Source organism: Bacillus sp. 95MFCvi2.1 (assembly GCF_000374965.1).
Lineage (GTDB): Bacteria > Bacillota > Bacilli > Bacillales > Bacillaceae_G > Bacillus_A > Bacillus_A pseudomycoides.
Genome location: NZ_KB895704.1, coordinates 1 through 57,671, shown reverse-complemented (window position 1 = coordinate 57,671; position 57,671 = coordinate 1). Strand labels below are relative to the sequence as shown.

General features: G+C 34.7%; 51 protein-coding genes, 4 pseudogenes, 1 riboswitch and 1 other annotated feature (1 of these 57 running past the window's edge). Of the genes and pseudogenes, 37 read left to right on the top strand and 18 right to left on the bottom strand.

Going from position 1 to position 57,671, the window contains the following annotated elements:
- Both C568_RS31040 and C568_RS0119395 read left to right on the top strand, forming a co-directional pair.
- Positions 1-527: the 3' portion of a histidine phosphatase family protein gene (locus C568_RS31040; RefSeq protein WP_033794541.1), read on the top strand. 58 nt of this gene lie to the left of the window's left edge; the window shows 527 of its 585 coding nt (coding positions 59-585); its start codon lies beyond the left edge, outside the window; the stop codon is at positions 525-527.
- Between the two features lie 98 nt (positions 528-625).
- Positions 626-1,018 (top strand): hypothetical protein, encoded by a 393-nt coding sequence (locus tag C568_RS0119395; RefSeq protein WP_018782488.1) that lies wholly within the window; start codon positions 626-628, stop codon positions 1,016-1,018.
- A 46-nt stretch (positions 1,019-1,064) separates the two neighbouring features.
- Here C568_RS0119395 and C568_RS31035 read toward each other — a convergent pair whose 3' ends face one another.
- From C568_RS31035 to C568_RS0119380, 3 genes are read right to left on the bottom strand one after another with little or no spacing between them, the layout of a single operon-like run.
- On the bottom strand, positions 1,065-1,997 hold the full coding sequence (locus C568_RS31035) for an alpha/beta hydrolase (RefSeq protein ID WP_018782487.1): 933 nt from the start codon (positions 1,995-1,997) through the stop codon (positions 1,065-1,067).
- A gap of 14 nt (positions 1,998-2,011) precedes the next feature.
- Complete coding sequence (locus C568_RS0119385; RefSeq protein WP_018782486.1) at positions 2,012-2,341, bottom strand: DUF3147 family protein; 330 nt, start codon at positions 2,339-2,341, stop codon at positions 2,012-2,014.
- Positions 2,325-2,735 carry a MarR family winged helix-turn-helix transcriptional regulator gene (locus tag C568_RS0119380; protein ID WP_006094388.1) on the bottom strand — a complete coding sequence of 137 codons (411 nt, stop codon included), beginning with the start codon at positions 2,733-2,735 and terminating at the stop codon, positions 2,325-2,327. Before C568_RS0119380 ends, C568_RS0119385 begins: the two co-directional genes overlap by 17 nt.
- A 162-nt stretch (positions 2,736-2,897) precedes the next feature.
- On the opposite strand from C568_RS0119380, the gene C568_RS0119375 reads away from it, so the two are divergent.
- The 5 genes and pseudogenes from C568_RS0119375 (at position 2,898) to fbpA (ending at position 7,081) form a co-directional block, all read left to right on the top strand.
- Positions 2,898-3,692, top strand: coding sequence for a protein phosphatase 2C domain-containing protein (locus C568_RS0119375; protein WP_018764361.1), 795 nt, complete (start codon positions 2,898-2,900; stop codon positions 3,690-3,692).
- A 254-nt stretch (positions 3,693-3,946) separates the two neighbouring features.
- Positions 3,947-4,513, top strand: a complete 567-nt coding sequence (locus tag C568_RS0119370; RefSeq protein WP_018782485.1) for a sigma-70 family RNA polymerase sigma factor — start codon at positions 3,947-3,949, stop codon at positions 4,511-4,513.
- Entirely contained in the window at positions 4,510-5,610 is a 1,101-nt protein-coding gene (locus C568_RS0119365; protein ID WP_018782484.1) for a DUF4179 domain-containing protein, read from the top strand. Before C568_RS0119370 ends, C568_RS0119365 begins: the two co-directional genes overlap by 4 nt.
- 279 nt (positions 5,611-5,889) lie before the next feature.
- Positions 5,890-6,719, top strand: a pseudogene (locus C568_RS34345) (cation diffusion facilitator family transporter).
- A 191-nt stretch (positions 6,720-6,910) separates the two neighbouring features.
- Positions 6,911-7,081, top strand: coding sequence for a Fur-regulated basic protein FbpA (fbpA, locus tag C568_RS0119355; protein WP_003196601.1), 171 nt, complete (start codon positions 6,911-6,913; stop codon positions 7,079-7,081).
- Between the two features lie 62 nt (positions 7,082-7,143).
- On the opposite strand, the gene C568_RS0119350 is transcribed toward fbpA, so the two are convergent.
- On the bottom strand, positions 7,144-7,815 hold the full coding sequence (locus C568_RS0119350; protein WP_006094393.1) for a GntR family transcriptional regulator: 672 nt from the start codon (positions 7,813-7,815) through the stop codon (positions 7,144-7,146).
- 16 nt (positions 7,816-7,831) lie between these two features.
- Positions 7,832-8,797: a DMT family transporter gene (locus C568_RS0119345; RefSeq protein WP_003196604.1), complete on the bottom strand. Its 966-nt coding sequence runs from the start codon at positions 8,795-8,797 to the stop codon at positions 7,832-7,834.
- Positions 8,798-8,954: 157 nt separating this feature from the next.
- Here C568_RS0119345 and C568_RS0119340 point away from each other — a divergent pair, with 157 nt between their 5' ends.
- Positions 8,955-9,269 carry a DUF3784 domain-containing protein gene (locus tag C568_RS0119340; protein WP_003196606.1) on the top strand — a complete coding sequence of 105 codons (315 nt, stop codon included), beginning with the start codon at positions 8,955-8,957 and terminating at the stop codon, positions 9,267-9,269.
- 85 nt (positions 9,270-9,354) lie between these two features.
- On the opposite strand, the gene C568_RS0119335 is transcribed toward C568_RS0119340, so the two are convergent.
- A complete protein-coding gene (locus tag C568_RS0119335; RefSeq protein WP_018782483.1) occupies positions 9,355-10,542 on the bottom strand; it encodes a GTP-binding protein in 1,188 nt (395 codons plus the stop codon).
- A 187-nt stretch (positions 10,543-10,729) separates the two neighbouring features.
- Between C568_RS0119335 and C568_RS0119330 the strand changes: the two genes are divergently transcribed.
- The 7 genes from C568_RS0119330 (at position 10,730) to C568_RS0119300 (ending at position 18,286) form a co-directional block, all read left to right on the top strand.
- Entirely contained in the window at positions 10,730-11,704 is a 975-nt protein-coding gene (locus tag C568_RS0119330) for a permease (protein WP_018782482.1), read from the top strand.
- A gap of 16 nt (positions 11,705-11,720) precedes the next feature.
- Positions 11,721-12,611, top strand: a complete 891-nt coding sequence (locus C568_RS0119325; RefSeq protein WP_006094396.1) for a TIGR03943 family putative permease subunit — start codon at positions 11,721-11,723, stop codon at positions 12,609-12,611.
- 462 nt (positions 12,612-13,073) lie between these two features.
- The gene (locus C568_RS0119320; protein ID WP_018782481.1) at positions 13,074-13,604 is read left to right on the top strand and encodes a cysteine hydrolase family protein; all 531 of its coding nucleotides are present in this window, start codon (positions 13,074-13,076) and stop codon (positions 13,602-13,604) included.
- A 458-nt stretch (positions 13,605-14,062) separates the two neighbouring features.
- Positions 14,063-15,466 carry a Na+/H+ antiporter NhaC gene (gene nhaC, locus C568_RS0119315; protein WP_003196614.1) on the top strand — a complete coding sequence of 468 codons (1,404 nt, stop codon included), beginning with the start codon at positions 14,063-14,065 and terminating at the stop codon, positions 15,464-15,466.
- A gap of 192 nt (positions 15,467-15,658) precedes the next feature.
- On the top strand, positions 15,659-16,444 hold the full coding sequence (locus C568_RS0119310; RefSeq protein ID WP_003206694.1) for a TerC family protein: 786 nt from the start codon (positions 15,659-15,661) through the stop codon (positions 16,442-16,444).
- A 108-nt stretch (positions 16,445-16,552) separates the two neighbouring features.
- A complete protein-coding gene (gene fumC, locus C568_RS0119305; RefSeq protein ID WP_018782480.1) occupies positions 16,553-17,941 on the top strand; it encodes a class II fumarate hydratase in 1,389 nt (462 codons plus the stop codon).
- A 96-nt stretch (positions 17,942-18,037) separates the two neighbouring features.
- Positions 18,038-18,286 carry a hypothetical protein gene (locus tag C568_RS0119300; protein WP_018764369.1) on the top strand — a complete coding sequence of 83 codons (249 nt, stop codon included), beginning with the start codon at positions 18,038-18,040 and terminating at the stop codon, positions 18,284-18,286.
- A 95-nt stretch (positions 18,287-18,381) separates the two neighbouring features.
- Here C568_RS0119300 and C568_RS0119295 read toward each other — a convergent pair whose 3' ends face one another.
- Positions 18,382-19,602 carry a macrolide family glycosyltransferase gene (locus C568_RS0119295; RefSeq protein WP_018782479.1) on the bottom strand — a complete coding sequence of 407 codons (1,221 nt, stop codon included), beginning with the start codon at positions 19,600-19,602 and terminating at the stop codon, positions 18,382-18,384.
- Between the two features lie 893 nt (positions 19,603-20,495).
- Between C568_RS0119295 and C568_RS0119290 the strand changes: the two genes are divergently transcribed.
- Both C568_RS0119290 and C568_RS0119285 read left to right on the top strand, forming a co-directional pair.
- Positions 20,496-21,260: a DUF2087 domain-containing protein gene (locus C568_RS0119290; RefSeq protein WP_006094400.1), complete on the top strand. Its 765-nt coding sequence runs from the start codon at positions 20,496-20,498 to the stop codon at positions 21,258-21,260.
- A gap of 30 nt (positions 21,261-21,290) precedes the next feature.
- Positions 21,291-22,700 carry an MATE family efflux transporter gene (locus tag C568_RS0119285; RefSeq protein ID WP_018782478.1) on the top strand — a complete coding sequence of 470 codons (1,410 nt, stop codon included), beginning with the start codon at positions 21,291-21,293 and terminating at the stop codon, positions 22,698-22,700.
- A gap of 69 nt (positions 22,701-22,769) precedes the next feature.
- On the opposite strand, the gene C568_RS0119280 is transcribed toward C568_RS0119285, so the two are convergent.
- A complete protein-coding gene (locus tag C568_RS0119280) occupies positions 22,770-23,468 on the bottom strand; it encodes a Type 1 glutamine amidotransferase-like domain-containing protein (protein WP_018782477.1) in 699 nt (232 codons plus the stop codon).
- Positions 23,469-23,637: 169 nt separating this feature from the next.
- On the opposite strand from C568_RS0119280, the gene C568_RS0119275 reads away from it, so the two are divergent.
- The 4 genes from C568_RS0119275 to C568_RS0119260 all read left to right on the top strand — a co-directional run bounded on the left by C568_RS0119275 (position 23,638) and on the right by C568_RS0119260 (position 29,323).
- Positions 23,638-24,192, top strand: coding sequence for a TlpA family protein disulfide reductase (locus C568_RS0119275; RefSeq protein WP_018766734.1), 555 nt, complete (start codon positions 23,638-23,640; stop codon positions 24,190-24,192).
- Between the two features lie 238 nt (positions 24,193-24,430).
- A riboswitch (cyclic di-AMP (ydaO/yuaA leader) is annotated at positions 24,431-24,572 on the top strand.
- 109 nt (positions 24,573-24,681) lie between these two features.
- Complete coding sequence (gene kdpA / locus C568_RS0119270; protein ID WP_018766733.1) at positions 24,682-26,349, top strand: potassium-transporting ATPase subunit KdpA; 1,668 nt, start codon at positions 24,682-24,684, stop codon at positions 26,347-26,349.
- Positions 26,350-26,528: 179 nt separating this feature from the next.
- Entirely contained in the window at positions 26,529-27,884 is a 1,356-nt protein-coding gene (locus C568_RS0119265; protein ID WP_006094404.1) for a D-serine ammonia-lyase, read from the top strand.
- Between the two features lie 191 nt (positions 27,885-28,075).
- The gene (locus tag C568_RS0119260; RefSeq protein WP_018782476.1) at positions 28,076-29,323 is read left to right on the top strand and encodes a DUF445 domain-containing protein; all 1,248 of its coding nucleotides are present in this window, start codon (positions 28,076-28,078) and stop codon (positions 29,321-29,323) included.
- Between the two features lie 86 nt (positions 29,324-29,409).
- Here the strand turns inward: C568_RS0119260 and C568_RS0119255 are convergent, their stop codons facing one another.
- The 4 genes from C568_RS0119255 to C568_RS0119240 are packed head-to-tail and all read right to left on the bottom strand — an operon-like array spanning position 29,410 to position 32,363.
- A complete protein-coding gene (locus C568_RS0119255) occupies positions 29,410-30,366 on the bottom strand; it encodes a LiaF transmembrane domain-containing protein (RefSeq protein ID WP_018782475.1) in 957 nt (318 codons plus the stop codon).
- Entirely contained in the window at positions 30,363-31,433 is a 1,071-nt protein-coding gene (locus C568_RS0119250; RefSeq protein WP_018782474.1) for a hypothetical protein, read from the bottom strand. The genes C568_RS0119255 and C568_RS0119250 overlap by 4 nt, the downstream gene beginning before the upstream one ends.
- Complete coding sequence (locus C568_RS0119245; protein WP_018766730.1) at positions 31,426-31,878, bottom strand: hypothetical protein; 453 nt, start codon at positions 31,876-31,878, stop codon at positions 31,426-31,428. Before C568_RS0119245 ends, C568_RS0119250 begins: the two co-directional genes overlap by 8 nt.
- Positions 31,875-32,363 (bottom strand): RNA polymerase sigma factor, encoded by a 489-nt coding sequence (locus C568_RS0119240; RefSeq protein WP_080740252.1) that lies wholly within the window; start codon positions 32,361-32,363, stop codon positions 31,875-31,877. Before C568_RS0119240 ends, C568_RS0119245 begins: the two co-directional genes overlap by 4 nt.
- Positions 32,364-32,638: 275 nt before the next feature.
- On the opposite strand from C568_RS0119240, the gene C568_RS0119235 reads away from it, so the two are divergent.
- From C568_RS0119235 to C568_RS0119215, 5 genes are all read left to right on the top strand, one after another.
- Positions 32,639-33,277, top strand: a complete 639-nt coding sequence (locus C568_RS0119235; protein ID WP_003196658.1) for a response regulator transcription factor — start codon at positions 32,639-32,641, stop codon at positions 33,275-33,277.
- A gap of 4 nt (positions 33,278-33,281) precedes the next feature.
- Positions 33,282-34,385, top strand: a complete 1,104-nt coding sequence (locus C568_RS0119230; protein WP_018782471.1) for a sensor histidine kinase — start codon at positions 33,282-33,284, stop codon at positions 34,383-34,385.
- A gap of 133 nt (positions 34,386-34,518) precedes the next feature.
- The gene (locus C568_RS0119225) at positions 34,519-35,457 is read left to right on the top strand and encodes an ABC transporter ATP-binding protein (protein ID WP_018782470.1); all 939 of its coding nucleotides are present in this window, start codon (positions 34,519-34,521) and stop codon (positions 35,455-35,457) included.
- 33 nt (positions 35,458-35,490) lie between these two features.
- Complete coding sequence (locus C568_RS0119220; protein WP_018782469.1) at positions 35,491-36,600, top strand: ABC transporter permease; 1,110 nt, start codon at positions 35,491-35,493, stop codon at positions 36,598-36,600.
- A gap of 1 nt (position 36,601) precedes the next feature.
- Positions 36,602-37,747 carry an ABC transporter permease gene (locus C568_RS0119215; RefSeq protein WP_018782468.1) on the top strand — a complete coding sequence of 382 codons (1,146 nt, stop codon included), beginning with the start codon at positions 36,602-36,604 and terminating at the stop codon, positions 37,745-37,747.
- A 63-nt stretch (positions 37,748-37,810) separates the two neighbouring features.
- Here the strand turns inward: C568_RS0119215 and C568_RS0119210 are convergent.
- A pseudogene (locus C568_RS0119210) lies at positions 37,811-38,095 on the bottom strand (lipase/acyltransferase domain-containing protein); the annotation flags it as partial.
- 85 nt (positions 38,096-38,180) lie between these two features.
- On the opposite strand from C568_RS0119210, the gene cls reads away from it, so the two are divergent.
- Positions 38,181-39,392 carry a cardiolipin synthase gene (gene cls / locus C568_RS0119205; RefSeq protein WP_018782467.1) on the top strand — a complete coding sequence of 404 codons (1,212 nt, stop codon included), beginning with the start codon at positions 38,181-38,183 and terminating at the stop codon, positions 39,390-39,392.
- 100 nt (positions 39,393-39,492) lie between these two features.
- Here the strand turns inward: cls and C568_RS0119200 are convergent, their stop codons facing one another.
- Complete coding sequence (locus tag C568_RS0119200; protein WP_003196672.1) at positions 39,493-39,915, bottom strand: GNAT family N-acetyltransferase; 423 nt, start codon at positions 39,913-39,915, stop codon at positions 39,493-39,495.
- Between the two features lie 310 nt (positions 39,916-40,225).
- On the opposite strand from C568_RS0119200, the gene C568_RS0119195 reads away from it, so the two are divergent.
- The gene (locus tag C568_RS0119195) at positions 40,226-40,894 is read left to right on the top strand and encodes a uridine kinase (RefSeq protein WP_018782466.1); all 669 of its coding nucleotides are present in this window, start codon (positions 40,226-40,228) and stop codon (positions 40,892-40,894) included.
- 173 nt (positions 40,895-41,067) lie between these two features.
- Here C568_RS0119195 and pyrH read toward each other — a convergent pair whose 3' ends face one another.
- Positions 41,068-41,811: a UMP kinase gene (gene pyrH / locus C568_RS0119190; RefSeq protein ID WP_003196676.1), complete on the bottom strand. Its 744-nt coding sequence runs from the start codon at positions 41,809-41,811 to the stop codon at positions 41,068-41,070.
- Between the two features lie 379 nt (positions 41,812-42,190).
- Here pyrH and C568_RS0119180 point away from each other — a divergent pair, with 379 nt between their 5' ends.
- The 6 genes and pseudogenes from C568_RS0119180 to C568_RS32010 all read left to right on the top strand — a co-directional run.
- The gene (locus C568_RS0119180; protein WP_003196680.1) at positions 42,191-43,462 is read left to right on the top strand and encodes a cation:dicarboxylate symporter family transporter; all 1,272 of its coding nucleotides are present in this window, start codon (positions 42,191-42,193) and stop codon (positions 43,460-43,462) included.
- A 24-nt stretch (positions 43,463-43,486) separates the two neighbouring features.
- On the top strand, positions 43,487-44,926 hold the full coding sequence (gene aspA, locus C568_RS0119175; RefSeq protein WP_003196682.1) for an aspartate ammonia-lyase: 1,440 nt from the start codon (positions 43,487-43,489) through the stop codon (positions 44,924-44,926).
- Positions 44,927-44,978: 52 nt separating this feature from the next.
- On the top strand, positions 44,979-46,712 hold the full coding sequence (gene malS / locus C568_RS0119170; RefSeq protein ID WP_155895715.1) for an oxaloacetate-decarboxylating malate dehydrogenase: 1,734 nt from the start codon (positions 44,979-44,981) through the stop codon (positions 46,710-46,712).
- Between the two features lie 73 nt (positions 46,713-46,785).
- Positions 46,786-48,099 carry an ATP-binding protein gene (locus tag C568_RS0119165; protein ID WP_006094415.1) on the top strand — a complete coding sequence of 438 codons (1,314 nt, stop codon included), beginning with the start codon at positions 46,786-46,788 and terminating at the stop codon, positions 48,097-48,099.
- A 1-nt stretch (position 48,100) separates the two neighbouring features.
- Positions 48,101-49,033 (top strand): response regulator, encoded by a 933-nt coding sequence (locus C568_RS0119160; RefSeq protein WP_003196687.1) that lies wholly within the window; start codon positions 48,101-48,103, stop codon positions 49,031-49,033.
- A 96-nt stretch (positions 49,034-49,129) separates the two neighbouring features.
- Positions 49,130-49,591, top strand: a pseudogene (locus tag C568_RS32010) (LysE family transporter); the annotation flags it as partial.
- Between the two features lie 58 nt (positions 49,592-49,649).
- Here C568_RS32010 and C568_RS35620 read toward each other — a convergent pair.
- Positions 49,650-49,877: pseudogene (locus C568_RS35620) on the bottom strand (hypothetical protein); the annotation flags it as partial.
- A gap of 108 nt (positions 49,878-49,985) precedes the next feature.
- Here C568_RS35620 and C568_RS0119145 point away from each other — a divergent pair.
- Together C568_RS0119145 and C568_RS0119140 are read left to right on the top strand one after the other, a co-directional pair.
- On the top strand, positions 49,986-51,659 hold the full coding sequence (locus tag C568_RS0119145) for a ribonuclease J (protein WP_018782461.1): 1,674 nt from the start codon (positions 49,986-49,988) through the stop codon (positions 51,657-51,659).
- A gap of 160 nt (positions 51,660-51,819) precedes the next feature.
- Positions 51,820-55,035, top strand: a complete 3,216-nt coding sequence (locus C568_RS0119140) for a DEAD/DEAH box helicase (protein WP_018782460.1) — start codon at positions 51,820-51,822, stop codon at positions 55,033-55,035.
- Between the two features lie 131 nt (positions 55,036-55,166).
- Here the strand turns inward: C568_RS0119140 and C568_RS33265 are convergent, their stop codons facing one another.
- Positions 55,167-55,304 carry a DUF3934 family protein gene (locus tag C568_RS33265; protein ID WP_003196698.1) on the bottom strand — a complete coding sequence of 46 codons (138 nt, stop codon included), beginning with the start codon at positions 55,302-55,304 and terminating at the stop codon, positions 55,167-55,169.
- A gap of 603 nt (positions 55,305-55,907) precedes the next feature.
- Positions 55,908-56,168: a binding site (T-box leader), on the top strand.
- 70 nt (positions 56,169-56,238) lie between these two features.
- On the opposite strand from C568_RS33265, the gene asnA reads away from it, so the two are divergent.
- Positions 56,239-57,222, top strand: coding sequence for an aspartate--ammonia ligase (asnA, locus tag C568_RS0119130; protein WP_006094420.1), 984 nt, complete (start codon positions 56,239-56,241; stop codon positions 57,220-57,222).
- 227 nt (positions 57,223-57,449) lie between these two features.
- On the opposite strand, the gene C568_RS36515 is transcribed toward asnA, so the two are convergent.
- The gene (locus C568_RS36515) at positions 57,450-57,659 is read right to left on the bottom strand and encodes an IS3 family transposase (protein ID WP_081623636.1); all 210 of its coding nucleotides are present in this window, start codon (positions 57,657-57,659) and stop codon (positions 57,450-57,452) included.
- Positions 57,660-57,671: the final 12 nt, after the last annotated feature.

Here is a 57,671-nt window from a genome sequence, read left to right as displayed (position 1 = left end):
AACGTCCATTATCCGAAAAAGGACGGAATGATGCGCAAAGTGTGGCAGAGTTATTAAAAGAAGAGAAAATTGATGTTGTAATTTCTAGTCCATACAAAAGAGCGATTCAAACGGTTCAAGGGGTTGCAAACCAATTCCAATTGCCAATACAAATTGAAGAAGAATTGCGTGAGAGACTACTAAGTAAAGAACCGGTAGAAGATTTTGAGGAAGCAATTATGAAGGTGTGGGAGAATCCCATCTTCTCGTTTAAAGGCGGGGAATCAAATGATATTGCACAAAAGCGTGGTGTTACATGTATTCAAAATATATTAAAACAATATAAAGGGAAAAATATTGTAGTTGGTACCCATGGAAATATTATGGTATTAATAATGAATTATTTTGATTCTACATATGATTATCATTTTTGGAAAACACTCGACATGCCAGATGTATATAAATTGACTTTTAATGAGGAGAGTTTACTTTCTACTGCAAGAGTAGAAAGTAAACTGAAATATAGAAACAGGTCATCATGTGAATAATTTGTAAAATTTTATCGAGAAAGCAGGAAAGAACGGGTTTGTTAGAGAAGTATGCTTTTGTAACATAAAAAAAATGCATGATAAAGGAGGCTGTTTACATGTTTGAGAAAGAGAAGGGGTTAGTAGATCATCCACCAGAAGGGCTCATTGAAGTTCATAACGTATATGAAATTGTGCCACCTGATGGAACAATTATTGGTATGGCAACACCAGAAGAGATGGAAGTTGCTGCCGAACTCGAATTACAGCACTATGCCTATTCTCGTTTACTAGAAGCAAATATTCAGCTAGACGGTTCCTCCTACAAGGATATACTTCAGGAGTTCCAGGAGTATGAAAGAAAGTCAATAGGGTTTTGGCGGGCATTACATAAACGCTTAGCTGTACCTTGGGCATGGGTACTTCGTATTGATGTTGCGAATGGACCTATATATGTGAATAATGGAAACTCGTATTATGATGGTGATGAAGACGAGGAAGGTTATGAATAGATGAAAAGACAAGAAAGCAGTGAAGGCTGCTTTCTTTTTTGCATGTTTATTTAATTCTAGAATGCTCATTGTTTTCAGGGTCATGTACGTCACTTACTTCGAAGGAATGGATTGCCTGAATTATGATATCAGGGCGATCACTTTCGATTCCATGACTAGCATTTTGAGCGAGAATATATCGGCTGTTTTGGGAGAGCATACGTTGTTCTTGAATAAGTTCTTGCCATGTTTTTTCAAGCTTTTTAGCTTCTTCATTAGGCATTCCTTCTTGAATCATTTGTCCGATAGAATGATTGGGATCTCTTCCAATGACGATTAATGGTATTTTTAATGTGACTCTAAGTTGTTTTATTCTATGTGCACAAGATTTCCACTCTGAAAGTTCAGAAGTAGTAGCCTTATATAAGAAAGGTGATGTAAGGAATTTCACGTATTGTTTTTGTTTATATGGTGACAAGTGACTGTATTGATTTAATGTAGAGTCTAGTTCTGCACGAAGTGCTTCGGCATTCATATTGGAATAATCCCTATATTTTTGTAGCCATATATCATCCGAATCGGTTTGATCAGAGGTAGGTAAATCCAGTTCATCTAATCGATGTAAGTTTACAGAAGTAGAATCAACAAGAATCAAAGCTTTTAACTGATGGGGGTGTACCATAGCAAAATGTTGCGCACATAACCCTCCATAAGAATGACCAACTAAAATTATGGGTTGTCGAATAGCTAACATATGTAATAGTTCCTGTAATTCTTTTGTTGCTTGTAGTGTTGTACGTGGTTCGTTACCAAGTTCACTTTTCCCATAACCAGGGCGGTGAAATAGAACTACGGTATAATTTGAAGAAAGTTTCTCTGCAATTTGGAACCAATCATAAAAGGAACATCCCATCCCTGTTTGAATTACAACGGTCTGAGAGCCATTTCCCATTGTGCAAACTTCTATTTTCTTTCCACGTACTTTTACAAAACGATTCATGGTAATAGCCTCCACTAAGATTGAAATGTTTTTTGAAAAGCAAATACGATACACCAAATGCCTACACCGAATAGTACAGAGGTACTGAGTGAGAAAGAATTTTTTAATCCAATATAAACAACAAATAATAGAAGTGCTGATGCAGGAAAGCCGTATAATACTCCTAAAGTAAATTGACTTAAATCTTGTTTGCTCCCACCTTCAAATGAAAGCCAAAACAAGCTAAGCAAACTGATAAGTGGAAGGGCAGCGATAAAACCACCAATTGTACTATAATGTTTGGCAAACTCAGCTACACCACCGATGATGAGGGCGGAAACGATTACTTTAACGAGGAAATGCATATTTTGACTCCTTTGCTAGTAATGAAAAAGCCTTTTCGATTAATTGCTGTTCTTCTTTTGAAAATTGAGATTCTAATACTTTTAATTTTTCTTCATCTAATAATGTATGTTTCGTTAACGCTTCCTTACCTTCTGTAGTCAATGTTAGATTAACGACTCGTTCATCTTGTTTATTTCGCTCCTTTATAACGAATCTTTTTTGAATAAGGCGTTTCACATGCTCTGATGCTGTATTATGAGATAAGCCTAATTCAGATGCAACTTTACCAATTGTAGTCTCCGTTTCTCGGGAAATGATTTGAAGAATCCGAATGGCTTGGTGAGAAAGATTATCTTCATATTCATACCGTAAATGATAATAAATGGTTTCCCAATTTTGATTGATGTTCTTCATAATGATAATATTCCTCCGTTTTTTATTTATATCTTATAATACGATATATTCGTTTCGCGAGAAGTAAATTCCTTTATTTGCATAAAAATTATTGAAAAAGTTTATTTTTCTTGAAATATACGGTACTCTTAATGTAAAGGCATACAAATAGCAAGAGAGAGGATGATAGAAGTGAATACATTTAAATGGATTAGTCATGAAAAGATGTATTTAGACCAAATACATGTTGAAAAATGTGGTCCTCTTTCAGTTGGTGTATATGGCGGGAATCAAGAGAGTGATGCGTATGAAAGAGGAGATGCAGTACTAGCTTGGTGGGATCCGCAATTAGAATTTGAATTTGTTATGATCTTTGATGCTCATCATAAAACGAAAAATATACATTATATAATAGAAGCAATTTCTGAAAGAAAAGAAAAATTACAAGAATTATTCTCATATCCAGTTCATCTTGCGTTTCATCATACACATATGTATTTATTAGCGTTATTTACAGATGAGTTATTTATTGAGAAATGTGAACAAGAGAATGAAGAACTTGCGTGCTTAATTTGTTTACGAAAAGGTGAATTTTTATATTGGTTATCAGTAGGAGAGTGCTTTGCTTATTTATTTCATTCGGAACAATTACAGAATGGAAAAGGGAGATTAAATAAACGTAAATTTTATGAATATATTGGAAGGAAAAATGTTTTTGCTGCTAATTCGCCCTGCTTCACTTCTGGGGTTCGTGGATTAGAGAAGGGAATGAATCATATTGTTTTGGCGACAGACGGTGTGCTAGAGTGTGATAAGCAAACGTTTGATGATGATCAATCTTTACTTGAAGTACTGCATAAAGGAGATTCTCTTCAGATTGAACCTGCATTAGCGAATGTGCTTGAATGGAAGGGAAGAGATTGTGCGACTATCATTGGGTGGTCAATTGATACAGAAAATAGAGAATATGCGGATTAATATTTTTCATAAAGTGAGCTTAGGATAAATCCATTCTAAGCTCATTTTCTATTTCTTGAATAAACGTAAAATTTAAATAATCCAATGCAAACAAACCTTCAGTATATTTCTAGTGTATCGAAGGTTTATTGTATATATGGAAACACATTTACTCTGTGAAAACGAAAAAATGATTATAAATATGAGAGAAAAAATTTTCCTGTACGTTATATAAGGTGTAAAAGCTTTTACAAAAAAATAAGGGGAATTGCGAAATGAAATCAAATGAGAAAAATTTTATAAAAAGGCTGCAGCGACAAAAAGAAGATGCGTTAGAGTTTATTGTCGATACTTATTTGTCACTAATAAAAGCAATCGTACATAAGGTTCTTATTCCGCTTAAAAATGATGGACTTATAGGCGAATGTATCAATGATATTTTTCTTTCAGTTTGGAATAATGCAAACAAGTTTCATGGAGAGCCGGAAGATTTTAAGAAATGGATTGCGGCGGTTGCTAAGTTTAAAGCAATTGATTACTACAGAAAATCCATTAAGGAAGTTGAGGTTACCTCAGATGATTTTGATGTAAATACAGGAAAATCGATAGAAGATGAACTGATTATAATGGAAGATAGGGATGAACTGATAAAGTTAATTAATCAATTAGAGCCTATAGATCAAAAGATTTTTATCATGAAATTTCTTCTAGGGTTAAAGACGGAGGAAATAGGAGAAAAGCTCGGTTTAACGCGAGCGGCGATAGATAATCGGATTTATCGAGGGAAAAAGAAATTACAAAAAAATGCCACGAATCTTAGTTTAGGAGGTAGTGTAATATGAAAGACATTTACGAGCTGTTAAATGACATTGATATAGATGAAAAAGAATTAGAGGAAATGAAGGCTTATGAATTTGAAAAGGAAAAAGTGAAACGTAACTTAAAACAGGCTATATATATAAAGAAAAAAACGAAGAACTGGAAAAAGGGTGTCGCTGTTGCATCTATTTTAGTAGGGTTGTCAGTTGCAACACTTGGAATTGGATTTCCTACTTATGCAGGAGGGCTTCCGATTGTAGGTAATATTTTTCGGTTTTTAGATAATGGTAGAACGGGACTTTATGAAAATTATAAAGAATTTTCTACTGAGTTAAATATGGTGAGGGAAAGTAATGGGATTAAAATAACAATCAATGATGTGATTTCTGATGGACGAACTGTATCAATAACATATTCAATGGAAAGTGAGCAAGATTTAGGAGATGACCCAATTATATTAGGTGGGTTAGATATAATGGGGTCTGATGGAGGAACAGGAAGTTCTCAAATTTCTAAAGTTGCAGATAAAAAGTATGTAGGTATGGCGACAACGACACATCATAGCAGTAATAAAAAAGACAAAATAAACCTTAGATGGAATATAGACAAAATAGAAATACCGGATAAAAAGAAAGAAATAAAAGGGAATTGGAATTTTGCTCTTACTGTAAAGGCAATGGATAGTAAAGAAAAAATAATTAGTGGAAGTTCCGAAAAAGAAGGCGTAAAAGTAAATATGGAAAAGGTGGCAGTGTCACCGATAACGTTTATTCTTTATTACAATCAAGAAGTTTCTAAAAATACAAGGAAGGAATGGGATGCTGTAGATGTTGAGTTGGAAGTTAAAGATGATTTAGGTAATCATTATTCTGGAGAAGGAAATGGTGGATCAGGTAAGGATTCCTATAATATTCATTGGAGTGATACATTTCAAAAGCTCAATGAAAATGCAACGAAACTAATTATTACTCCCCGGATTAATTTGCGAGTTCATACTCCTGAAAACCATGGCGGGGTAGAAATGAGTGGTAGAAAAGAGAAGAAGATTGAAGTACCTAAAAAAGAAGCAAAAAGTAAAGATATTGTTTTAGATGATATTGTGATTGATTTGAAGAAGTAATAGGTGTAAGGACTGTCTTGTTTACACAAGGCAGTCCTTTTTCATGAAACCACTATAAACAATAAATAGTTATATTTTTTGCGGGGAAACAAGGAACTGGTGTTAACAATCACGAAGAAATTAAGTAAAGGAGTGACTCGTGGTGTATGAATTGAAATGGATAAATCATGATAAATTAGTAATATTTGTTGCATAATAGAATGCTGGAATTATTATTGAAGGGGTATTTATAGGGGACATTCACATAATCATGGTCATTCACAAAATAAAAAAGCGTTAATGGTTGTATTCATATTAACGACAAGTTTTATGATTGCTGAGGTTATTAGTGGATTTGTAACGAATAGTTTAGCACTTTTATCAGATGCTGGGCATATGCTAAGTGATGCAGTCTCTCTTGCTTTAAGTTTACTTGCCTTTAAAATTGGAGAAAAAAAGGCGACTTTAGACAAAATATATGGATATAAGCGAATTGAAATATTAGCCACATTGTGCAATGGTGGCGTTCTTATTGCTATCTCGATATACATTTTTATCGAAGCAATTCGCCGTTTTCATGAACCAGTAGAGATTGCAAGCAATGGCATGTTAATGATTGCTGTTTTCGGTTTGTTCATTAATATTACGTCAGCATGGATTTTAATGCGAGGCGGAGATGTGAAAGGAAATTTAAATGTACGAAGTGCTTTTTTGCATGTCTTAGGTGATTTATTAGGATCAGTGGGAGCAATTATTGCAGCGATACTTATTAAATTTTTTGGCTAGACAGTTGCCGATCCAATTGCCAGTATCCTCGTTTCCATCTTAGTCATTATAAGTGGCTGGCGTGTAACACATGATACCGTTCATATATTGATGTGGAAGAAGTGAAAGATACATTATTAAACATTGCAATTGTAAAAGAAGTGCACGATTTACACATATGGTCGGTTACATCAGATTTTCAAGTTTTAACGTGTCATCTTGTTATAGAAAAAGGTGAGGAAGCACAAAGTGTATTAGCAGAAGCAATACGTTTATTGAAGGACAGTTTTCATGTAGAGCATGTTACGATTCAAATAGAAATAGAGAGGGACTCTATCCATAAAGAACCACTTTGCAAAGTATGAAAGAAAAAAGATGATAAAAAGTGTCATAAACCATCTTAGGAAACATACATATATATAATGTGGCCACAAACAGTTTGTAAGGTAAATATTTCATGATATTACTTTACTTCTAAAATATCATCTTTTATAATCAAAGTGGTAATTGATAGAGATTATCATTTTCAATGATTGTGGAAAGGAGTTTTTAAAAGATGAGTAGTCAACTCCGTTTTGCTGTTGAAAATCGTAAGAGGCAGTTAATTGATCAGTTAATTGGGGCGGGTGTGTTTAAAATTCTCGATCGACAATTATACGAGCTTTCTTTAGAGGAACTAGAAAAAGAGTATAGGGACATTGAGAAATATGCCGAGATTCGCGCATAGTTATATAGAATTGTAAAGGAAGAGCCGTTTGTGTTGAGAGAACACGTAAACGGCTCTTTTCATTATTTCATAGAGATTATTTTTTGGATTTCTTTCATTGGTCGTAACCAGTTTTGAGACATGATTTGTTCTATTTGTGCTGCATCCTGGTTTTTTAATGCCTCAATTATTAAATTGTGCTCTTCAATCGATTTACGTGCAGGAATGAAGTTTTGGAAAAAAAGGTATTCAAGACGTAACACATGAAGTTGTATGTTTGCTAAGAAAGGCTCGATATATGTATTTTTAGCGATTGATACGATTGTATTATGAAATTGTATATCTAAGTTTAATGCTTGTTTTGAATTTTTTTCATCTATAGCATTTTGAAATGCCTCGTTTATTTCAGAAAGTCTTATCAGGTCGGTGTCGTTTATTTGATGAATTGCTTGTTTTCCAATAATGGTATGAAGGCCAGCGATCGTTTCATAAATGACAGATACATCTTCTAATTTTATAGGGGTGATTTTTGTTTTTTGTCCTGGAACCATCTCGACCAGTCCTGAAAGTTCTAACACTTGCAGTGCTTCTCTAACCGGTGTTCTGCTCACACCTAAAGCTTCAGCTAGCTCTCCATCATTAATCTTTTCATCAGGTTGTAAAACACCTTCAATAATCCAATCTTGTAGTTGGTTTAAAACGAGGGATTTAGCAGATACTCTTTCTTGCTTTCGATAGTTTTGAGGAATAGGCATGATCGAACAGTTCCTTTCATTTTATGTTTTGTTTTTTCGTAACGGCAAGTCGTAGTTTCGGTTTTCCTTCATCTGGCTTTTGGCTTAGTACAAGTACCATTACAATAATACAAAGAGCGCCTAAAAATTGGAACGATTGAAACGGAACATGCAAAATGAGAATAGAAGAAATGATAGCTGCAAGTGGTTCTGTACAACCAAATAATGTAGTTTCTTTCGGTGTAAGATATCGTATGCTGTCTAAATATAAATAAAATGCGATGAGTGTGCCGAAAATAACAACGAATGTAATGAGAAAAAGATTGTTAGGCTGAAAATATTTCATGCCAGATAATAAGATAAACTCGTTCGTGGAGAGAAAATGTAAGACGGTTACACCAACTCCTCCAATAATCATCCCCCATCCAACAATGACAGATGAAGACCATTTCTCTAATAATTCCTTTGAATAAAGGCTATAGAATGCTAGTGATAAACCGGATAAAATGCCCCAAACGATAGCTGGTGTTGAAACAGCTAAATTATCAATGGATCCATTCGTTAGCAAGAAAAAGGTCCCGATTAAAGATAGTACGATAGAAATAAAATCGATTTTAGTAGGACGAATATTCCATTTAAAGATAAGGTAAACAGTTATAAATATTGGTGCTAAATATTGTAACAATGTTGCGACTGCAGCATTTCCTTCCTGAATAGAAGCAAAATAGGTATATTGTACAGCAAGCATACCTAACAATCCAAACAGAATTATTTTGTTTGCCTCAGCTTTTTGCTTCCAAATGCCAAGTACTTCTGATTTTTTACTGCCAAATGAGGAGAATAAGAGCAAAATAATTCCGGATATAAGTAATCGAATTGTAACTAACCATTCTGTAGAAACATTTTCTTGTTGAAACAGTTGTTGTGCAGCGGTCCCGGATAATCCCCATAAACTAGCACCTGTAATGACCATAATAATGCCTTTCAATCTTCCTGAATCCATAGCTGGGTCCTCCTTTCAGAAAGAAAATCTAATTGAAATATTGAATACAATATGTAATATATCACGAGTAATATTAAAAATAAACAGAATTTTTTAACATTAAAGATAGACATGTAATAGTTATAATTATGGTAAAATATTGTAAAGGAGGGATTTGATGATCGGTGGATTTATAATCAGCTTTCTTGTAGGCATGTTAATCATTATTATGGGATACCAAATTCATATAAAAAAGCGATTATTTCTCATTGCAGGATACCAAGAAGAGACTTTCGTGGGGGATAAAGAGAAACTTGCAAAAATATCTGGGATTTTTTCTTACGTAATAGGAATTACTACCGCTCTGTTACCATTTGGACTAGAATCAATTGGTGATGCTGCAGGGGTTGGGTATGGGATTTTTGTTGTTATAAGTACAATTGTACTTGTTATATGGGCTAATGTAATAAATAAGCCTCACAAATCTGAATGATAAACGAAAGCAAGATGGTAACCTTTTGAGGAAGCCATCTTGTTTTTGAAATCACTTTATAGTTAGTAATCTTATGAATTTTGTATTATGAGACAACGGTAAAAGGGGGAATTGGATCAACAAAATCATCCCACTCTTGATTCATTTCTTCCCCGGTTAATAAGCATGTATCCAAAGAGCGTTCAATTTCATATTGATTCATTTCAACTCCAATAAAGACTAGTTCTGTTATTCGATCCCCATATTGATCATCCCAATTTTTTAAGATTTCTGGTTCTTCCCTAAGTATTTGCTGTTGCTCAGCTGCAGGTAATGTTACAACCCATTCACCAGCTCTTTGAATGGTAATGGAAGAGCCAGCTTGAGAGAGAAGCCCCATCATGTGATTACGAGATGCAAGCCAGAAAAAACCTTTCGCTCTTACAATATCTAATGGCCATTTTTGTAACCAATTCATAAGTCGAACAGGATGAAATGGACGTTTGCGGCGATAAACAAAGGAACTAATGCCGTATTCTTCTGTTTCTGGTGTATGGTGTTCGCTATTTAACTCCTGAATCCAACCAGCTGCTTGACTTGCTTCATCATAGTTAAATAAATTTGTATTTAAAATTTCATCTAGTGGAACCACGCTAAATGAAGATTCAATGATTTTTGCTCCAGGATTTAATTTTTGTAAGAGGCGATAGAGTTCCATACTATCTTCTTTTTCTAGTAAATCCACTTTGTTCAAAAGAATCACATTTGCAAATTCAATCTGATCAATTAGTAGATCGATAACTTCTCGAGTATCTGTTTCATCAATTGCTTGCTTTCGATCTAGTAAACTTTCACCAGCTGCAAAATCATCCCAAAATCGGTTTGCATCGACTACGGTAACCATTGTATCGAGACGACATTTGTTCGTTAAATCAATTTCAAGTGTCTCATCTATATACGTAAATGTTTGTGCAACAGGAATTGGTTCACTAATGCCGGAAGATTCAATAACAATGTAGTCAATATCTCCTGTCTCTACAAGGCGATTTACTTCAATAATTAAGTCTTCTCGAAGTGTACAACATATACAGCCGTTTTGAATTTCTACTAATTTTTCTTCTGTACGAGAAAAACCTCCTTGTTTCACAAGAGCAGCGTCAATATTTACTTCGCTCATATCATTTACAATGACAGCTACTTTTAAGCCCGCTCTATTTGTCAAAATATGATTCAATAATGTTGTTTTTCCAGAACCTAAAAAACCACTTAAAACGGTAATGGGTATTTTTTTCATTGTATATTCCTCCTGTTAAATCGTAATCATTGCGTTTTATGATAAATAATTTTAAAGAGAAATGCAACAATAAATCATAATGATTACGATTTATGAATAGAAGTGAAGTATGAAAAATGTTTGGGATTTGTCATAGAAGAAGAGGACAAGCATACGTTTAAATATGAATAAAACGGAGGCGAGGAAGTTGGTTTTTAATAGAATATCAAAGGAGTTAATTGGTAAGATCCTCATTGTTATCTTTCTTTTTTTGTTATTTTTTGTAGATTTTACAAGTCTATCAAACTTGCACAAGAGTATTCCAAAAGAATGGTTAAACGTAAATGCAATTTTTTTAAGTATTTTCTTTGAAGCAGTCCCGTTTATTTTATTAGGGGTTATTGTTTCTTCCATTATTCAAGTATTTGTGACGGAAGATATGATTCAAAAGGTACTACCAAAGTCACCTATCGCTATGATGCTACCAGCGGCATTTGTAGGCGTTATATTTCCAATGTGTGAATGTGTCATCATTCCTATTGTAAGAAGGCTCATTCAAAAGGGGTTACCACTTCATGTTGGTATTGTTATTTTGGTGAGTGCTCCCATTATGAATCCAATTGTTTTTTTATCAACTTTTTATGCGTTTCAAACAAATCCGTCGATTATATATGCTCGCTTTGGTATAACTTTTCTAGTTGCACTTCTTATTGGATTAGTTGTGTACTACTGTTACCATGGGAAAAATGTATTAAAGGATGTAATAGTTCCAATACATGAAAAACAAAAAAAGAGTTGGAAAGATGTTGTAAATCATACAGTTGATGAGTTTTTTGATACAGGGAAATATTTATTAATTGGTGCGTGCTTGGCAAGTTTATTTCAAACGTTTTTAGATCGAAATGCTCTTGATGCAGTAGCACATAGTGAAGTAATTTCACCATTTGTGATGATGGGATTTGGGTATGTATTATCCCTTTGTTCAGCAGCTGATGCTTTTATCGCAGCATCTTTTGGTCATATATTTTCTACTAAAGCTCTTCTTTCATTTCTTGTATTTGGTCCAATGCTTGATTTTAAAAATACATTTATGTTATTTGCTTATTTCCAAAAGAAATTTGTATTCGCGTTTATTGGGATTGTAATTGTGGCTGTGTATATTGTTGTTCAGCTGATAATGTGATTAAGGAGGGGGGGAAATGCGTAATCAAGAACAAAGAAGATTCCATAGTTATATTCGCGGTATCATTTTAATTGGTTTTGCAATGCTGTTATTTAAACTTCTTGTAACAGGGAATATTGACCATTTCATTGCACCGAAAATGATAAAGTTCACATATGCGACCTTTGCAGTTTCACTTCTTCTTGGATGTGTACAAGTATGGAAAAATGGTGAAGAGAAACAAAATGCTTGTGGTTGTTGTGAACCTCAAACAGTGCCGAAATCAAAAATGGGTGTTTTTCTGTTATACGCCTTGTTTCTTGTTCCTATTGTTAGTGCATTTTTATTCTCGAATGTAACGATTGATGGTAGTCTCGCATCAAAGCGAGGAATGAATCAGAATGCACAGGCAAAGAGTGTAGAGAAGAAAGTGCCACAAACGAAACAGGTTAGTTCTGATTGGAGAGAGTTATTAGTTGATAAAGAAGAGGAGCCGATTCAAAATCTTCCTGCATCAGGGCAGTCATCAGAAGAATTAGCAAGAAATGTGCTGAAACAAAAAACAATACAAGTTGATGATAAAAATTACATTCAAACGATGGATGTAATTGGTCAGGATGTTCTTGGATTTAAGGGGAAACAAATTACATTTACTGGTTTTATATATAATGATAAAGAAGTGAAAGGAGATAAAACAGTGGTTGCTCGGTACGGCATTACATGTTGTATTGCAGATGCTTCTGTGTGGGGAATGATTGTTTCTGGAGACGAAATAAACACTCTGTCAGAAGAGACGTGGGTGAAAGTCACAGGGACATTAGATGAAACGACATATAAAGGGACGTTGTTTCCACTTGTAAAAGTAAGTAAAGTAGAAAAGGTGGAAAAGCCGAAGGATCCATATGTGTATGATGCTTTGCCGCAATGATAATTTGAAAGAGCAATTAGCATTGCTAAGGAATGAGGGGTGAAGGCATACCCACTGTATCTTCTTTCTAAAGCGACATATGGATAAGTTTGTGAAAGTTAGTAATCGAAAAAAAGAATTACAAAACATATATAAAGAGTATTAAGCCTGTATGATTTTAAAAGAAAAGATCTGGTACATTAAATAAAAAAGCTTTCTTTACTCATTAGGGTAAAGAAAGCTTTTTTATGGATTGGTCTTCAGGATATTATTTTTCCGAAACCTCAATTACTTTAACTCATAATTAGTGGGGATGAAGAGAATTGTCACTTTATAAATTACAGCAAACTCTACACCTTTATTTTATTAAACAATTATACGTAATTGGATAGCGTATTTTGGATAGATTAAAAATATGAATGTATAAGTGAATATGTTTTGTAATTGTATTGGGAAGGAAAACTTTCGGAGGGATGTATTTTTATGATAAGAAATTGTGTAGCATTACTCATTATTGATGTACAAACAGGTTCTTTTCAAGAGAAGCAACCTTTATATAAAGGAAAGGAATTGTTAGAAAATATTCAGTTGTTAATTTCAAAAGCTCGATCTGCTCAAGCACCTGTTTTTTATATGAAGTATAATGGGAAAGTTGGTTCACCACTTGAACCAAAGACTTTAGGTTGGGGGATTCATAAATCTATAGCTCCATTAGCAGAGGATATTGTTCTTAAGAAAAATCACCCAGATTCATTTCATAGAACGAATCTGCAACAGGAGCTAGACGAAAGAAATATAACACAAATTGTAGTGACAGGAATTCAATCTGAGATTTGTGTGGATGCAACATGTAGACGTGCTTATAGTCTTGGATATGATCTTACTCTTGTAGAAGATGGACATAGTACATACGACTCCACAATCTTATCTGCATCCCAAATTATCGATCATCATAACCAAGTAATTGGACAATGGTTCGCTCATGTTAAACCTGCTGAGCAAATTAGATTTTAGTGGGTATTTTGATTGCGGATGAATTTTTAAGAATGGCAAATAATATAGCGCAGATATTTCTGTTTATTCATATATATTATTTTTCGATGTGCATAATTCTAAAATAACAATGTTAGAAAATGGAATAATTATTGTACATATGATTTCTATTTTAAAATCTATTTTTTAGACTTTCTTTTTAATAAGGCTTTTTGGTAAGTATTGAACTACCCCCACCTTCACTTTGTTTAGAGGAGGGGGGTCTTCTCGGTTAAAATGATAAATAAAAATACAATATTTTTTATAATTTTCATTGCGAAATGTCCGCTCTACTTTTACAATAGAAAAGGTGTATATTTATTATACTAAAAAAACAAATCGGAATAATATGAAAATTATAGTTTGTCTTTGTGCATTATATACAAAAGTACATATTAGGCGACATACATCATGTTATCGACTTGTAAGGAGAGAAGCAAATGAAAAGTGTAAGATTACCATCAATTCCAGAAATCATTATTCTTTTATTACTATTTCTTGCTGTTGTCTTTTCCTTTCAAACGATCTTTAATTTGCCGATTCAACTAGCGCTATTTATTTCATGGTTTTTAGTAATTGCGCTTGGACTAAGGTTAGGGTTTCGTTATCAAGAATTGCAAGATGCAATTACAAAAGGAATTTCCAACGGATTAGAAGCTGTTCTCATCTTAGTTGCTGTAGGAGCATTAATTGGGACATGGATTGCTGGCGGTGTTGTACCGACATTGATCTACTACGGATTAGAATTTATTCATCCGAGTGTATTTTTATTAGCAACCTTAATTATTTGCTCAATTACTTCCATTGCAACAGGTACATCATGGGGAACAGTTGGTACGGCTGGTATTGCCATGATGGCAATCGGTGAAGGTCTTGGTTTACCGCTTCCACTAGTTGCTGGAGCAGTACTTTCAGGGGCATACTTTGGAGACAAGTTATCTCCGCTTTCTGATAGTACGGTACTTGCTGCTTCAATGGCAAAAGTAGATGTTATTGCACATGTTCGAGCTATGCTTGTATTAGATGTACCAGCATATATTATTACCGGTATTATGTTTACAGTTGCCGGATGGATGTATGGTGGAGATAATGTTGATTTAAACAAAGTGGAATTTTTAAAAGAAGCTTTATTAAAGCAATTTGATATTAAAATATGGATGCTTGTACCAGCGGTTATTGTCATCGCACTATTAGCAATGAAAAAACCATCAATGCCAACAATTGCAATGGGAGCGCTTCTCGGTGCAGTTTGGGCAACTCTGTTCCAAGGTATGCACTTTGGAGAGGCAATTGGAACAGCATATAACGGTTTTTCTATTGAATCAGGTGTGGACTTCATTGATAAGTTGCTAAATCGCGGTGGAATCAATGGTATGCTTGGTTCAGTAGCAGTTATTATTTTTGGATTAGGTTTCGGAGGGTTACTTGAAAAACTCGGTGTTTTAAAAGTAATCGTATCAAAATTTGAGAAGAAACTAAACTCTGCAGGAAATGTAACACTGTCCACATTAATCGTCGCTTTCTTGGCAAACGTATTCGGCTGCGCAATGTACGTATCACTTATTTTAACTCCAAAAATTATGCAAGACAGCTATGATAAATTAAAGCTCGATCGTCGTATATTGGCTCGTAACTCAGAAGTGGGCGGAACGCTAACTTCAGGTATGGTTCCATGGTCTGATAATGGGATTTACATGGCTGGTATATTAGGGGTCGCAACATTATCATACATTCCATTCATGTGGATGAGCTTTGTATCATTAGCATTGGCAGTTATATACGGATATACAGGGAAATTCATTTGGTATGTTGATGATGCTGAAAAAGGGAAGCAAGTGTCATAATATAAAATCATCTCTTCCATTGGTGTATTAGAGTTTTTTAATTTCTATAGAAGATGACAATTCTTCATCGTATAGTACGAAGTTAACCCGTAAGTTCGATTAGAACTTACGGGTTGTTCAGTTTCTAATGAGATTAGTATATTTCCCTTATCAAAAAGCAAAATATATAGTATCAAAAACAGGAGGAGAAATATGACTGAATCATTACTGCTGGAGTATGGGGGAGTTATATTAATTCTTATTGCATTAGAAGGAGTTTTATCTGCAGATAATGCTCTTGTACTTGCTATTATGGTTAAACATTTACCTGAAGATGATAGAAAAAAGGCTTTATTTTATGGATTATTCGGAGCATTCATATTTCGATTTGGGTCATTATTTTTAATTTCATTTCTTGTGAATGTATGGCAGATGCAAGCGATTGGTGCAATTTATTTATTGTTTCTCTCTGCTAGAAGTTTGGTTAAAGTATATCGAAAAAAGAAGTGGCAAAGAGAAAAGTACGGAGAGCACGAAAAAAAGATTGAAGAAAATACTCCAAAAAAGAAAAGTGGTTTTTGGCTAACAGTTCTGAAAGTAGAGGTTACAGATACTGCATTTGCGATTGATTCGATTTTAGCAGCAGTGGCCCTTACACTGACAATTACACCCTTGAATAAAGGAATGATAGGTGGCCTTGACGCAGGGAGATTTTTCGTTATTTTAACTGGTGGAATGATTGGTTTAATTATTATGCGATTTGCAGCTACTTATTTCGTGAAGATATTGCGTGAAAGACCAGGTCTTGAAACGGCAGCTTTTATGATTGTTGGGTGGGTCGGTGTGAAACTTATTATTTCAACGCTAGCACATCCTATGGTTGGAATAATTAATAAGGATTTTCCCCAATCGGTTACGTGGAAAGCTATTTTTTATATCGTATTAATTGCGATTGGCGTTTCTGGTTGGTTTTTATCTCCCGATTCATCTGAAACATAATTTTTTAAATATAGAATTCTGAATAAATAGGAGTGAGAATCCTTATCATTTGAAGGGAAGTCTGTTACAATAAAAGCGTAGCTATTATATTTTCAAGGGGATGAAAACATGGAGTACAGAATTGAAAGAGATACATTAGGAGAAATGAAAGTTCCAGCTGATAAATTATGGGCAGCGCAAACACAACGCAGTAAAGAAAACTTTCCGATTGGAACGGAGCATATGCCGATTGAAATTGTACAAGCATTTGCAATTTTAAAGAAAAGTGCTGCGATTAGTAACCAGAAACTAGGGAAGTTATCAGAAGAAAAAGCGCAGGCGATTGTAGAAGCAGCGGATGAAATCCTAGCAGGAAAATGGAATGAACATTTCCCGCTTGTTGTATGGCAAACAGGTAGCGGTACACAATCAAATATGAATGTGAATGAGGTAATCGCAAACCGGGGGAATCAAATTTTAAAGGGAAAAGGGCTTGATGTACATATTCATCCAAATGATGATGTAAACATGTCTCAAAGTTCAAATGATACATTCCCGACAGCACTTCACGTTGCATGTGTGATTGCGGTGGAAAACCAAGTGTTACCGGCAATTACAAAATTAAAAGTAACATTAGAGAAAAAAGCAAATGAGTTTCAAAATATTATTAAAATTGGTCGTACGCATCTGCAAGATGCAACGCCTTTAACGCTAGGACAGGAAATTAGCGGTTGGCATCGTATGCTTGAAAAAACAGAGCGTATGATTGCGGATAGCAATACATATATGAAAGAACTTGCGATTGGTGGTACTGCAGTTGGAACAGGAATTAATGCTCATCCTAAATTTGGTGAGATGGTCGCAGAGGAAATTAGTCAGTTTACAGGAAAACAATTCGTGTCTGCACCGAATAAGTTTCATGCATTAACGAGTCATGATGAAGTTGTGTTTGCACATGGTGCATTAAAAGCATTAGCAGCTGATTTAATGAAGATTGCTAATGATGTACGTTGGCTTGCGAGCGGTCCACGTAGTGGTCTCGGTGAAATTATTATTCCTGCGAATGAGCCAGGAAGCTCTATTATGCCAGGTAAAGTAAATCCAACGCAAAGTGAAGCATTAACAATGGTTGCAGCGCAAGTTATGGGAAATGACGCAACAATTGGATTTGCGGCGAGCCAAGGTAACTTTGAGTTAAACGTATTTAAGCCAGTAATTGCATATAACTTCTTACAATCTGCTCGTTTATTAGCTGATGCAACAGTTTCGTTCAATGATAAATGTGCGGTTGGTATCGAAGCAAATAAAGAAGTGATTAACCAAAATGTAAATCGTTCTTTAATGCTTGTTACAGCATTAAATCCACATATTGGCTATGAAAATGCAGCGAAAATTGCTAAACATGCTCATAAAGAGGGATTAACGTTAAAAGAAGCAGCATTACAATCAGGATTATTAACGGAAGAACAGTTTGATGAAATTGTAGATCCGAAGAAAATGATTGCGCCGAAAGAATAATTTTAATTCATAATGGAGAGAGAGCCAGGTTCTAATTTTAGAATCTTGGCTCTTTTTTCATGGTAAAATATTTGAAATGAAAGGCAGGTGAGGAGAATGAAATACGCCATTTCTACACTAGCGGTGCTGATTACATTTATCGTATTACAATTGTTACCAAGAACTATATTCACATACTTTTACATGCAGGATTCACGGGATTGGACGAGCGTTGCAACAATAACTCCAGCAGTATCTGCTAATCACTTCTTTGATGTTGACTACATACAATTATTCTTCGTTTTTTTATCTTTCATCGTAGGATTTGTTACACTTAAATTTATTGAGAGAAGGAAAAGAGTTTAGATTAAAAGTAAATCCGGTAATTGGAGCTACAAGATAATGCTTATGGGCTATGAAAAAAGGTCTATGTTAGTGAAATCATGGATCTTTAATGATTTTCATGAACGAGTAAATTTGAAAATCTTATTAGCAGCCCTAGAATAACCGCCCGCGTTACGAAATGATTGACTAATTTTTTTCGTATTGTTCTTATAAATAGGATTCCTTAACACTTCACTAACAGCTTCTTTGATATCCTCCGCCGATAGTTGTTGAATATTTAACATAGCTCCTGCACCAAGTTCTTTCACTCGTTCAGCAATCGTATGTTGATCATTTATGATAGGAAGCATAACTAAGGGTACTTCAAAATAAAGTGATTCACTGGTGCTATTCATTCCACAATGGCAAATAAAGACATTAGTTTGGCGAAGTACATCTAATTGAGGAACATAGTTACGAACAATAAAATTATCGGGTATATTCTTTAGCTGCTCTGCTTTTAATTGTTTGCCTATACTAAGCACCACTTTAACCTTTAAATCTTTTAAAGCGGTAAAGCACTTTTGATAGAAGTCTGGCTGGTTGTTCATTATCGTTCCCATAGAAATGTAAATCACATGTGTGTCTTTTAATAGATTCATTGGAAAATCGTTTGCAGTTTCATTTTTAGTAATGGAAGGTCCGACAAAAATATAGTTATTCTTAAAAGCGCTGCTATTCCTTTGGAAATAGGAAGAAGTGAAGACGATATTTAAATCTCCTGAACCAGGACAAAGTAAGAAGTTGTAAGATAATGGAAGTTCGTATTTGTTTTCTAAATATTGTTTGCGTTTGGCGATTTCTTCTAATTGTAAAAATGCTTTTAGCATGGTCAAACGCTCTTGTTTTTGTTCCATATCATCTATTCCTGTCAGGGACATATTTATTTTTGGGTCTTGTGAATATGCAAAAGTGGTCCAAGTTGCAATAGATAATAATTTGTTTTGGTGGGCAATCCATTTTCCAGGTAAAGACTGTGCATCGTATATAATATAATCATACGTTTCGTTGGAAATTTCTTCTAGGATGGAGTCGGTGATCATTTCCATTGCATTTAGAAATTGCAATAAATATTCTTGAGGCTGGGAAGCCATAAGACCCATACTTTCTGCAAGCTTTCTGTGTGCCTTTTGATCAACGGGACGGAACTGGGCACCGGCTTTTTTGATTTTTTCTTCAAAATGATTGGATGAATAATAGGTGATATGTTCTCCTCGTTTTACTAAATCATTTACTAATCCAAGTGTTGGATTTACATGTCCTTCTCCACCAATGTTGATGTAAAGCGCTTTTTTCATCTTTATCCCTCCAGTAAATATAGTTTGATACATACCTTAGCAAAGAGAATACAAGTTTTATCAGTAATGATTCCTATAGCAGTGCGAAGTACAAAATATGATGATTGTCATAATAAAATCTCTATTTTTTGTGGATGTATATTATATTTTCAGATGAATAACGTCGGATTAAAAAGTAAACATATTTATCTTTTGTTCGGATTATAATAAACTATTTTTGAATTTGTCTATAAAAACAAAAATATTTTGTGTGGGGGTATAGATTGCACTTATATGGAGCGGATTGAATAGAGAGGAAGCAGTAATGTTATCTTGAGAAACAGATAGATAAGAAATAAGAGGGAGTTTCATTTATCCTGCTATTTGCGGGCAGTAAAACCTTCATCTCAAAATTCGGCGAAAGCAAAGAAGTTAGGTTGGGGATTAACTGTCCGTAAAAGTCGGATTGGTGAGGGATAATACTCAGTGGGAGATGAAGAAAAACTCAACTGCTTTTCACTTTGAATGGTTGTGAATATTCGAATAGATCTCGAGGGGATTGGAACCAACTAACGAATAAAAAAGAAATCATAAAAGTAAGTAAGATCTTGATAGATGTTGTGGTGAAACAGTAATCTGTTGCTTTTGATCATGATATAGAAATGAACATGAAGCGTAAATAAGGCGATATAATGGGCGTAAAAAAACAAAAATCTTTTCACGGATTTTTGTTTTTTTATTAACTATAAAATTCCTTTCAGTTCACATTGTATACAAACGTTTTTAAATTTGTTTATAAAATAAGCAAACGTAATGTTGAAATGTTTGTGAAGTTTATGATAATATGATAAAGTGGATAAACGATATCGTAATTTGTTTAGGTTAATAATAAACTTTTTGGAGGATTGTTTAGTATGAGTGATATTTCAGAGAAGTTTTGGGATGCTTCCGTTGAAGAACTGAAAAAAGGATATGTATTTGAAGAGGATACAGAAGAATACATTTGCTTAGCTTGCGGAGAAACTTTTATAAAAGGTGTTATTTATCAAGATCATAATGTTTTATATGAAGCAGAGAAATTTGCACAGCTGCATATTGAAAAGGAACATACATCTATGTTCGCATATTTATTAAGTCTGGATAAGAAGTTTACAGGTTTAACAGATTTACAAAAGAAAATGGTGCAGTTTTTTTATATGGGTTTAAATGATAAAGAAATTGTGAAAGAGATGGATGGAGGCAGTACATCGACAATTCGTAATCATCGATTTACATTACGGGAGAAGATGAAACAGGCTAAGGTGTTTTTAACGCTGATGGAATTGTCGGAAGAAAAATCAAAAGTGCAGTCTAAATTTTTACCGATTCACCGCACAGCTACAATGGTGGATGACAGATATAACATTACGGAAGAAGAGAATGATGAAGTGTTGAAATTGCATTTTACCGAAGGATTAAATGGGCCGCTTGTTAAATTTCCGAAGAAACAAAAGCGTAAACTTATCATATTGAGACATTTAGTGAAAAAGTTTGATAGTAGTGAGAAGTATACAGAAAAAGAAGTGAATCAAATTTTAGAAAGTGTGTATCCGGATTTTGTAACCTTGAGAAGGTATTTAATTGAATATGGTTTTCTAGATCGAACAGCTGATGGAAGTAAATATTGGGTTAAATTATAAGAAAAAGACAAAAGAAAGGAGAAATGAATTTTGAAATCACCTACAGATAACACCCAAGAAGGTGTAGAATCACAAAATCATGAGAAGGAAAAGAAACCGATATGGAAATCAATGTCCATGTTCTTAGTTCCTTTACTTTTAAGTAATGTATTACAATCAGTTGGACAATTGTTTGGGATGGTAGTGGTAGGACGATGGCTCGGTGTGAATGATTTAGCTGCCATTTCTGCATTCTTTCCATTGTTCTTTCTACTTGTTTCATTTGTAATTGGAATTGGCTCTGGTAGTTCAATTTTGATTGGGCAAGCGTTTGGTGCTCGTAATGAAGAGCGTTTAAAAGCAATCGTTGGTACAACATTGACCTTTACATTTGTTATTGGAGTCATTTTAGCGATAGTTGGAAGTATATTCGCAATGGACATTATGCGCTTTATGGGTACACCAGAAAACATTATTGATATGAGTGTTCACTATGCACGTATCTTATTTATTTCAATGCCGGTCTTATTCTTATATTTTGCATATACAACATTTATGCGAGGTACAGGAGATTCCAAAACGCCATTTTACTTTTTAATTGTTAGTACAGTATTGAACATGATATTGTTGCCTGTTCTTATTTTTGGTTGGTTAGGATTGCCAGAACTTGATGTTTATGGAGCAGCTTATGCTTCTGTTATATCAACGATTATAACGTTTGTTGTAATGCTTATTTATTTAAAGAAGAAAAATCATCCATTGCAATTGGATGGGGCAGTACGAAAATATCTTCGGATGGATTGGGAATTATTAAAGTTATTACTACGTCTTGGTATTCCAGCAAGTATTAATATGATATTAGTTTCGTTATCTGAGATTGCAGTCATTGCATTTGTAAATCGCTTCGGTTCTGATGCGACCGCAGCCTATGGAGTCGTGAACCAAGTGGCAAGTTATGTACAAATGCCAGCAGTGAGTCTTGGAATTACAGTATCCATTTTTGCTGCACAATCCATTGGTGCGAATCAATTTGATCGATTACAGAAAGTTGTTCGGGCAGGTATTGTGATGAATTATATCATCGGCGGGGTATTAATTGCTCTTATTTATTTGTTCTCAAGAGAAATTTTATCATTGTTCTTAACAAGTCCAAATACAATCGAAATTGCTCATAGTTTAGTGATGATTACATTATGGAGTTATTTAATTTTCGGTCATGCGCAAATTATTGGTGCGACAATGCGAGCAAGTGGAACCGTACTATGGCCGACTATTATCGGTGTTGTATCAATTTGGCTTGTAGAAGTTCCTGTTGCCTATTACCTTTCGTATCATACAAGTCTTGGTATAAAGGGTATATGGATTGGATATCCAGCAGCATTTATTGTGAGTTTACTTTTACAATATGGGTATTATAAACTTTCATGGCAGAAGAAACGGATTACGCGACTTGTTAGTTAGATTGAAAGTAAATAAAAATGTTCCTAAGCTTGAAAGCTTAGGGACATTTTTATTTTGTATGAGTACAACTCATAAATAACTTTTCAAAGTTACATCAAAATGGTGTCTTATGAGTTTTCCATCATTCATATAGAATTCCCAAGCTTTCTCTGGATCTCCGATAATCTCAAAGGAATTTTCTGTTATATATAAAGCACAATTATCCTCTAAAGCAATTCCATCTATATCACATGCATGATTTTGTAAGAATAGATGGAAAGCAGTTGCTCTATCTGGCTGATTGTAATGGGGACAGAAGTGTTTGTTTACCATATTCCAGCCATCGCTTTCTATATAGCCATCTCCTTTATAATTAGAACGGAAGCCGGTTGTAAACCAGCACATAGCACCAGAGCTATATCCTGCAATGAATGTTCCATTGTGTAGGGCTGCTATTAACTTTTCATCTATTTTGTTTTCTTTCCAATTTTCAAGCATATTGATATAATTTCCTCCGCCTAGATAGATGAAATCAGCAAAATGAATCATTTCACTTATTGTATCTTCGCTATAGCTTTCTTTTATGCAACATAGAATGTGAACATCACACCCTAACTGCTTTTCAAATGTTTCTCTAAATTCTTTTATATAACCTTCATCATCATTGCTTGCTGTTGGGATAAACAATACTCTTGGAGATTGTTTCCCAGTTAGTTCTATAAGTCGTTGATTTATATGGAAATGATCTGTCTGTTCGAGATAACCTCCGCCAATTACAGCTAACTTCATAATGAAGCACCACCTAATAGATTTTTATTATTGATAAAATTTCGCTACAGGAGAGTGGCTTTCCTTCTGCAACAAAAGATGAAAAGTAAAAAGTATGAATGAATAAAGGAAAGGTGTGTGATATACCGAAGTTAAATAAAAAGTGAACTCGATAATGGGAGGAAAAATAGTGAAAAAATTAATTGTAATTATACTAGCTGGAGCACTTATTTGGGCTGGAGTTAACTTTTATAATTCCAAGCAAGAAGAAAAAGAACGGAAAGCAAAACAAGCAGCACTGCAAGAGAAAGAAGTATTACCTCAAGTAGGATTTAAGGCGCCGAAAATCACACTAAAAGGATTAGACGGAAAGCTTTATTCATTAAATGATGCAAAAGGAAAACCGTATGTTATCAATTTCTGGGCGTCATGGTGTGGACCATGTGAAATGGAAGCGCCGGACTTAGTTCGTCTTTACGATAAATATAAAGGTGAAATCGAAATTTTTGCGGTGAATGCAACGATTGGAGATGCAGTACAAGAAGCAAAGGCGTTTGCAGATCGTTTTGGATTTAAGTTCCCAGTTTTATTAGATATGGATGGGGTGGCGGGACTTGATTATAAAATTGTTTCACTGCCAACAACGTTTTTTGTTGATAAAGATGGGATTATTGTAGATCAAGCGCGTGGAGTATTACCTCCGGATCAGTTGGAAAAGAAATTCAAACAATTAATTGAGAAGTAAGAGGGGGATAAAGGTTACAAAGCTTCTCATAGGGATAGGAAATGGAAGTGGGTGATTTCCAATGATATCATTTTTCACTATTTCATGTGCTACTATATTTATAGAGATTAGCATTATTCATATGTATTGGGAGTTTATTGTGAGAAGATTCCTTCTTTTTTGTTTTCTCTCTCTTTACAACTATCATTTAGAGGAGTATATTAACAATCAGAATAGCTCAATGTAGATTTTACAGCCAAATAATAAATCGCTTAATCCACTTCAGGAGCGGGGGAACCAAATTTGTGCATTGTCACTAGGGGTGAATCCTTTTATAGGTAGGGCTACTCTCAAGGCCCGAATCCGACAGCTAACCTCGTCAGCGTTTTGAGAGGGGGGCTTGTGTGTGTAAAAAACACTAGGTGCAACCTGGTGTTTTCTTTTTATTCTCTTAATGGTAAAATATAACATTTGTTTTTGAGTGTAATGGAAACAGAGAGGGGAAAGAGGATGAACTGGCTTACAAGTCTAATTACAATTGGCCTATTCGTAATTGTTGCAAAACCGATGGGAGACTATATATACAATGCTTTTCAGCGTAAGGAACCATTTCAAAAGGTATTTGGCCCACTGGAAAACATCTTATTTAAAATTGCTGGGATTAAAGGGCATAGTCAGACTTGGAAACAATATATGTTTTGCTTAATGAGCACAAATTTTTTCTGTATCTTGGTTGTATATTCGATATTTCGATTACAAGGGATTCTTCCATTAAACCCGAATCACTTTTTAGGATTAGAACCAACATTAGCATTTCATACAGCAATTACATTTATGACGAATGCGAATTTACAACACTATGGGGGAGAAAGTAGTTTATCATATTTCTCTCAAATGGTAGGTGTGACATTTATGATGTTTGCGGCACCTGCAACTTCATTGTCAATTGGTATTACGTTTATTCGTGTACTAGCGGGGAAAAGAATAGGAAACTTCTTTGTTGATTTTGTACAAGCAATTACAAGAGTATTATTGCCAATTTCATTTGTGGCATCATTGATATTTGTGGTTTTAGGGACACCGCAAACACTGGATCCAACAATTGTTGTGAAAACGTTGGAAGGAACGGCACAAGAAATTCCTCGTGGACCGGTAGCGTCTTTGCTTTCTATTAAAGAACTTGGTGACAATGGAGGAGGTTTTTTTGGAACAGTTTCTGCGCATCCTTTTGAAAATCCCAATATGATAAGTAACGTGCTACAAATGATGTTACAAATGTTAATTCCGATGGCTTTTCCATTTGTATACGGAAGAATGGTTGGCAATCGGAAACAAGGTAGAATGTTTTTTATATCAATGTTCATTCTTTTGATTATCGGATTTTGTACGCTTGCTATATCTGAATTGAAGGGGAATCCATTGTTAAATCAATTAGGGATAGAAAGTTCACAAGGAAATATGGAAGGGAAAGAAACTCGTCTTGGCGTCATCTCTTCTGCTTTATATGCAACTGTTACAAGTGCCTCTGGAACAGGTGGTGTTAATACAACACACGACACATTAACACCGATTGGTGGAATGGTTCCACTTATAAACATGCTTTTAGGTACCGTGTTTGGAGGGATCGGACTTGGGTTTATGAATGTCGTCATGTATGCAATGATTGCTGTGTTTCTAGCCGGATTAATGGTGGGACGTACACCGGAGTTTCTTAACAAAAAAATAGAAGGAAAAGAAATGAAGTTAATAGCAGTCACGATTGTGTCTCAGCCATTACTTATTCTTGGAACTGCAGCGATTGCATTTTCTACGAATCTAGGAACAGATGCAATTTCTAATCCGGGTTTTCATGGTTTAACGCAAATTATATATGAATACACGTCATCTGCTGTTAACAACGGATCCGGATTTGAAGGATTAAGGGATAACACGCCTTTTTGGAATCTTTCAACGGGAATTGTTATGTATATTGGTAGATATTTAGGTGTGATTACAATGCTTGCCGTCGCAGTTGGACTCAAAAGGAAAAAGGTTGTACTTGAGACTAGAGGAACCTTTCAAACAGATAATCGGCTATTTGGAGGAATTCTACTTGGGACTATCTTTTTAATAGGTGCCTTAACATTTCTGCCGGTACTTATACTAGGACCGGTTGCTGAATTTCTTACAATATCATAGTGAAACTTTAATTTGTTTAGGCTTTTACTAATGCATTCTCTTTAACAAAGTGTTAAATTTAATTTAATTAAAGTAAATAAAATTAACATAAAAATGATTATATGTTAAACTGTATTAAAATTAATTTAATGTAATTTTATTGTGCAAATTGCTATAAGAAAATTAGGAGGATTAGATAAATGAAGGAGATTGAAAGCAAAGATATACAAAAATGGAAAGGCCAATATCCTTTACTAAGCAGGCTCATTTCGATGGAAGAAGTATTTTGGATTAATCCCAATATCGAAAAATTTCAAACGGGAATTAAAAAATCCCCCCTCACTCAAGAAGATGTAAGGGATGCAGAGGAAAGGTTGAAACGTTTTGCTCCATATATTGCTAAGGTTTTTCCAGAAACAAAAGGAATGAACGGTATCATAGAATCACCTTTAGTGAGAGTTCCTTCCATGAAACAATCCTTAGAACAGGATTATCAACAACCTATATTAGGTGAATTATTGTTAAAGTGTGATAGTCATCTTCCTATATCAGGATCTATTAAAGCAAGAGGGGGAATTTATGAAATTCTCAAACATGCAGAGGAATTAGCTTTTCAACATCAAATGTTAACGATACAAGATGATTATTCGATTTTAGATAGTGATAAGTTTCGAAGTTTCTTCTCGCAATATTCAATTGCAGTAGGCTCGACTGGAAATTTAGGTCTTAGTATAGGTATTATGAGTGCTAAGTTAGGTTTTAATGTGACTGTTCATATGTCAGCCGATGCAAAAGAGTGGAAAAAAGATTTGTTAAGAAGTAAAAATGTGACAGTGATTGAATACGAAGCTGATTATAGTAAAGCGGTAGAAGAAGGGCGACTGCAAGCAAATGCAGACCCTAGTTGCTATTTTGTTGATGATGAAAACTCCCATGATTTGTTTTTAGGATATGCGGTAGCGGCATCTCGTTTGCAAAAACAATTAGAAGAGTTAGAGATAACAGTAAATGATGAACATCCTTTATTTGTTTACCTTCCGTGCGGAGTAGGTGGTGGGCCTGGAGGAGTAGCATTTGGCTTAAAGTTATTGTATAAAGACAATGCCCATTGTTTCTTTGCAGAACCTACCCACTCTCCATGTATGTTACTTGGTTTAATGACTGGACTTCATGATAAAATTTCTGTACAAGATATTGGCATTGATAATGTCACAGACGCGGACGGACTTGCTGTAGGAAGACCATCTGGATTTGTGGGTAAAACTATGGAACCTTTTTTAAGTGGTAGTTATACAGTTAGCGATGAACAGTTGTATAAGTTACTTAAGAAATTAGTCGATACAGAGGGGCTCCATTTAGAACCTTCTGCACTAGCAGGGATGATAGGACCAATGAAATTATGTAAAGAGGGAACCGATTATTTATTGAAGCATAATTTAACAGAAAAAGTGAGGAAGGGTACACATATTATTTGGGGGACTGGTGGAAGTATGGTTCCTGAAGAAGTGAGGAAGCAATATTATCAAAAAGGCTTGAATTTAGCGATAGAGAACTAGAAGTAATTTAACACGAGGGTAGTTTAACCCCCGTGTTTTTTTATTCGAATTTTTTTGTTATTTTTAACGTGGTTCATTATAGTATAGATATAGGCTTTTTTTGAAAGTAAGGACTTGACGATATAAGCTTAATAAATTCGTTATACAATAGAAAGCTTCATTTTACATAAATAAGAGGATGTGTATATACAATGTCACTACAGTCAAAATATTTAGCGGGTATTTCACTTGGGGTAATGGGAGTAGGGTTTGCGGCGACTATTCCATTTCAGGAATCGATGATAGGAACAATTGTACAAGGTGGATTTGAAGCAGGATTAGTAGGGGGGCTTGCTGATTGGTTTGCAGTCACGGCACTATTCCGTCATCCAATGGGAATTCCAATTCCGCATACAGCCCTACTTCCAAAAAATCGTAAACGGATTACGAAAGGCCTCGTTTCCACACTGGAGAATGATTGGCTGACAAAAGAAAGCATAACAAATAAAGTGAAGGAAATGAAGTTAGCACAAATGGTGTTACAGATTGCAGAAAGAGAGCTGCAATCTGATGCTGTGAAAAAAGGGATTGTTACAATTGCTGAAAAAGCGATTCTTCAAATTGATATCGAAAAGTTAGCTATTGTAATTGAAAAAGAATTAAAAACATATTTACATACGATTAATACAGGAAATATACTGCAAGTCCTTATTGATCAATTGGTTGTACAAGAATATGATGAAAAAACACTTGATTACATGTTAGTTAAAGCGAAAGAGTGGACGGCTCAAGATGAAGCCCGTTATCAACTTGGAAGTTTAGGCATGAAAGCGATGGAAAATATAAAAGTGGATGGATTCTTGCAATTTACTCTAAAATCTTTCATGAATATTGTAGATGAAGAAAAAATCGGAAGCATATTGCAGAAGTTCGTGATTAGTAATATCAGTAGTTTACAAAATCCTGATAATACCACAAGACAACTTATATTAGTGAAAGTTCGTCAAGAACTTATTAATGTGAAGGAAAATGAAGTGGTATTACAGGAATTAGAGAATTGGAAAGAAAGTTGGATCGCAAATTGGAATGCGGCTGACAAGATAAAAGAATTGTTAGGACAAGCGCAGGTAAGAGCAGTCGCTTTTATTAAAAAAGAAGAGTTTGCAGATCAATATCTTCTTCCATTTTTAACGAAGCAAATGAACAAAGTGAAAGAAGATCCAGTAACAGTTCAAAAAATAGAAGGCTGGTTGCAAAAGCAAATTGTAAATCTTGTTGAAAATAATCATTCCAAGATTGGAAAGCTTGTACAAGAAAACCTTGATAAGTTAGACGATCAAACATTGATTGAAATGATTGAAAATAACGTAGGCAAAGATTTGCAATGGATTCGTGTGAATGGTGCTGTTTGCGGGTTTATGATTGGGTTAGTTTTGGAAGGGATTAAAGCACTTATATAGAAAAAAACCTTCCTCATGATATGAAATGCATGTGGAAGGTTTTTAGTATCCGAAGAAGTTTCCTTCCTCAATTATATGCTAGCGTTTCATTCTTCAAGAAGGCTTATGTTTGTATTATAAGCTTTTTGAATGTTTAGCTGATGTGTTCCGTTTCCGAGCTTTAGTGTGTTTTTATACCATTGTTCTTGCTGATTTGAATCTGGATTTTCTTTTGAAGAATTATTCACCTTTTTCGTTAACTCTTCTACATGTTCCCAAGGTGTATTCCCATGAGAATCTTTTTGATTTGTTACTGCTGATAGCGTTATGTCGCTATCTTTTACAAGATGAACAGACACGTTTGATCTTTCTTGTACAGACCAATTGCTTTGTAATTGGCCTGGGTAAAGAGAGAGTTCTCTTTCAGAACCGCGAATTTCCACATTTTTATTCTGCGGGAGGACAAGTGTTGCTGTCATTCTTGACTGTGAAGCAAAGAATTTATGGTGAACAGGTAATGGTTTTAATGTCACATACATTGTTTCACCAACTGTGTGAATGGCCATGAAATCTTCCTGTTTTAGTTTGTTCTTTTCATTTGCTTTCATAGTCATTTCATATGTTCCTAATAAATGCACTTTATTAATGTTACTACCTTCTATTGTAAGAGGAGTATTACTCGTATCAACTACAATCTTTTTAATAGAATCAGGGATGTCATGTTGCGCTTCTGGGATGTTATTCGTTTGCTCAGTTGTTCCAATGAAATAACGAATCTCCTCTAGTAATCCAGTGGATAATAAGAAATAGAATGAAATTCCAACGGTCCCTAATGCGCCGATAAAGAAAATACTAAATATATCATATTTAATAATAGGCTGCTCTTTTTTAGAGAATATAACGTATAGTAAAATCTCGATGCCAAGCACAATGAAAAGAATAGGCCACCATGCTGTGAAGTTATCAAATACTTGTATACCTTTTATAGTTGAAAATAATAAGAAACAACCTAATGTGATAATTGAAATCCCCATAGATATCGTTCCTACACGCCATGTTCTCATTCTTTAGCACCGCCTTTTTCTTCTTTATTCCCTAGTAATAATTTAAAGCCACCACCAATTAAAAGGAGGGCAACGATAGATGTTTGGAAATAGCGATAATATAATTCACTAATATGAATATTGAATATAGTAGCGAAATAATCGTCAAAAATAGGGAGGAGTGTTTGATCTAGTAAATAATAGCATCCTAACCCGATGAGTCCGATACCAAGCCATTTTTGATGATTAATAAAATAATCGATAATAGGTGTGTCTTGTAAATCTTCTTTTCCGTATTTGGATGTTTGCTGTAATGTATCGAAAAAGCTATAAAACCAAATGATAGGTACTAAAAATAAGAAGGCGGAAAGTCTTAATAAATCAAGCATATAAATGGCAAGTAAAAAGGCTGCCATTAGTTGAAGACCACGGCGCTGTAAGCCTAAATACATATGACCCGCTCCAGGGAACATCGCTAAAATAGAAGCGAATGTTTTACTTTTCCTTCCTTGTTCTCGGTGCTCCTCAAAATCTTCGAAAATAGTACGATCGACTAATATTTCCCCACGTTCTTTTTTCTGCAGCTGCTGGACGACATCGAAGAAATTATAAATCCATAGAACAGGTAACGTAGCGAGAAAGATAAGAAAGCTTTCACGAGATGTTAATAGTGTAACGAATATAATCATGCTACCTAGTCCTGTAAAAGCGACTAAAAATGTAAGTCCACGCTGCATAAGTCCTAATTGGAAATGCCCAAGTCCAGGGATGATGGATAAGAGAATGATATAAAATCGTTCACTTTCACGTGCTGCTTCTTGCGTTAGGTCTTTCTCTTTTTTCCATGACTGATTCACTATAGAAATAATTAAGTCTAGTATATTTATTCCCCATACAAGTGCTAATAAAAATAGGATAAGGAAAACAATTCCGTGATTTCCGAAGTTAATAGTAAAGCCTATCGCAGCGAGAAATAATAATAATGAACTACCACCATATATAATAAAACGACCAATTCGCTTTAAATATAAATGTCCAAGCCCAGGAATCAACCCTAGAACTAGCGCTAAAAATGGGTTTTTATTCATGTTTTGAACCTCCGTTCGTTTTTGAAGTGTGTATAGTTTTGTTTAAAATTTGTTTTGAAATCGAAACCCCACTTTGTTTGGAAGATTGTTCAAAACTAGAAGTCACTGTGAAAATATAATGGAATAAACCGCTTGCCATAAAAATTAAAGTAGCTGCAGTTGCAATTATGTAGTGAATGAGCGTACTCTTTATTTGTCTTGGTTGCTTCTTACTCATTTTTTCTTCAGACTTAAGTTTTTCGAATTTGATTTGCTTCATAACCTCATTTGTAAATGAATCATCATTTATGATTGGAAGGTTTTCATTTTGTTCATCAATGATTTCCATATAAAGTGCTAAACAATGATCACATTCATAAAGATGTTGTTCCATAGATTCACGTTCGTTATGTGATAGAAGATCTAAAGTGTAATTGCACCAAGCTTCTTTTGAAAAATGCGTCATAAAAAATCTTCCTCCTTCCAATGTTTTTTGATCCATTTTCTTGCTCTATAAAGCTTCATTTCGACTGTTTTGACTTCAGCATTTTGTTGAGTAGCAATTTCTTGATAACTTTTTTCTTCTAAGTAATGTGCGAGAACGACATCACGATAATTCTCTGGAAGTTCTTTTAGTTTTTGAGCAATCAGCAATTTTTTCTCTTTCCTCAGTAACGATGCCTCAATATTATGAGAGGATTTTATATCTTCCTGAGTTTCGTTTGATAAGGAGAGCTCTACTTTTTCCCTTTCTTTCTTTCTCTTATAATCAATGGCATGATTTGTAGCAATCCGTGCCATCCACGTTTTTAATCCGCGGAATTGATAGTTAGGGAGAGAGGCGTGAATCTTTACGAATACTTCTTGTGTGATATCTTGTGCATCTTCCTCATGTCTTAAAATAGCAAAAATAACTTGGAAAATATAATGACGATATGTTTGTACAAGGATACGAAAAGCATGTTCACTTCCTTGTTGTGCTTTTTCAATTAATTGTTTTTCCTCAATGGTTCTCTCCCTCCTTTTTGACGCATTCTATTATATAGACGTAAGAAATGGGAAGTCCCCCTACACATGATGTAAAAAAAGAATAATATATTTTAAGAGAAGAGGCTACTTCAAAAGGTGTGAAAAAATGTTATAGAGAAGTATATAATGAGAAATAGGGAAATGTTACATGGAGAAAGGATGTGAATGTTAGTAGAGGAACTCCTATACTAACAAACATGAAAATAAAAGTATTGATAGCCGATGATAACTCTTTTATTAGAGAAGGCATGAAAATTATTTTAAGTACATACGAAGAATTCGAAGTGCTAGAAACAGTAAATGATGGGCAAGAGGCTCTAGATTATTGCAAAAAACATGATGTAGATATTGCACTTTTAGATGTTCGAATGCCAAATATGAATGGTGTAGAGGCGACGAAGCTAATTTGTGAGGAGACAAAAACAAAGCCGCTTATTTTAACGACATTTGATGATGATGAGTATATTTTGGAGGCAGTAAAAAACGGAGCGAAAGGTTATTTGTTAAAAAATAACGACCCGGAGCGCATTCGTGATGCGATAAAAGGAGTATATAACGGGCAAACTGTTATGCAAGACGTAGTGCTTGATAAAATTAAGTGTAACTTACTGGAAAATAAAGAAGAGGAGTCGAAAATAGATAAGACTCTTTTTACAGAGAGGGAACTCAGTATTATTGCATTAATTGCAAAAGGTTTCTCTAATAAAGAAATTTCAAAACAGCTTTTTATATCAGAAGGAACAATTGCAAATTATATTACGTCTATTTTAGGGAAAACGGGTCTTGAACATCGTACGCAAATTGCGATTTATTATTTAACAGGGAAAGTAGACTGATTTTATGGAGTTTTGGTTCATTGTAAGTAAATTAATTGTCTTCTTATATATAGTGTTCAGTTATATTCACTCAAATGTTATGAACTTACCGTGGGTTATATTTACTTTGCTTTCGTACCTTTGTGTAAACGTGACAATTTCTATTTTAAAAAAAGATGCGTATAAAAAAATATTAATTGGACTATCAATCGGTATTATCGCTTTGTTTACATGGAGGATTCATCCGTTTTTTATTTTGTTTTTACCTTTGAACTTATACGAAATTGTATCTTATTACATAGAAAAGAAATGGCAGATCTTTTTCATTATGATTCTCCCTATCGTTTTTGCGGATGAAAGTGTTCAAATGACATATGGACTCATTACTGCATTTTGTTTTCTTGTTTTAACGATGGCAGACCGTTACATAGTACGATTACTAAAGCTTGAAAAGCAAAATGATAAGATGCGAAAAGATATGCAGCGGCTCGCAAAAAGTTTACATGAAAATAAAGAATACATAAGGCAATCAGAATACACATTTAAATTAGAAGAACGAAATCGATTATCACAAGAAATTCATGATAAAATTGGTCACTCCATGACAGGTGCACTTATTCAAATGGAAGCAGCAAAGAGATTGATGGAAATAGATAAAGACAAAGCTACGGAGTTACTACAAAATGCGATTCATATTTCTAAAGATGGGATTGAAAATATTAGAATTACCCTTAAAAATATGAAACCACCAACTGAACAAATTGGAATTCATCGTATGAAATTATTCATAGATGAGTTTGCGGGCAAGCATGATATAAAAATTCCGTTTGTGTATAAAGGGAATTTGGATACAATTTCCCCTATCCAATGGAAAATCATTGGTGAAAATATTACGGAGGCGTTAACGAATGCGATGAAATATGCTGATGCGACAGTTATTTCAATAGATATTCATGTACTTAACAAGATGGTCAAGGTACAGGTGAAAGATAACGGGAAGGGTGTAGTCTTTGTTAAAAAAGGACTCGGTATTATTGGGATGGAGGAGAGAACAGCGTCTGTTAATGGGAAAATAATTGTAGATGGAACGAATGGCTTTTCGGTAACAATGTTGTTGCCGATTCAGTAAGACATGATTGAGATGAATGATCTCATATGAAAAAAGTGAATATTCTCATGTGAAAAGAATGAACTTCTGCACTGAGCAGGTTCATTCTTTTTGTTTATAATAACAGCAGAGAAACTGAAATAGGGGTGAAATGATGAACGTATTAGAAATAAAAAATTTAACAAAAAAATTTGGTGATTTCATCGCAGTAGATAATATGTCTTTAGCTATTAAAGAAGGAGAGATATTTGGATTTCTAGGATCAAACGGTGCTGGTAAAAGTACAACAATTAATATGATTGCTGGATTGTTAAGAAGTAATGAAGGTGAGATTAGCATACTAGGAAAAAATACAAAGAAACATAATCGTTTTGCGAAAATGAACATTGGAATTGTACCGCAAGATATAGCAATTTATGAGGAGTTAACCACCTATGAAAATGTGAAATTCTTTGCGGGTTTGTATGGATTACGAGGTGCAGAATTAAAAGCGAGAGTAGAAGAAGCATTGCAGTTTGTAGGACTAAGTGATAAACATAAAAGTTATCCAAAGAACTTTTCGGGTGGGATGAAACGAAGACTTAACATTGCTTGTGCCATTGCGCATCATCCGAAGTTAATTATTATGGATGAGCCGACCGTTGGAATTGATCCGCAATCAAGAAACTACATTCTTCAGTCTGTACGAAAATTAAATGAGATGGGGAGCACAATTATTTATACAAGTCACTATATGGAAGAAGTAGAAGAAATTTGTACAAAAATTGCAATTGTAGATCACGGTAAAGTAATTGCAGAAGGTACGAAAGAACAATTAAAAGCGATTATTACAGATACAAAGGATATTTGGATTGAAGTGAAGTCAGTCGAAAATCTAGAAGTAGCTAAATTAAAAGAGATTAATGGCGTCAAAGCTGTTCAAATCGAAGAGAACGTGATTAAAGTGCATTCTGATGCAGGGTTGAATAATTTAAACAAAATTATTCAACATTTTATTAATCATGATATTGAGATCCGTTCGTTAGAAGAACAAGCGCCTAACTTAGAAACAGTATTCCTTACACTGACAGGCAGAAATTTACGAGATAAATAAATTTTTATTAAGAGAAAAAGGGAGGTTCATCGATTGAACATCTTCAATATTGCGATTATGCACATCAAAAGAGACTTTCGGGATATTAGAACATTAGTTTTTATGTTGGCATTCCCAATTGTGCTTATGCTTGTATTAGGAACAGCTTTAACGAATGCATTTAATGGGGAAGGCCAGTCTATTAAAGATATACAAGTATTATATAAAGATGAAGCAAGTAGTACGTTCTCTCAATCATTTGAAGCATTTGCGAAAGAAACAAGTAAATCGGGAATTCACTTTAAAAAAGCCTCAAATGAAATAGATGGCAAAGAAGAAGTGAAACAAAATAAATATGCCGGATATTTAGAAATGAATAAAGACGGTGTGAAATTATATGAGAGTGATCGAAATAGTGTTGAAGGAAGTATCATTGAAGGGATGCTTACGACATTTGTTGATAAGTACAATGTAGCAGTAGAAGTTGCGAAAGTGGATCTTAGTAAGGTTAGCACAGTTATCTCAAATGGAAATCATGATGATTATATAAAAGAAACATCTTTACAAGCTGCTAAAAAACCAAGTTCTATGGATTACTATGCAATTGTAATGACGACAATGATTGCTTTATATGCAGCGATGGGAGCAAGTTATTTAATTCGTGGAGAGCGACTTAGAAAAACGGGTGATCGCTTAATTGCGGCACCTGTTAGTAAAGCAGAAATTTTTATAGGAAAAATATTTGGTAGTCTTGTAGCAAATACGCTTTGTCTACTTCTCGTCGTTTTCTTTAGTAAATTTGTCTATAAGGCGAATTGGGGTGACCATCTTGGAGTAATCTTTCTTATTTTATTAACGGAAGTCTTGCTTGCAATTAGCTTTGGATTAGGAATTGGATATATTACAAAAACAGGAGAAGCATCTAAAGCGATTATTATGGTTGTTGTGCAATTAGCTTCTATTTTTGGAGGAGCATATTTCGTAGTTGAAGAAAATGTAGTTACGAATTTATCACCATTAACATGGGCGAATACAGCGATTATGAAAATTGTTTATGCAAATGACATAGGAGCTGCATTACCCGTTATCTTTTTAAATCTTGGTATTTCAGCACTCTTTTTATTGCTTGCGATTATCGCATTACGCAGACGGGAGGGGTTATAGTATGAAAGATATTTTATGGCTTATACAAAAAACATTATCTGTGCTTTTGAAAAATAAAAAAGGATTACTAATTATTATTGGTTTACCAATAATAGGGTCTTTAATTTCTTTTTCGATATATGGAAATGTAGGGCAAGGGACGTTAAACATTGGGGTTGTAAATAAAGAAAATCAGTATATAGCAAATGATACGGTGAAGTTTTTAGAGGGATTAAATCATGTAAAAGTGAGTAAGATTAAGGAATCAGAAGTAGAAGATAAGCTTACTTCGAAAAAACTTGATGGAGTAATTACGTTAAATAAAGGTTTTTCACAAAGTGTTCGAGATGGGAAACCGAGTCATATTGAGGTTGCATCGATAAAAGGTGATCAAGTAACAGGGTTTGTAAAATCATACTTGTATAATTATATTGATAATATAGTTGCTATTAGTAAAGTCGCGCAAAATGATCAAAGTACGTTTGATAACATGTATGCGGGTTATCAAAAAAGTTCATTTAAAGTAAAAGCTGAGACGCTTCAAGATACTTCAAAAAATAAAGATATGACGAATCAAACTGTCGGTTATCTCATTATGTTTATGTTGTTTTCAGCGGTGAATTTATCAGAACTCATTTTAAAGGAAAAAGAGAATAGAACGTATTTTAGATTATTATCAACACCGATAGATGGGAAAAAATTTATATTATCTAACGTAGCTGTTAATATGATTGTTTTAGTCGTTCAAATTGTTGTCGCAGTGTTATTTATGACGAACGTTTTTCATACGAATATCAATATGCCATTTATGGTCATGATTGGCGTACTGATGATATTTGCTTTAGTAGCAATTGGTATGTCACTAGCCATTGTATCTTTTGCGAAAAATGCAACTTCTGCAAATGCTATGCAAAATATTATAATAACACCAACGTGCTTACTTGCCGGATGCTTCTTTCCGTTTGAAATTATGCCAACATCCGTGCAAAAAATAGCTGATTTTCTCCCTCAACGTTGGTTATTAGATACGATAGGAAAATTACAACAAGGGACGCCAATTGCAGATTTATATTTAAACATTTTAATTTTGTTTGCTTTTGCAATTGCCTTCTTCTTAATTGCGATTTATAAGTTTGGTCGTAATAATGACGCGAGGAATTTTATGTAATAGGAAGGGATGCGGTATGGTGCCGCATCCCTTTTTGTATGTTTGTAATCTAAAGTATCTTTTCAAATTTACTTTATGGGATCCTGTTATGTGTTTTGCTAAATTAATGGTTTTTAATAAATAATTTTGAGCAGCGGTCTGAATTCGTTGTCGCCAATCATAAAAAGAGATAAAAAGATTTTTATTTCTTTCGTATCCCATGTTTTCTAACATCATGATGAAAGGCTCATATACAAACGCAGAGATTCCGAAATTCCAATCACCTGTGCTGGGAATAATTATATTGCTCATAGAGCCAAATAGTCCTGGGACAAAAACAATAGGTTTTTTTCTTGTATTGTTTTTCATAGCGTCCTCCTTTTTATTGAGCATTAAAATTAGATTTTGTTGAACACTATATAATGAAAGTGAGTCTAAGCTAAAGGGGACTGACATGGCAAAAAAGATATTACGTATTATTTCTATTATCATTAGTGCAGTGATTTTTCTAGTTGTTTGGATGCATATTGATGTAACGCTAGGAAGGAAAGTGGAAGCTGATAAAAACCAACGGAAAGAGTATGCTCCTCGTTATAGTGATTTTCAATTATATGTAGAGGGAAAAACGCTATATCATCAGCTTTTTTCCGATATAAAAGAAGCGAAAGATTCTATCTTCACGTATTTCTATATCATTTCGAATGATAAAAGTAGCCATACTTTCTTAAATTTGTTAAAGGAAAAAGCAAAAGAAGGGGTACAAGTATACTTATCGGTTGATTGGATTAATGATTTATCTTTTGAAAGAAAATATAAAAATGAATTGCAGGCAAGTGGCGTCCATTTTACATACAGCAGGAAACCGGAGTTCCCATTCTTTTTTTATTCGCTCCATCATCGTAATCATCGCCGTATTACAACGATAGATGGGAAAATAGGGTATAGTGGTGGTTTTAATATAGGTAATGAATACTTAGGGAAAGATAAGCGCTTTGGATATTGGCGAGATTATCATGTGCGATTGCAGGGAGAAGGGGTAACGGATTTAGAGGAGCAGTTTGCGTTAGATTGGAAACGGGATACTTCAGAAGAAATTGCAAGAACAGCTCAATCTACTATTAAAGGAAAGACGTTACACACTATGTCTAGTTATAATGGACATAAAGTTGTTACGAAGTATATGGAATTAATAAAAGAAGCAAAGCGTTCTATCGTGATTGCCACGCCCTATTTTATACCGACAGATAAAGAACTTATGAATGCTTTAATTCAGGCACGAAAGCGGGGAGTATCGGTGAAAATACTTTGGTCTTACAAACCGGACGTTCCGCTTATTAAAGAAGCAGCCTACCCATATATTCGTCAGTCAATTGAAAATGGAATTACTGTATATGGATATAAAAAGGGGATGTTTCATGGGAAAGCAATGATACTCGACAACGAAATAACTGTGATTGGTACAACAAATTTCACTTCGCGTAGTTTTCATATTAATGATGAGATGGATTTTTATGTATATGGTGGCCCGATGATTCAACAAATAAATCAAGCGTTAACACAAGATTTTCAAGATTCAAAGGAGATAACTTCATCATTCTTTGCAAATTTATCATTTTTAGAGAAGTGTAAAGAAAAAATAGCATGGTTGGTTAATTATTATTTATAGGAATCATATAAATGAAAATTAAAATGCTTAGAGTTTATTCTCTGAGCATTTTAATTTTCATTGTAGTGTTTTCAATCCAAGTTTTCAAAAATTAAATGATCTATAAGTCTTTTTTTAAATAGTAATGTTTATAGTCTCTGCCGACATTATCAAGGACACCAAATTCTTGATAACCGTGCTTTTTATAAAAGTCTAATGCTTGAAAGCTTAAAGTATCCACTTTTATGAAATCACAATTCTTTTCTAAAGCTATTTGTTCGATTTCTAATAAAAGTTTAGTCCCATAACCTAGTTTGCGTATGTCTTCATCAATTATAAAAGTATGAATCTCTAACCAATTCCAGCAAATTTCACCTAATATTCCTCCGCGAACCTTGCTGTTTTCATCCTTAAGAAATAAATTAATCTCTTGGTATCTACCTCTTAAATCCACTGGGAAATACTTTAAATTATATTCATAAAGCCGATTGTTAACGTTGTTTTTATCAGTTCCATTTAATTCTTTCGTAATATGTAAATTCATTAATTTCTCCTCCTGCAATTTTTGTGAAATGATTTAGAATATAAAATGAATTACTTTTTCTTGAATACGTATCTTCATCATCTCAATATACTTATTTTAACATAAATATCCTAATATTCTGGTTATTGTTTTTTAAAACATCTATTGTGAATGTGTTGAAAGTAATACCATTCAGAGTGTTATTTTAATTGTTCAAACCATATAACAATTAAAAAGCGAGAATAAATTGTATGAAATTTCATACTCGAAACGTATTTTTTCATCAAAATATCTTTTGAAGGATAAACAAAGATGGTTGAGGAGGATGGAATTGAATCGTCAAACTATTATTCGTGAGATTGTAGAGCGTATATTCATGGTTAAATTAGATCATCCCTTAAGAGTCGGTGTTAGTGGTATAACAGCTTCTGGGAAAACAACATTTGCAAATGAGTTACAGAAAGAAATTCATTTGCAGGGAGGAAAAGCTGTTCGAACAAGTATAGATAATTTCCATAATCCAAGAATAGTTAGATATTCACAAGGTAAGGAATCGGCTAAAGGATATTATGAAGATGCTCATGATTATAAGGCATTTGCTGAGCGGTTATTGATTCCGTTAGGGCCTGGTGGTGATATGCGATATGATATGAGATCACATGATTTAGAAACGGATATGTATATTGAACCAGATCCCATACTTGCTTCAAATGACATGGTATTTATAATTGATGGTACTTTTTTATTAAAAAAAGAGTTGCAACATTTATTTGATTATAAAATATTCGTAGTAACGGATTTTGAAATTGCGAGAGAACGTGGTTCGAGTCGAGAAGCAAAAAACTTTTGGAATAAAGAAAAGGCAGAGAGAATGTTTTTACAAAGGTATCACGCTGCTTGTCATATGTATATAGAAGAGCATGGACCGAAGGAATGTGCAGAGGTAGTTTTAATTAATAATGATATTGAAGCACCGAAGGTTTTATTTAAGAGTTTGTGATTGTAACAGTGATACTGATAACAGTTATTGGAAGGGCGTTTCATGAATTGTGTATAATTGGGGCACAGTTTTTTTATATTGTTATGATACTACTTTTTTAGAAAGAGTAAGGTGCGGAAAATACCGCACCTATTTTTAAAGTCAAAGTTGCAGTTTTTTTACTCTAGAAAAAGTCACTTTTCTTCTACGAGTTCCGTTAACTCATGATTAATTAATGTGCCAATATGCTCACCTAAGCATATTTTTTTCATAACTCCAGGTTCATCAAAATTAAAGATATGAGCTGGTAAATGGTAGTCGCGAGCAAGTAATAAGGCTGATTGATCCATCACTTTTATATTGTTTCGAACGACATCATTATAATTTAAATGACGATACATTTTTGCTGATTTATTTCGTTTTGGGTCACTTGTAAAAACACCGTCTACACCTTGTTTTGCAACTAAAATGGCATCGCTATTCATTTCGATTGCTCGCTGGACACTCGGGTAATCTGTCGTAACGAACGGTTGCCCATTCCCGCCGCCAAAGATAACGATATACCCTTTATCTAAATGATGAACAGCCCGTAAACGGATGTAGGGTTCTGCCACGGCTGTAAAGGGGATAGATGTCATAACGCGTACTTCTTTATCTGTCTTACTTGTTAATACACCGCGCAGCATGAGACTATTAATAATTGTACCTAATGTCCCTATATTGTCTGCTTCAACGCGATCAATCCCCCATTCTTCAGCTAAGTTTCCTCTGAAAATGTTTCCTCCACCAACGACAAGAGAAACTTCAATACCTAAATCGACGATTGATAAAATCTCCGTTGCGATATGTTCTAAACGTTTGGAACCGAAACTATTTCCATCTTGATCAGCTAAAGCACCACCACTTAATTTAATTAGAACACGTTTGTATGGTTTCATGGATTTTCCCTCCTATACATATGGCAATAAAAAAGGAGCAGAGGCGAATGCCTTTGCTCCTTTACGAGAAAATGAAATAGAAAAAGGAAGAGCTATAATGAGATCTTTTGTATGATTCTTCATAATATCAACTCCTTTTCATCTCATTTACGTTCAAATAAACTTACTTTTTAGATTATATAAAATACTTTGGTGTTTTATCAATGTTATTTTCATTTTTTTATCTTCAAAGGGTGTCAATGAATATTTAAAGAAAAAAATTCGAATTTTTTGTGACGAATCTGTAGTTTTTTGTCTGATTTTGTAGGTTCGCCTATATTATGTGAGTAAGCTTTTGTAAATACAAATTGAAAGCGTTCGCATGAAGGGATGAAAATATATGAAAAAATTCGGATTAGCAACACAGATTTTTGTTGCACTTGTCTTAGGGATTGTAGTAGGGGCAATCTTTTATGGCAATAAAACAGCAATTTCTTATATCACACCAATTGGGGATATATTTATCCATTTAATTAAAATGATTGTAGTACCGATCGTTATTTCAGCGCTGATTGTTGCAGTAGCTGGTGTAGGGGATATGAAAAAGCTCGGAAAATTAGGCGGTAAGACGATTCTCTATTTTGAAATTATCACAACAATCGCGATCTTAATGGGATTAATCGCAGCAAACGTGTTCCATCCAGGAACGGGTGTTGATATGAATAACTTACAGCAAAGTGATATTTCATCATATAAACAGACGGCTGATGCAACAGAGAAAAAAGGTTTTGCAGAAACGATTGTTCACATCGTACCAAAGAACGTATTTGAATCAATTGCACAAGGAGACTTATTACCGATTATTTTCTTCTCTGTGTTATTTGGTTTAGGAGTTGCAGCAATTGGGGAAAAAGGAAAACCGGTGTTTAATTTCTTTGAAGGTGTGCTCGAAGCGATGTTTTGGGTTACAAATCAGGTTATGAAGTTTGCGCCATTTGGTGTATTTGCACTGATTGCTGTTACGGTTGCAAAATTTGGTGTGGCAACACTACTTCCTTTAGGAAAATTAGTGCTAGCTGTGTATGTAACTGTTATACTATTTGTTATTGTTGTATTAGGTATTAATGCACGAATGGTAGGGATAAACATTTTTACATTAATGAAAGTTTTAAAAGAAGAACTTATTCTTTCGTTTACAACAGCAAGTTCAGAAGCTGTTTTACCTAATATAATGAGAAAAATGGAAGAGTTCGGTTGTCCGAAGGCAGTTGCTTCTTTCGTTATTCCAACAGGGTATACATTTAATTTAACTGGTTCGGCTATTTACCAAGCATTAGCAGCATTGTTCGTCGCTCAAATGTATGGAGTGCACATGCCATTAACGCAGCAGATTACATTGTTATTTGTTCTCATGCTGACGTCAAAAGGAATGGCAGGAGTTCCAGGTGCTTCATTTGTTGTTGTATTAGCAACATTAGGTTCAATGGGATTACCGTTAGAAGGTATCGCGTTAATTGCTGGTATCGACCGCATTTTAGATATGATTCGCTCATCTGTCAATGTATTAGGGAATGCATTAGCGGCCATCGTGATGTCGAAGTGGGAAGGCGAATTTGATCATGAGAAAGCGAAACAATATGTAGAAACAGTCAAACAAACAGAAGCAGCATAAGAAATAGATGAGGAGTGAGTAATAATGGCAACATTAACTGAAACTACAAAAAATGTACGAATTGAAAAAGATTTTTTAGGTGAAAAAGAAGTGCCAACGCATGCTTATTATGGAGTTCAAACGATGCGTGCTGTAGAAAACTTTCCAATTACAGGGTATAAAATCCATGAAGGTTTAATTAAAGCTTTGGCAATTGTAAAAAAAGCAGCCGCACTGGCGAACACTGATGTAGGAAGATTGGAACTGAAAAAAGGTGGCGCAATTGCTGAAGCAGCACAAGAGATTCTTGAAGGGAAATGGCATGATCATTTTATCGTGGATCCGATTCAAGGCGGAGCAGGAACTTCTATGAATATGAATGCGAATGAAGTCATTGCCAATCGTGCCCTTGAATTATTAGAAATGGAAAAGGGAGACTATCATTATATTAGTCCAAATAGCCACGTGAATATGGCACAATCAACAAATGATGCATTCCCAACAGCAATTCATATTGCGACATTAAATGCACTAGAAGTGTTACTACAAACAATGGGCTATATGCATGATGTATTCGAATTAAAAGCAGAGCAATTTGACCATGTGATTAAAATGGGGCGCACACATTTACAAGATGCTGTACCAATTCGTCTTGGACAAGAATTTAAAGCATATGCTCGTGTAATTGGACGTGATATGAAACGAATTCAGCAATCCCGTCAACATTTATATGAAGTAAATATGGGAGCAACAGCAGTTGGTACAGGATTAAATGCGGATCCTGAGTATATTGAAGCGGTGGTAAAACATTTAGCTTCAATTAGTGAACTACCTCTTGTTGGAGCGGAAGATTTAGTAGATGCAACGCAAAATACAGATGCATATACGGAAGTATCAGCTGCACTGAAAGTATGTATGATGAACATGTCCAAAATCGCGAATGATTTACGCTTAATGGCATCTGGTCCACGTGTTGGACTTGCAGAAATTATGCTTCCAGCTCGTCAACCAGGTTCATCTATTATGCCAGGGAAAGTAAACCCTGTTATGCCAGAAGTGATTAATCAAATCGCGTTCCAAGTAATCGGTAATGATCATACGATTTGTCTTGCGTCAGAGGCGGGTCAATTAGAGCTAAACGTTATGGAGCCAGTACTTGTTTTCAACTTACTTCAATCGATTAGTATTATGAATAACGGTTTCCGTGCCTTTACAGATAATTGTCTAAAAGGAATTGAAGCAAATGAAGGACACTTGAAAGAATATGTTGAGAAAAGTGTAGGAATTATTACGGCAGTGAATCCACATATTGGTTATGAAGCAGCGGCTCGCGTTGCTAAAGAAGCAATTGCGACAGGGCAATCTGTTAGGGAGCTTTGCTTAAAAAATGGTGTGCTGTCACAAGAAGAGTTAGATTTAATTTTAGATCCATATGAAATGACACATCCGGGGATTGCGGGAGCAACTCTTTTAAAGAAAAATTAAAAGAGGAGGGGACATTCCCCTCTTTTTTGTTTACAATATAGAAATGGCATATATAAATAAAGGTAGGGATGGTATGAGTAAATTTACAGTTACCTCTAATGGTGTATTAGAAACGACATTAAGAGGAGTAGAAGTATTAGCTACACCACTTTTAAATAAAGGGGTTGCTTTTACAGAAGAAGAAAGAGAAGAACTAGGGCTAAAAGGGTTATTACCACCTGCGGTATTAACATTGGATGAACAAGCACGCCGTGCGTATGAACAGTTTTGTTCACAGCCAGACGATTTATTAAAAAACGTATATTTAACAGCACTCCATGATCGTAATGAAGTGTTATTTTATCGTTTACTTACAGATCATTTACGTGAGATGCTTCCAATTGTGTACACGCCAACTGTTGGTGTAGCCATTCAAAGATATAGTCATGAGTATCGTAAACCACGTGGAGTGTATTTATCCATAAATGATCCTTCTGGCATAGAAGAAGCGTTTTCTAACATTGGTGCAACAGCTGAAAATATTGATTTAGTTGTTGTAACAGATGGTGAAGGAATATTAGGAATTGGTGACTGGGGTGTTGGTGGTATTAATATTGCTATTGGGAAGTTAGCAGTTTATACAGCAGCAGTTGGAATCGATCCTAGTCGTGTATTACCTGTTATTTTAGATGTTGGTACGAACCGTGAGGATCTTTTAAGTAATCCGTTTTATATTGGAAACCGTCATCCTCGTATAACTGGCGAGGCCTATGATACATTTATCGATACATTTGTAAAAGCTGTATGTAACAAGTTTCCAAAAGCATTGTTGCACTGGGAAGACTTTAGCTCACGCAATGCACGTAAAATTTTAGACAAATATCGTGATCATGTATGTACATTTAATGATGATATTCAAGGAACTGGTGCAGTTTCACTTGCAGCTGTATTATCAGCAGTGAAAATTTCAGGTGTCCCACTTTGTGAACACCGAGTTGTTGTCTTTGGAGCTGGTACAGCTGGAATTGGAATCGCTGATCAAGTGCGAGATGCGATGGTTCGTGCTGGGCTATCAGAGAAAGAAGCAAACGAGCGCTTCTGGTGTATTGACCGTAATGGTTTACTTACAGATAATATGGAAGGTCTTCTTGATTTCCAACTCCCATATACACGTATGGAATCTGAAGTGAACGAATGGAAGCAAAGTGAAACGGTTGGGCTTGCAGAAGTTGTGAAACATGTACAACCAACAATTTTAATTGGTACATCAACAGTAGCTGGTGCATTTACAGAAGAAATTGTAAAAGAAATGGCTTCTCATGTAGAACGACCAATTATTTTACCAATGTCGAATCCAACACCGCTTGCAGAAGCAAAACCGGTAGATTTAATACATTGGACAGAAGGACGGGCACTTGTGGCAACTGGAAGCCCATTTGAGCCAGTTACATATGATGGTGTTACGTATGTAATCGGACAATCAAATAATGCGCTTATCTTCCCAGGGCTTGGTCTTGGAACAATTGTTGTTCGTGCGAGTGTAATGACAGATGGTATGTTTGCAGCAGCAGCAGAAGCAGTGGCAAGCATGGTAGATACAAGTCAACCAGGAGCACCTATTCTTCCGGAGGTAGAAGAACTACGTAACATCTCAGAGATAGTAGCAATTGAAGTAGCTAAAGCAGCAGTTGCTGAAGGGGTTACTCGTGAGGAATTCAGTGATAACGATATCAGAAAAGCTGTTAAAGAGGCAATGTGGCAACCTGAATATCGCCAAGTAAAAGCAGCTAAACAGGTAACAATATAGAAATAAAGCCCGTTTATATTATAAGCGGGCTTTCCTTGTTCAATTTTTGAAAAATATATTTCATAAATAGGAAGTGGCATCTTTGAATTGGAATCAATTGTGGAAGAAAGATATGTCCCTTTTAATTATTTTGATATTAATTGTTCCAATTGCCGGAGAATTAAATTTTCATCCGTTTAATGATACCTTTCGTGTAAGTTTTGGGACGCCAATCTTTTTCTTTTTATTGTTATTTTTACGTAAAATACCAGCGGCAGTAGCCGGTGTATTCGTCGGGTTATCGGTGGTAGGAGTTCGGATTTGTCTTGATTGGATGCTACAAGGGTCTTTTCATATAACTGATTCTTTTTATTTGCGTTATCCAGTGTTCTTTTATTATTTTGTGTATGGAAGTCTTTTTTCATTATGTAGAGTGAATAAATTTCATCAGAAACCATTTATAATAGGGTGCCTTGGGATTACAATTGAGATTATAGCAAGTATGTCAGAACTTACTTTTTATCATGTTTTAGTGCTTGGTACAACAATTACGATTTCTGAAATAAATAAATTGATTATTATCGCTGTTTTTCGAAGCTTCTTTGCCCTTGGTTTCTTAAATATGATGAGTCTATATGAAACGAAATTAAAGGAAGCACAAGTCCGGAAAGAAAATGAAAAAATGTTAATGCATCTTTCTAACTTATATGTGGAATCTGTTCATTTAAAAAAGACACTTCAAAATGCAGAATTAATTACACAAGAAGCATATCAATTATATCGAAATTTACAAGCTAGTAATGATGCAGGTGGCATAGAAATACATAGTAAAAAAGTATTAAAAATTGCTGGGGAAGTACACGAAATAAAAAAAGACAATCAAAGAATTTTTGCGGGGTTATCAAAGCTTTTATTAGATAAAAATCTTTCTGAATACATAGAAGGTCATGAGTTGACAGAAATGATTGTCAGGATAAATGAGAAGTACGCCCAGCTATTAGGGAAAGAGATAACATTTTCTAAAAACATAGAAGGTGAGCATGAGGAATATCATGTTTATACTGTATTGTCGATATTAAATAATTTAGTGGCAAATGCTGTTGAAGCAATTGAGAACACTGGTACAATTATAATAAAGACATATAAACAAGAAAGAAATATAATGTTTGAAGTAATAGATGATGGTCCCGGTATTTCACCAAAATATAAAAAACTCGTATTTAAACCAGGTTTTACGTCGAAGTATGATCAAACAGGTACACCATCTACAGGAATTGGTCTTTCTTATATAAAAGAGATGGTTACAGAACTTGGGGGAGAAGTGAATCTGCAATGCAGGGAGAGCGGCAGAGGATGCAAGTTTATTGTCCGTTTACCAGAGTCTAGTTTAACGCGAGAGGGGGAATAGAGTGTTTTATTATATCGTAGATGATGATGAAGTATTCCGCTCTATGCTATCACAAATTATTGAAGATGGTGATCTTGGAGAAGTAGTGGGAGAAGCGGAAGATGGTGCTTTTGTTGAAGTAGATCAGTTGAATTTTAAAAAGGTAGATATTTTATTTATTGATTTATTAATGCCAATTCGCGATGGCATTGAAACAGTACGTCATATTGCACCGTCGTTTACAGGAAAAATAATTATGATTTCTCAAGTTGAGTCGAAACAATTAATTGGAGAAGCGTATTCTCTAGGTGTTGAATATTATATTACGAAACCATTGAATAAAATTGAGGTTGTATCTGTTGTGCGAAAAGTGATGGATCGTATTCGTCTGGAGCGATCTATACAAGATATTCAAAAATCACTGAATAACGTCTTTCAATGGGAACAACCGCAGGTGCGAAATGAACCGTTGCTAGAAGAGAAGAAGATAATGGACTCAGGTCGCTATTTATTATCAGAACTTGGTATTGCTGGAGAGAATGGAAGTAAAGATTTACTTAGTATGTTGGAATATTTATTGGGACAAGAAAAGGAAAAAACATTTGAATATGGTTTTCCAGCATTGAAAGATATTTTTCACTATATTACGGTCAAAAAATTAGGTGGTGCAGCCTCAGAAACGGAAATTGATAAAGAAAGAAAAGCTTCAGAACAAAGGGTGCGCCGAGCGATTTATCAGTCATTAAATCATTTGGCCTCTCTGGGTTTAACTGATTTTTCAAACCCTAAATTTGAAAGCTACGCTCCGAAATTTTTTGATTTTACCATTGTTCGTAAACGTATGACAGAAATGACGAAGGAAGAACTAGCAACTTCCGGGCATACGAGAATTAATACGAAGAAGTTTATTCAAGTGTTGTATTTTGAGGCGAAAAGGTTGATGGAGGTAGAATAGAAAAGAGGATGCTTACAAATGAGCGTCCTTTTTTCTATGATTAAAATTTCGAATATTATCCATTTAATAGTAATAAAAGGGTGTAATTGAATATAAATTTATTTTGGTGTTTCTGTCTATTTAACAACACCTGGTGCGAAGTTAATTATTTGGATATTTGTCTTTTTTACGCTACTATATCTTGGATATGAAAGTATAAAAGATGCTTCTAAGCAGGTGGAGAGTAAAGGGAATGGAGAAAGAGAACACCCAATGAAATCATTTGCTTCAGGATTTTTAATTGCAATTTCTAATCCACTTAATATTATATTTTAGATTGGCATTTACGGAGCTGTCTTAACAAGTGCGATTGGTGCAGTAGGCAAAGAACAAGCGTTATTGTACAGCATTACAATATTTGTTGGGATTATGATTTGGGATTTATTTATGGCGACTTCTATTCATTTTGGAAGAAGACTTTTAGATAATCGTATGATGAAATGGATTTCTATTTTTGCGGGAATTGTTTTAGTTGGGTTTGGATATGAAGCAATTAAAGGGGTTGGGGATCTCATATAAGAGAAGGATAGCCAAGGAAGAAAATAATTATGCCTTAGCTATCCTTTTAAAAATATAATTAGAGTATGTCTTTTTTGGAATGGCAAAAGCCACCTTTTCTATTATTTATTTTATCATTCGTATCTTCCACTTTTCCAGGTGAATGCACTTTTTGTATCTTAGAGTGATCCACATATTCATCTGAAAACTCCATAGCATATTTATCACGATGATGTATGTTAGATGACGGACGTAAATCTTCATCTTCATGTAAAACCATTCTTTTCATGTAAATATGAAAAAATATTTATTCGGCTATAAATCAGAATAATCTTTAGTTAGATGGGTTAATCATAAAAAAGAATTCCATATTTCTTCGAATATATTTGAATGTTTTCCCAAAGGGGGATTAACTTTGAGCACAGTAGAAAATGCACTATCCATTTTTGCTTTAGGTGGAGTAAATGAAATAGGGAAAAATATGTATGCCATACAATATTCAAATGATATTGTGGTAATTGATTGCGGTTCTAAGTTTCCAGATGAAAGTTTATTAGGAATTGATCTGATTATCCCGGATACTACATACTTGCAAGAAAATAAGGATAAAATTCGCGGTTTAGTTGTTACACATGGACACGAAGATCATATTGGCGGTATCCCGTATCTATTAAAACAATTGAATGTACCAATTTATGCAACAAAATTAACAATCGGTTTAATTGGAATTAAATTAAAAGAACATGGGCTTCAAAATTTAACGCAATTATTTGTTATTGATTCTGAATCGGTTATTGAATTTGGTTCAATAAGCTTGACGTTTTTTAAAACGAATCACAGTATTCCTGACTGCCTTGGTATTGCTTTTTATACACCAGAAGGTACTGTAGTACATACAGGCGACTTCAAATTTGATTTGACTCCTGTAAATAATCAATACCCAGATATTCATAAAATGGCTAAAATCGGAAGTGATGGCGTTTTAGCTCTGCTCTCTGAAAGTACGAATGCAGAACGCCCTGGATTTACTCCATCAGAACGATCTGTAGGTGAGCGCATTGAAGAAGCGTTCATCAAAGCTCGTAGAAAAGTCATTGTTTCTACATTTGCTTCTAATGTTAATCGCGTACAGCAAGTGGTAGATGCGGCTATAAAAACGAATAGAAAGCTTGCTTTGCTTGGGAGGAGTATGGTTAATGTAGTGTCTGTTGCTTTAGAACAAGGTTATTTGAATATTCCTGAGGGAATGTTAATAGAAGCAAATGAGATCAATCAAATGGACCCAGAAAGGGTAGCTATTCTTTGTACTGGAAGTCAAGGTGAACCTATGGCTGCTTTATCCCGTTTAGCCAGTGGAAACTATCGACAGGTAGATATCCTATCTGAAGATACTGTCATTTTAGCCGCAACTCCTATCCCAGGAAATGAACGTAATGTTTCACGTATTATAGATAATTTATTTTTATTGGGAGCCAATGTTATTTATGGATCGGGCAGTTCAACGGGAATGCATGTTTCTGGACATGCCTATCAAGAAGAATTAAAATTAATGCTTACTTTAATGAAACCTAAATATTTCATTCCTATTCATGGTGAATTTAGAATGTTACATCATCATAGTCTATTAGCAGAGTCCGTTGGTGTTAAGAAAGAGAATATTTATGTTATTAGTAATGGTGATGTTGTTGATATAAAGAATCAAGTCGCTTGGAAATCCAGACGAATACCTGCAGGAAATATATACGTAGATGGATTGGGTATTGGAGATGTTGGAAACGCAATCTTACGCGATCGTAAACAGCTTTCTGAAGATGGTATGCTTGTTATAGTTATCACACTTAGTAAAACAGAAGGGAAAATTATTTCTGGTCCGGATATGATTTCTCGTGGATTTGTATATGTTCGTGATTCGGAAGACTTTTTGCAGAGGATTAACCAATTGGTTGTAACAACCATTAACAATTTACAAAAAGAAAATGTTAGTCAATGGAATGTTCTTAAGAAAGAAATAAAAGATGTACTTGGACAGTTTGTATACTCACATACAAAAAGAAAACCAATGATTCTTCCTATAATAATTGAAGTTTAAACGGACTGTTTTAAGTAATTGCTGTTTGATATTACTGTGTATACATGTAAAATGTTGTATAAGAGTAGATAAAAAACATTAGAAATGTTTGTATTCTAATGTTTTTTTTATATAACGTTAAGAAAGATAAATTTTTTATTTTTAGGGAAGGGTCAAAATAATGAGCTTTACATTAAATAAAACAATAATTAAACGATTATGTGGAGAAACCTCATATAAAAAGGGTGAGGCCTATTATAAGACAGACAAGGTTGATATTACTAATTACGATACTCAGAGAAATATTTGCGAGGCAACAGTAAAGGGGAACGGAGATTTCTATGTCAAGATAGAAACCGCTCATAATGGTGATATTGTTGGGGAATGCAGTTGTCCTTCACTTGCTTCTTTTCATACATATTGTCAACATATTGCAGCTGTATTACTATATATAAATAATTTTCAACGAAGTGGACAATCGTTAGAAGTTAATTCAAAAAAAGATCCCATGAACTCTAAAGATGCTCAACTAGCGAGTGGTATGTTGGATTTATTTGATGAAAAGCCACTGCGACCTAAAAGTAAGCAGCACCGATTTGATACACGAAAAATACTTGATGTGGAATTCTTTTGTATTCCAGTATCTTCTAAAAACGGGGGGACGCTGTTTGGTATTCAGGTAAAGTTAGAGAAGTTATACACTGTATATAAGCTTAGAGAGTTTCTTAATAGAGTGGAACAAAGAGAGCCTTTCATATGTTCAAATAATTTTACTTACACGTCAGATGCTTATAGTTTTCAGCCGGAAACGGATGCTGTTATTCAACAACTGATTCAAATTTACCGAAATGAAAAAATGTATGTAGAATCGTTGCAAATAAACGCTAAACAAGATGAAAGTATGATTTTAATTCCACCTGCGTCCTGGGATTATATGCTTTCACTGCTTTCCGCTACTTCATTTGTAACGGTTGAGCATGATGGAAAATCATTTCATGGTGTACATGTCTCAAAAGGATTATTACCTATAAATTTTGAGTTCAATAAAGGTGTAAATGGGGGATATATACTTGAGATTAGTGGGTTACAACAAGTTCAAGTAATGGATACATATAGTTATGCTCTTTTTGGAGGGAAGCTATATCGTTTAAACGTGGAGGATTGTAATCGGCTTATTGAATTAAAGAGAATGATGAATCGTTCTAGAAGTAATCAATTTCATATTTCAATTGAGAAAATGGAACATTTCGTAGCGAAAGTAGTACCAGGTTTAATGAAGCTTGGTAACGTTCGGATTGATGAGGTTGTATCGGAACGCATTGAAAAAACACTTCTCAAAGCCAAATTGTTTTTAGATCGAGTCAAGGATCGGTTACTGGCAGGACTAGAATTCCAATATGGAAATGTTGTTATCAATCCGTTAGAAGAGGATGGACAACCTTCAGTTTTCAATCGGGAGGAGAAAAAAGAACAAGAAATTTTAGAAATTATGAATGAGAGTGCCTTCGCGAAAACAGAAGGCGGTTATTTTATGCATAATGAGGAAGCGGAATATAATTTTTTATATCACGTTGTTCCGAAATTGAAAGGTTTACTGGAGATTTATGCGACTACAGCTATTAAGTTGCGCATTCATAGAGGAAACAGTGCACCTCTCATAAGGGTAAGGCGGAAAGAGCGAATGGATTGGTTATCATTCAGTTTTGATATAAAAGGAATTCCGGAAGCTGAGATTAAAGGTGTATTAGCAGCACTTGAGGAGAAACGTAAATATTATCGATTAGCGAACGGTTCCTTGCTATCCCTAGAGAGCGAGGAGTTTAATGAGATTAACCAGTTTATAAAGGAATCGGGTATTCGCAAAGAAATTCTAAAAGGAGAAGAAGTGAATGTACCGCTCGTGCGCAGTGTAAAATGGATGAGTTCACTTCAAGAAGGAAATGTTTTGAGTGTAGATCAATCTGTTCAAGAGTTGGTAGAAAACATTCAAAGCCCTAAAAATCTAAAGTTTACTGTACCAGATAGCTTAGCTACAGTCCTTAGGGAATATCAAAAATATGGATTTGAATGGATGAAGACACTCGCATATTATCGTTTTGGTGGCATATTAGCAGATGATATGGGACTTGGTAAAACGCTGCAAAGCATTACTTTTATCGCTTCTATTTTGCCTGAAATTCGAGAGAAGAAGCTACCTGTATTAGTCGTATCGCCGTCTTCTTTAGTTTATAACTGGCTAAGTGAATTAAAGAAATTTGCTCCAGATATTCGAGCTATTATTGTGGATGGAAATCAAACAGAACGCCGAAATATTTTAAAAGATGCTACAAAGTTTGACGTTATTATTACGTCGTATCCTTTGTTACGAAGAGATGTAAAGTTATATGCACAGCCATTCCATACGTTATTTCTTGATGAAGCACAAGCATTTAAAAATCATACGACGCAAACTGCAAAAGCAGTGAAAGCGATTCAAGCAGAGTATCGTTTTGCACTGACTGGAACTCCTGTAGAGAATTCATTAGAGGAACTTTGGTCTATTTTCTATGTAGTATTCCCGGAATTGCTTCCAGGAAGAAAAGAGTTTGGAGACTTGAGGCGTGAAAACATTGCAAAACGGGTGAAGCCGTTCGTGTTACGTCGTTTAAAAGAAGAAGTCTTGCAAGAATTACCAGAGAAAATAGAGCACTTACAATCATCTGAACTACTACCAGATCAAAAAAAGCTTTATGCAGCTTATTTAGCAAAGTTGAGAGAAGAAACATTAAAGCATTTAAACAAAGATACATTGCGTAAAAACAAAATTAGAATTTTGGCTGGTTTGACGAGACTTCGGCAGATTTGTTGTCACCCAGGTTTGTTTGTCGATGACTATAGGGGGAGTTCAGCTAAATTTGAACAGCTTCTAGAAATTGTGGAGGAGTGCAGAAGTACAGGGAAGAGAATTCTTATATTTTCACAATTCACGAAGATGCTTTCCATCATTGGACGGGAGTTAAACCGTCAAGCTGTCCCGTATTTTTATTTAGATGGGAATACTCCGGCGTGTGAACGTATAGAGTTATGCAATCGGTTTAACGAAGGAGAGGGGGATTTGTTCCTTATTTCTTTAAGGGCTGGTGGTACTGGTCTCAATTTAACAGGAGCGGATACCGTTATATTGTACGATTTATGGTGGAATCCTGCAGTCGAACAGCAAGCGGCAGACCGTGCTTATCGAATGGGACAAAAGAATACTGTACAAGTGATCAAATTAGTAGCGCATGGCACGATTGAAGAAAAAATGAATGAGTTGCAAGAGAGCAAGAAGAATTTAATTGCAGAAGTGATTGAGCCAGGTCAGGAGAAGCTATCTTCGATTACGGAGGAAGAAATTAGAGAGATTCTTATGATTTAACATCGTAAATATTAGAGGATTTTAAGGAAATAAAAGCTATTCTTTCGTAAATGCCAAAGAATAGCTTTTTTCATTATGAACGTAATAATTACATTCTTTTTCGAGAAAAGTAAGTGGATCATATATTTTTGTTAACTATTTTTTGTACCTTTACTTTTATAAGGTTTCGCATTTTTCTTTTTCTTAGCGCTAGATTGCCAGCGGTTCCAGCCTTTACTTCCTGTTCCTTGACCTGTCCCCTTCTTAGCTTTAGCTTTCGTTTTACTCATATAATCACTCCGTTATTATTATAGAAAATCTACTTTGATAGTAGTCAATGTCTTTGAAATATAATCTCGATCCATGACTATGTTTGTTCCTAACAGTTGCTGATCAGAACAAACAACTGAATGCTCTAGTATATCATAAAATGGGAAGTAATTTGATGCATTATGAAATCATTATCGAAATTTGTATAGATTTATTCGAATTGTAGAATGTTATTACATATGATAAAAATTATAAAGAAAATGAAATTTATGAGAAATACAATGGATTCTGTTTTTCGGACAATTACACTACTTGTCATATACATGATGGTTACGTTGAGTAAATTATTTTTTGGATTGAAGCCACAAAAGAAGCGATAAATTTTATCCCGCTATTCGTGAACGGTAAGATTCACACCTCAAAATTCAGCAAAAGCAAAGGAGATAGGTGGGGGATGAAGCCCCCACCGCTAATTAAAGTTTTACTTTATAAAGATGTTTTATTTACAACAATCAATAAAGCCGTAAAATAAAGAATTGAAAAATATTTTCAAACTTTTTGTTGACTTTCTTGTTTTTTTGTATAGAATAATCATTAATAAAATGTTTCAGAGATGTGACAACAAAACGACTATGAAAGGACGAGTAGTAGTAGGATGTAGTCAAAGCGAGTCAGGGGTGGTGTGAGCCTGATACGAAGCCTGTTATGAAGAACCTCCTGGAGTCGCTAACCGAAATCCTTTAGAGGAAAGTAGACTTAGCCGGAAACTTCGCCGTTACAAGAAGAACAGTATCGAGATTTCTCTAATCTCCGTACTGAATAAGTGAGCAACCTCTGTTGCTAATTTGGGTGGTACCGCGGAACCAAAGCCTTTCGTCCCAGTTTTTTGGGAAAGAAGGGCTTTTTTTGTTGGCTTCTTTCCACTACATCCAAACATTTTAGGAGGAAACCAACATGTATCAATCATTAATGACAGTAAGAGAGACACAAATCGCAATTAAGGAAGTTAAAACATTTTTTGAGGATCAATTAGCAAAACGTCTTGGACTATTCCGCGTATCTGCACCATTATTCGTAACGAAAAAATCAGGTTTAAACGATCACCTAAACGGTGTAGAACGTCCAATTGAATTTGATATGCTTCACTCAGGAGAAGAATTAGAAATTGTTCATTCACTAGCGAAATGGAAACGATTTGCACTACATGAATATGGTTACGAAGCTGGTGAAGGTTTATATACAAACATGAACGCGATTCGCCGTGATGAGGAACTTGATGCAACGCATTCCATTTACGTTGACCAATGGGATTGGGAAAAAATTGTTCGAAAAGAATGGCGTACAGTGGATTACTTACAAGAAACAGTACGTACAATTTATGGAATATTCAAAGATTTAGAAGATCATTTGTTTGAAAAATATCCGTTCCTTGGGAAGTATTTACCGGAAGATATCGTATTTATCACATCTCAAGAATTAGAAGATAAATATCCAGAGTTAACGCCGAAAGATCGTGAGCACGCGATTGCGAAAGAGCATGGTGCAGTCTTTATTATCGGAATTGGCGATGCACTTCGCTCTGGTGAAAAGCATGATGGACGCGCATCTGACTATGACGATTGGAAATTAAACGGAGATATTTTATTCTGGCATCCAGTACTGCAATCTTCATTTGAATTATCATCAATGGGAATTCGCGTTGATAGTAAATCACTTGATGAACAGTTAACGAAGAAAGGCGAAGATTTCAAACGTGATTACGATTTCCATAAAGGAATTTTAGAAGACGTGCTCCCGCTTACAATTGGTGGTGGCATTGGGCAATCAAGAATGTGCATGTACTTCTTACGTAAAGCGCATATCGGTGAGGTTCAAACTTCTGTATGGCCTGATGAAATGCGTGAAGCGTGTAAGAAGGAAAACATTCACTTGTTTTAATAAAGAATGCATCGAATTATTTTTTGAACGGGGACTGTTGATTCATAAGTTTACCAAACATGATTTAAATTAGCTCTATCTTTTCATTAGTTTTGAGGTATGAAACTCTTCAAAAAACATCCGAAATATCAAGAGATATCTTTTTCTGTGGTATATAAAGCAGAAAAAAGAGACACATGATATTTTGAAGTGACCCCTGTCAAGTAGACTGTATTCAAAAAGCACAACTAAGTAACCTGAGTTCTATATTTATATGGACTCAGGTTATTTAATTTCTTTTGAAATCTTTGGTGATTATAAAAGTGTATATATTTGCGCACGGCAAATTTAACCTCATCAGCTTTACGGAAAGAGTATAAATGAAAACACTCTGACTTAAAGTGGCTGAAGAAGTTTTCTATACAAGCATTGTCCCAACAGTTTCCCTTCCGAGACATACTAGCCTTCAT

What these genes read in the sequence shown, in the direction of transcription:
- C568_RS0119385 (WP_018782486.1), bottom strand. Translation starts at nt 2,341, where the DNA reads ATGCATTTCCTCGTTAAAGTAATCGTTTCCGCCCTCATCATCGGTGGT.
- C568_RS0119265 (WP_006094404.1), top strand. Translation starts at nt 26,529, where the DNA reads ATGAAGGAGATTGAAAGCAAAGATATACAAAAATGGAAAGGCCAATAT.
- pyrH (WP_003196676.1), bottom strand. Translation starts at nt 41,811, where the DNA reads ATGAAACCATACAAACGTGTTCTAATTAAATTAAGTGGTGGTGCTTTA.
- C568_RS0119260 (WP_018782476.1), top strand. Translation starts at nt 28,076, where the DNA reads ATGTCACTACAGTCAAAATATTTAGCGGGTATTTCACTTGGGGTAATG.
- fumC (WP_018782480.1), top strand. Translation starts at nt 16,553, where the DNA reads ATGGAGTACAGAATTGAAAGAGATACATTAGGAGAAATGAAAGTTCCA.
- C568_RS0119245 (WP_018766730.1), bottom strand. Translation starts at nt 31,878, where the DNA reads ATGACGCATTTTTCAAAAGAAGCTTGGTGCAATTACACTTTAGATCTT.
- C568_RS0119325 (WP_006094396.1), top strand. Translation starts at nt 11,721, where the DNA reads ATGCGTAATCAAGAACAAAGAAGATTCCATAGTTATATTCGCGGTATC.
- C568_RS0119295 (WP_018782479.1), bottom strand. Translation starts at nt 19,602, where the DNA reads ATGAAAAAAGCGCTTTACATCAACATTGGTGGAGAAGGACATGTAAAT.
- C568_RS36515 (WP_081623636.1), bottom strand. Translation starts at nt 57,659, where the DNA reads ATGTCTCGGAAGGGAAACTGTTGGGACAATGCTTGTATAGAAAACTTC.
- C568_RS0119310 (WP_003206694.1), top strand. Translation starts at nt 15,659, where the DNA reads ATGACTGAATCATTACTGCTGGAGTATGGGGGAGTTATATTAATTCTT.
- C568_RS0119235 (WP_003196658.1), top strand. Translation starts at nt 32,639, where the DNA reads ATGAAAATAAAAGTATTGATAGCCGATGATAACTCTTTTATTAGAGAA.
- C568_RS0119255 (WP_018782475.1), bottom strand. Translation starts at nt 30,366, where the DNA reads ATGAGAACATGGCGTGTAGGAACGATATCTATGGGGATTTCAATTATC.
- C568_RS0119200 (WP_003196672.1), bottom strand. Translation starts at nt 39,915, where the DNA reads ATGAATTTACATATTACGAAAGAATTAAATGGAACTGATAAAAACAAC.
- nhaC (WP_003196614.1), top strand. Translation starts at nt 14,063, where the DNA reads ATGAAAAGTGTAAGATTACCATCAATTCCAGAAATCATTATTCTTTTA.
- C568_RS0119230 (WP_018782471.1), top strand. Translation starts at nt 33,282, where the DNA reads ATGGAGTTTTGGTTCATTGTAAGTAAATTAATTGTCTTCTTATATATA.
- C568_RS0119375 (WP_018764361.1), top strand. Translation starts at nt 2,898, where the DNA reads ATGATAGAAGTGAATACATTTAAATGGATTAGTCATGAAAAGATGTAT.
- C568_RS0119340 (WP_003196606.1), top strand. Translation starts at nt 8,955, where the DNA reads ATGATCGGTGGATTTATAATCAGCTTTCTTGTAGGCATGTTAATCATT.
- C568_RS31035 (WP_018782487.1), bottom strand. Translation starts at nt 1,997, where the DNA reads ATGAATCGTTTTGTAAAAGTACGTGGAAAGAAAATAGAAGTTTGCACA.
- C568_RS33265 (WP_003196698.1), bottom strand. Translation starts at nt 55,304, where the DNA reads ATGAGTAAAACGAAAGCTAAAGCTAAGAAGGGGACAGGTCAAGGAACA.
- C568_RS0119395 (WP_018782488.1), top strand. Translation starts at nt 626, where the DNA reads ATGTTTGAGAAAGAGAAGGGGTTAGTAGATCATCCACCAGAAGGGCTC.
- C568_RS0119300 (WP_018764369.1), top strand. Translation starts at nt 18,038, where the DNA reads ATGAAATACGCCATTTCTACACTAGCGGTGCTGATTACATTTATCGTA.
- C568_RS0119140 (WP_018782460.1), top strand. Translation starts at nt 51,820, where the DNA reads ATGAGCTTTACATTAAATAAAACAATAATTAAACGATTATGTGGAGAA.
- C568_RS0119350 (WP_006094393.1), bottom strand. Translation starts at nt 7,815, where the DNA reads ATGCCTATTCCTCAAAACTATCGAAAGCAAGAAAGAGTATCTGCTAAA.
- C568_RS0119320 (WP_018782481.1), top strand. Translation starts at nt 13,074, where the DNA reads ATGATAAGAAATTGTGTAGCATTACTCATTATTGATGTACAAACAGGT.
- C568_RS0119215 (WP_018782468.1), top strand. Translation starts at nt 36,602, where the DNA reads ATGAAAGATATTTTATGGCTTATACAAAAAACATTATCTGTGCTTTTG.
- C568_RS0119180 (WP_003196680.1), top strand. Translation starts at nt 42,191, where the DNA reads ATGAAAAAATTCGGATTAGCAACACAGATTTTTGTTGCACTTGTCTTA.
- C568_RS0119290 (WP_006094400.1), top strand. Translation starts at nt 20,496, where the DNA reads ATGAGTGATATTTCAGAGAAGTTTTGGGATGCTTCCGTTGAAGAACTG.
- C568_RS0119380 (WP_006094388.1), bottom strand. Translation starts at nt 2,735, where the DNA reads ATGAAGAACATCAATCAAAATTGGGAAACCATTTATTATCATTTACGG.
- C568_RS0119365 (WP_018782484.1), top strand. Translation starts at nt 4,510, where the DNA reads ATGAAAGACATTTACGAGCTGTTAAATGACATTGATATAGATGAAAAA.
- C568_RS0119345 (WP_003196604.1), bottom strand. Translation starts at nt 8,797, where the DNA reads ATGGATTCAGGAAGATTGAAAGGCATTATTATGGTCATTACAGGTGCT.
- C568_RS0119280 (WP_018782477.1), bottom strand. Translation starts at nt 23,468, where the DNA reads ATGAAGTTAGCTGTAATTGGCGGAGGTTATCTCGAACAGACAGATCAT.
- C568_RS0119370 (WP_018782485.1), top strand. Translation starts at nt 3,947, where the DNA reads ATGAAATCAAATGAGAAAAATTTTATAAAAAGGCTGCAGCGACAAAAA.
- kdpA (WP_018766733.1), top strand. Translation starts at nt 24,682, where the DNA reads ATGAACTGGCTTACAAGTCTAATTACAATTGGCCTATTCGTAATTGTT.
- C568_RS0119225 (WP_018782470.1), top strand. Translation starts at nt 34,519, where the DNA reads ATGAACGTATTAGAAATAAAAAATTTAACAAAAAAATTTGGTGATTTC.
- fbpA (WP_003196601.1), top strand. Translation starts at nt 6,911, where the DNA reads ATGAGTAGTCAACTCCGTTTTGCTGTTGAAAATCGTAAGAGGCAGTTA.
- cls (WP_018782467.1), top strand. Translation starts at nt 38,181, where the DNA reads ATGGCAAAAAAGATATTACGTATTATTTCTATTATCATTAGTGCAGTG.
- C568_RS0119335 (WP_018782483.1), bottom strand. Translation starts at nt 10,542, where the DNA reads ATGAAAAAAATACCCATTACCGTTTTAAGTGGTTTTTTAGGTTCTGGA.
- asnA (WP_006094420.1), top strand. Translation starts at nt 56,239, where the DNA reads ATGTATCAATCATTAATGACAGTAAGAGAGACACAAATCGCAATTAAG.
- aspA (WP_003196682.1), top strand. Translation starts at nt 43,487, where the DNA reads ATGGCAACATTAACTGAAACTACAAAAAATGTACGAATTGAAAAAGAT.
- C568_RS0119250 (WP_018782474.1), bottom strand. Translation starts at nt 31,433, where the DNA reads ATGAATAAAAACCCATTTTTAGCGCTAGTTCTAGGGTTGATTCCTGGG.